Below are 57,671 nucleotides of genomic sequence, written 5' to 3' on the forward strand. Positions count from 1 at the left end.
TATTCTCCTTTACGAATAATTATTGATTAAACTGTATAAGCGTTCTTACCAGAGTTAGCTGCGTCAACGTAGCTTGTCTTAACCTGGTCTACCCACTTGTGGATCTTCATAACTTCCTCAGACATCTGAGACATCTTTGATGAGATATCAGCGATGAAGTTAACGCATGCCTCAGCCTCTTCGCCTTCCCAGCAATCCTGGAGTGGTCCCTGAAGATTCTTAACGTCTGTTGTAAGCTGATCAAGATCAGTTGCGCCAGCTGAAAGTGTTGAAAGGTATCCCTCAACTTCGCTGACATTCATACCCTTTTGTGCCATTTTGTTTTCCTCCGTTTTTATACTTTTTTCGGCAGATTTATTTCAGCCGATTTTTATCTATGATAAAGACCAATGGTCTGTATCACGCAAAATTCTTAAGAAATGCGTAACATTTCACAAGACCCATTCCTTTCGAAAGTGCCCAATATTATCAATATATTCTTGTAATTATGAGATTTTTAATAGAGATTTTCCCTTCCCAACTCTGTTTTAATATTATGCATATATTAATTAAAAGATAAACACAATTATATTCATTCCCTTACTTTTCTATGTTTTGCATAAACGTCAGCCTTCTTTTTTAGATATTATTAACAAATCGTAATATCATTCAATCGAGTTCACTATTTTGTTTCTTTCCTTCCAAGCTCATTATCCATGCGGCTTTTCGGTCATAACCATCTATTAACTATTATCTCCTACACTTTTTAAACAGATGACAGCACCATAATGTTGCAATATTTTTGTAAATATTTTTTCGTATTATAATGTATTTTAAGTCGTTTTGATTGTTATAATTCTTCGTATAATGAATCAATTTGCTTATTGTTTTTACGAGAGTAGAAAGTCACATCCATAGAGAAGTGTTTTTTATTTAATAGTTATTTCCCATTCAACAAAATTAGGCGCCTTGAACTAACTGTCCAAGACGCCCTTGTTTTTTCAAAATACAGATTATAACAATATCTTTACTTTCCTCGTAGTGCTATTTGCTTTTTAGTTCTATCTCGATCGGATCTCCTTCTGCTCCAAATCCTGATCGAAAGTATGTTAATCCTTTCCCCTTGGTCCATACCATGTCACAATAGTACCCACTTTCAACTAATGGATTCCAAAACCTGCATTCATATGAATTATCATCGTACTCAATCCTCATACCATAGTCTGCAGGATTTTGTTCTTCTCCCGAAGAAGAATATACGATCATACCATCTGAAAGAAATGTATCTTCTGAAGGAATTTCATCATGATATGTCATCAAATAAATTGTATCATCAGCCACATAGAACAATCCTATTTCATATCTATCCGCTGTGTAGTAGTACCTCTGCGGAATATCATCATACTGTATAGAAATCTGATATACAGACCCATGATCATATGCCTCCAGAAGGTCAACCTTCACAGTTAATTCAGATATATCTTCAAAAAAGAACTTGGTTACAGTATATGTATATTCTCCCTCATCGGGAAAAAAACTGTTGTTTTTCTCATATGATACATATTTATTCTTGTCATAGTTATAGTAACTCACTCCAACTATCAGAACCAATAATAGAATAAAAGCAAAAATCATATGTCGCTTTTTCATGATGTCCCCCTGATAAAACCAATGCAACATATTTCTTCATCATTTTTCCTCATGTCTCTTCTTAAATAAAATCAATTGTATCCTAATCCTCCCCAAAATGCACTCTCTATTAATGAAAAAATCAGCAAATGCCGATTGCTCTGAGCAACGTCGAAATGAGGCATTTGCTGATTTTTGAGTTTATGAAAATCACGCCGCATACGAAAACAAGTATTTCCCAAGGGAAATCCCCGGGGCCGGGCGTCCAGATTAATTAAATTCTCATGGCAACTTCGTAGGCTCTCCAGATGACGCTGCGGAGGTTACCAACCTTCTGGCAGTCGCCAACGTAGTCTACGTTGCTGGTGCGGTCATTGTTGCTGATGACAGGATTAGGAATGTATCCAGCGGAGCTGATAACGCTATCGCAGTCAATTGATAGCTCTTTTCCCTCTGCATCCTTACAGATGATGCTGCCATCCTTAATCTCCAGAAGTGAAGTACTAAGGTATACAGGCACCTTGTGAAGCTCGAACCACTCACGTAAATATGAGCTGTTGGCAAGGCACACACCCTTCTGGGAAATAAGATCATCCTTCATCTCTACGATAACAGGCTCCTTACCCATAAGTGCCAGCTCGTAAGCAATCTCACAGCCTGTAAGACCGCCGCCTACAACTACCACCTTCTTGCCAACTTCCTTGCCGCGAAGGAATTCGCAGGCTTCTATCATCTTCTCATGTCCAGGAACTCCCTTGAGGATACGAGGCTTAGCGCCTGTAGCCACAATGATGTCCTTGTGATTAAGTTTCTTAAAGTCAGTAACCTCGGTGTTAAGGTGAACCTCCACGCCAAGCTCCTTCATTTGTCTCTTGTACCAGGCAAGAAGGTCACGGAGCTTACCCTTGTAGGACTCAGCACTGGCTGCAATAAAGGTTCCGCCAAGTTCTCCCTCTTTCTCATAGATAACAGGCTCGTGGCCGCGAAGCTTAAGTACTCTTGCAGCCTCCATTCCGCCTATACCACCACCGATGATGATAACCTTCTTAGGTCTCTTGGTAGGCTTAAGGAAGTGCTTATCTCTCTGCATGGTCTCTGCGTTAACGGCGCATCTTGCCAGGTGCAGTGAATCAGAAAGGTCCTGATCATTAGGAACACCCTTGTAGTGGCACATGTTAAAGCATCCATTATGGCAAAGGATACAAGGTCTGATATCCTCTTCTCTGTCCTCAATAAGCTTGGTTATCCACTCTGGATCAGCCAGGAACTGTCTTGCAAAGCCAGCTCCATCTATTTCGCCCTTCTTAATGGCATCTGCTGCCACACAAGGGTCCATTCTGCCTGCGCAGACCACAGGGATATCCACATATTTCCTAAGATTAGCCACATCAGAGAGGTTACAGTTCTCAGGCATATAGATTGGTGGATGAGCCCAGTACCAGGCATCATAGGTTCCGTTGTCACAGTTGAGCATGTCGTAGCCAGCATCCTGAAGGAACTTAGCTGCGATCTTGGACTCCTCAAAGTCTCTTCCTGCCTCAGTATATTCCTCCCCAGGAAGCGCTCCCTGTCTAAAGCCCTTGGTCTTGGAAATAACGCTGTATCTCAAGGATACAGGGAAATCCTTTCCGCAGGTCTTCTTTATCTCTTTTACGATTTCAGCAGCGAATCTATATCTGTTTTCAAGGCTTCCGCCGTATTCGTCAGTTCTTTTATTCACATATAAAAGAGTGAACTGGTCAAGGAGGTATCCCTCGTGTACCGCATGAACCTCAACGCCGTCAACTCCGGCATCCTTAAGGAGCTTAGCGCTCTTACCAAAGGAAGTGATGAACTCCTGAATCTCCTCCTTGGTCATCTCTCTTGATGGGAGCTTGTCAGACCATCTGTTAGGTGATGGGCTGGCTGATGCTGTGATCTTATCAAGGTCCATTACTGGCTTACTAAGGACTCTCAGCGCCTTGTTGTTATAAAGCTTTTCCATCATCTCACTGACGGTAAAAGATCTACCAAAGCCCGCAGTAAGCTGCACAAAAAGCTTAGCCCCAGTCTTATGAAACTCAGGCATCCACTCAGCTAATTCCTTATACATTTTCTTGTTGGTATGTAGCCACTGGCCAAACATTGGATTATAGACAGGCTGGCAACCAGGTAGCACAAGACCTGCGTTATTCCTGGCAACCTCCAGGATAAACTCAGCTCCTGCCTTATCGAAATGGTTCTTTTCCATCCAGCCAAAAAGATCTGTTCCTCCCATGGAAGTCATTACAATCCTGTTCTTGATCTCCAGGTCCCCAATCTTCCAAGGTGTAAAAAGAGATTCTATCTGCTGTTTCATATTAACCCCCAAAACTAATAATATCTTTATCCCCTATTATACTATGTTTTCCAGGTACCGTGAAGCAAATACAGACATGGACACTGGTTCTGAATAATAAAATCCCTGAAGATATTCACAGCCTATATCCTCCATGAGTTTAGCCATGTTCTCGTCCTCGATGCCTTCAGAGGTAACCTCAAAGTTCATGTGTTTAAAAGCCTGGATCATGGTTGGCAGAATTTCATCCGGAGCCTTGCAGTAATCCCAGACAAGGCTCATATCAAGCTTGATGCAGATAAACGGGCACTTCTTTAGCATGGCAAGATTGGAGTAGCCACTGCCATAGTCGTCCAATACGAATTTAAAGCCATGTTCACTCATGCGTTCAATCTGTTCCTTTAACTGAACATCATCCACCATGGCGGCCTCTGTGATCTCAATATGAATCTGTGCCGGATCAATATTTAGCTCTTTTACCACCTCAGAATAGCATTCTGCAAGGTTGGGATTCATGAACTGTATAGGAGAAAGATTGACATTGACCCAGGAAATCCCGTTGCCGGCAAGGTCATGTTCCTTGATAAACTTACAGGTCTTGGCAAATACCTGCTTACCCAGGTCATTGATTCTTCCGTTACTTTCCGCCACCTTTATGAATTCATCGGGAGGTATCAGCTTTCCGTTTTTGTTGCGTAATCTGGCCAGAGCCTCAGCGCCAACAATCTTACCGGTGCTGCTGGAAATAATGGGCTGAAGGAAGACCTCCACCTGGTCGTGCTCAATGGCATACTCAAGATTTCTTTTAACCTCTATCTCCTTCTTCCTTTCACTGAGCAGGTTTCTTGTAACGTAAAAGATATCACTGCTCTCCACAGAGGATGCTTTATCCAGTGTTTCAATGACTCCGTTTATGATGGTGTCAGAGTCAATGCTACTGACCTCAGGTTCTGTCACCACATAGGCTGCACTTAAATAAAGCTCTGCGCTGTCATCCACCCAGGATCTGCTAAAACGATCTTCAAGCTTTTCATAGATCATGTCATAATCCATTTTCCTGTCGCCAATAATGAAGAATCTGCCGCTTCTGTAATTGAAGCACAGATACTTGTCAAAATTGCCTATAAGAAATCTGGCAATCATATCACATCCGTGGTTCATCTGATTTATGCCGTAGACTTCTCTGATCTCTTTGTAATTGCGAAGGGCAAAGGCCATAAGAGTATAGTTATCCAGACCTTTGTTTTCATCGAGATACTCCCTTAAGGCGTTGCCATTAAAGATCCCGTTTCTGTCATCAAGGTAGAAATCAGGGTTTTCAAAGGATAAATAGATGATAATAATAGCCAGAAGGCAAAATGTATCCATAAGAAGGTATCTGGGAAACATCATCCTGACTATGATTCCTGCCAAAAGGATTATGTTATATGAAAGTATACTAAGTCTTTCCCTGTTATTTCTAAGTCTTTTAAACCTGAGAACAAATATAGTCAGTGAGACAAAGATATAATAATAAAAGCAGAAATAAAGAATGTTGTAGAATGGCCCGTTGTGGTATCCATCCTCTCCAATATAGAAGATCCATCTGGTATAGCCGGAAGTAAAGGCCATGAGACAGCTGATATATAGCGGAATCTTGGTAAGCTGTTTGATCCATGCATTATTGTTATCAAATACTTTTACCATGGTGGCTGTAAAGCTATAAAAAAGATAGCCTCTACTGTAAAAGGAGACAAAGTATACAATATTAGCTATATTCACAAGAACTAAGGGATATTCAGTATATGCAGAATCCATGCCACTGGACACAATATCAGAGAACATTACTATTGTCTCCATCACAAGTATCTTAATAAAGGTTCTGTTCATCCTTATGGGGATACGGGGAAGAGCGCAATAATATGCCAGAAGTACTAATAATGTCATAAAACTTGGTATTACATAAGTAAAATTCCACATAGTTACCTCTGAAAGGCCGGTTCAAGGGCTTCATAAAAATACATAAAAATACTGTGGCTTCACATATAATGATACATTATTCCGTTTATAAATAATCACACTTTAAGAAAACTTTATAAAAAAATAATATAAGCGCATGGTTTTTACGCCTATATTATTAAAATTACACTGTATTCATTCAAATGTATTTTTATGCAAAATATGTTATCAGCCCATACACTACAAGGAAGGCAATTATAACAGGTAAAACATATTTAAAGTACCAGGACAGGTTCTTGCTGATCTTAAGTCCAACGCCGCTGTTAACCTCTTCAATATACTTATCAAAGCCCCAGCCGTATCTGGTTGTACAGAAAAGACAGCAAACCAGTGATCCGATTGGAAGAAGAAGGTTACTAACAAAGAAGTCCTCAAGGTCCATTACGCAGTTACCTGCCTTAAGTGGCTGGAATGATCTCCAAACGTTAAATCCAAGGGCACATGGGATTGAGCCCAGGGTAATAATGATTCCTGAAAACAATGCTGCGTGCTTTCTCTTACGTCCAAAGAGATCGATTGAGAAGCTTACGTCATTCTCGAATACTCCAATCATTGTAGAAAGAGCTGCAAAATACATGAATAAGAAGAACAGGCTTCCCCATATTCTTCCGCCCTTAAGTGCAATAAACACGTTAGGCAGTGTAAGGAAAATAAGGCTTGGGCCACTATCTGGTGCTACACCAAAGGAAAAGCATGCTGGAATAGTGATAAGACCAGCAACGATAGCAACAAAGGTATCAAGGCCTGCCACAAGAAGGGCCTCTCCTGCAAGGCTTCTCTCCTTCTTAATATAGCTTCCGAAGATCTCCATACTACCAATACCAAGACTTAAGGTAAAGAAGCTCTGGTTAAGGGCTCCAAACAATACCTTGCCAAGGCCCACACTCTTGATATTCTGAACGTTAGGCTTAAGGTAGAACTCTACGCCCTCTCTTGCGCCATCAAGTGTAAGGGATCTGATACCAAGAATCACCATGATGATAAGAAGTGCGATCATCATAACCTTGGTGATCTTCTCAACGCCGTTCTCAAGACCAAGGGAGCATACAACCACTGTGATGATCATCGTGATGACCATGTACTTAATAAGGATCCATGGACTTCCCATCATCTCAGCAAATATATCACTAACCGCCTGCGCATCTGCACCTACAAATACACCCTTAACCATAAGAACGAAATATCTAAGGATCCAGCCTGATACTATTGAGTAGAACATCAAAAGTACGTAGTTACCTGCTATGGCAAAATATCCCATAATATGCCATTTGCTGCCCTTTGGCTCAAGAGTCTTATAAGCTGAAAGAATACTCTTTCTGCTGGCTCTACCAATGGCGTATTCCATTGTCATGATCGGAACTCCAAGAGCTATCAGGCAAAATACATAGAATAAAACAAAAAGGCCACCACCATTCTGACCTACCATGTATGGAAAGCGCCAAACATTACCAATACCAATGGCGCAACCTGCTGATAAAAGAATAAACCCCAAACGACTTCCTAAACTTTCTCTTTCTTTCATTACCTACCTCTGCATTACTATAGACATTGCCGTACCCCCGGAATTGTCTATCTTATCTATTACACAAAATTTGTCTGCAGTTGATGCAAATTAATCACACTGCAGACAAGAATAGATTCTAACATATTTATGTAAATCTTTCCACAAAAACTTTTACGCTATGTACCATTAAAGTGTGGGCTTATTTACTGGGGTTCATAGCTCTTTTTACACCAAATTACTGTGCCATTATGCTCTCCACAAAGGAGTGTTTACCGTTAACCGATTCGTAGACTCTTACTTCACAGTTCTTAGGCTTGGGACGCCAGATATAGCCCCTTCTCTTATCCTCAAGATATCCCTTAAGGCATCGGATTATTCCGCCGTGGCACACAACAAGAACGTTGTCGTAGTCCTTCTGCTCAAGCTCCTTAAGAAATGAGTGGCTTCTTTCTATCATGCTCTTTGTGGTCTCTACGGTCTTGGGAGCTCTAAACACCTCTGGAAGAGCCCAGTAAAGAGACATGGCTGGTCCCATCTGGGAATAGGGGACCTCGTCGTATTTGCCAAAATCAGCTTCAATGATCCTGTCATCGATTATGATCTGGTCTCTTGAAACGTTTCCCACAATTGATGCTGTCTCTATGGCTCTGTCCAAAGAACTGGCATATACAGCGTCAAACTTGATATCGCCGATGATTGATCTAACTTTCCTTGCCTGGGCGATGCCGTTTTCATTAAGGGGAATATCGATTCTTCCCTGCATTTTCTTAGTCTGGTTAAGCACGGTCTGACCATGCCTTGTGATCCATATCTTCATAATAATCCTTTATCTTCTGGCCTTCTTACTATAGTCAGGTCTTGCATTCTTAAGCTCCTGATACAGAACCTTGTAGTTATCGTAGCGAACCTGAGCGATCTCGCCGCGCTCTAAGGCATTCTTAACTCCGCAGTCTGGCTCTGCAATGTGGGCACAGCCTCCAAAGCGGCACTCTGGCTCATACTTTTCAAATTCAGGATAATACTGCATCAGCGTATCTGTGGTCACATCATTAAGGTTAAGGGATGTGAAGCCCGGAGTATCAATGATGAAGGTATTAACATCCTCCCCGTCAGAAAGGTCCTTAACATAGAATACCTCTGAATGTCTTGTGGTATTCTTACCTCTCTCGATCTTACGGCTAAGCTCTCCTGTCTGCATTCTGGCATCTGGAACAAGGCTGTTAAGAAGTGATGACTTACCTACACCTGAAGGGCCTGCCAGAGTTGTGGTCTTACCCCTAAGTAGCTCTTTTAACTCAGAAAGACCATCGTCTTCCTTAACGCTTATAAAGAGGACCTTGTAGCCACATTTCTCATAGGCATCGTAAAGTTCCTGCTGCTCTTCCTTAGTTGCTATATCCTTTTTGTTAAAGCAGATAATGACAGGGAGATTCTGCTGCCTCATCATAATGAGGAACCTGTCCAAAAGATTGTAGCTGGGATTAGGCTTAACGATGGCAAACAAAATAACCGCCTGGTCCACGTTGGCAACAGGCGGTCTAAGTAGCTGATTCTTTCTGGGTAAGATCTCCGTGATATTGCCCAGACCTTTTTCTTCGTCGATGATGTCTATCTGACAGTCATCACCCACCAGCGGTTTTAAATTAGATTTGCGGAATATGCCCTTTGCCTTACATTCATAGATTTTCTCTCCGGAAGTCTCTACGTAGTAAAAGCCGGCAATTCCCTTAAGAATCTTACCTTTCATAGAGGATTAGTTCTCCTGAGTAAAGGTTACTGCTCTTGTTACTGTATATTCCTTGGTCTCGCCACCAGTAGTCTCTCCAGTTTCTGGATTGGTGGTACTAGGAGATGTTGCTGTATATACAAATGTTATTGTTCCAGTTGGTGATGTAATACCCTTTGAATTAACCTGAATTGGAAAATCCGTTGTAGTGGTATTAAGCAGTGTTGTTCCATCTGAAGTAACCAGTGTCACATGAACAGAAAGTCCATATGTGTAGTTCTCGCCCTCAGTTGGAGCTGCTATGTCTGATGTATAGCTATATGTAACGCTTGCAGGTCCTGTAGAAAGCTCCATGTTAATAACTGTGCCTTCTGATACAGATGTTCCAAAGGCAATGCTCTGAGCACAGATAAGGCCTGTAAGATTAGAATCTTCGTTGCTGGTCTCAACTACTGTTCCAGGTGTAAGTCCTGCCTCAACCAGTGTGATTGTGGCATCCTCAGAGGTCATACCGATCACGTTAGGAACTGTAACCTGTCCCTCAGCCTTAGCTGTTGAAACTGCTGTAGTTGCTGCCTGTGCGGAGTAATTACTTCCATCGCTAACAGCGATAGTAATTGTCTCACCGCTCTTAAGTCTTGTGCCAGCTGCCGGATTAGTAGATACTACGGTGTCCTTAGCAGCTGTATTAGCTGTATCTGCAACCTTCTCAACCTTGAAATGCTTCTCATCCTGAAGGATTGAAATGGCTTCAGCTACTGTCTTACCTGTAACATCGGGAACAAGGATTCCCTCTGCTGTCTCCTCTGCCACAGAAGCTCCTGAAGAAGCTGCGCTTGATGCCTCACTTCCTGCATCAGCTGCTCCAAAAAGACCTATGCTTCTGCCCACAAGGAGAAGAACTATAAATCCAATAAGTGCCGCAGTAATGATGGCCATTGCAATTGTCATCTTCTCTACACTGCTGGTAGCCTGCTGACGATTATCTGGCTTTCTGCGTCTTTCTCTTTCGTATTCGTAATAGTCCTGATCATCTTCGTAGTCGTAATCACGCTTTGGAGATGGTCTCTTTCTGTCTCTCTTATATCTGTCCTCTTCCTCGTACTCTCTAAGGACATCTCTATTAAGTCGCATTCTCTCTGTATCTGAGAGTCTGTCATCTTCATTCTTATAAGATGATCTGTAATCATCGCTGTCTGATACTCTTGTAGCTCCCTCTTCATCTGGATCTACAAGGGATACGAAATCCTTATCCGGTGTAATAAGTGATCTCTTAAGGTCTGAAATAAGCTCTGCGGCGTTCTGATATCTGCGATCTGGGCTCTTCTGACAGCACTTAAGTACGATTTTCTCAACACTGATAGGTATATCATCATTAAAATCTACAGGGCTTGGAAGCTCTTCCTGGATATGCTTAATAGCAATAGCCACTGTAGTGTCGCCATTAAATGGCACTCTTCCTGTAAGCATTTCAAAAAGTGTTATACCAAGGGAATAGATATCACTCTTGGCATCACTGTAGCCACCTCTTGCCTGCTCTGGTGATGTGTAATGAACGGATCCCATAACGTTGGAAGTAATGGTATTACTGGTGGCTGCCTTGGCGATACCAAAGTCAGTAACCTTAACCTTACCCTCCTTAGAGATCATAATATTCTGAGGCTTAATATCTCTGTGGATGATATTGTTGTTATGAGCTGCCTCAAGACCCATAGCAACCTGAATTGCTATGCTAACAGCCTCTTTAACAGAAAGCCTTGATTTCTTCTCAATGTACTTCTTAAGAGTGATACCATCAACCAGCTCCATAACAATGTAGTTGACGCCATCCTCATCTCCTACGTCGTATACATTAACGATGTTAGGATGCATGAGACCTGCAGTAGACTGGGCCTCCACACGGAATTTAGAGACGAAATTCTCGTTCTCTGAAAATTCCTGCTTAAGCACCTTCACGGCCACAAGGCGATTCAGTTTATGATCTTTTGCTTTATATACATCGGACATTCCGCCAGTGCCTATCTTTTCTAGCACCTCATAGCGGTCTCCGATAACCATTCCTATCTTAATCATTCGGTCCTCCGTCATGTGCTGGTTCATCAAGCAGCGGTTCGATCAGAATAACAGCAATGTTATCCTTACCCCCATTGTCATTAGCCGCTACTACAAGCTCTTTGGCTTTTTGAACTATATCTCTCTGACCACTTACAATCTGTCTTATCTGTTCATCCTCAAGCATGTTGGTAAGTCCGTCAGAACACATGAGAACTATGTCCCCACGATTTAATTCCACATTAAAAAAGTCGATGTCTACTGTTTCAGTGGCACCGATTGCCCTGGTAATTATATTTTTATCCAGATGGGTTCTGGCAGTCTCTCTATCGATACCGCCCATTCTAACCATCTCTTCAACAAGGGAATGATCTCTCGTAATCTGCGTGATGGTGTCGTCTGTGATGACATAGAGCCTTGAATCTCCGACATTAGCAACCTGCAGATATTTCCCAAGTACAGTGCATGCTACAACTGTTGTACCCATGCCAAATAAAGCCGGGTCCTCAGACGCTTTCTCTCTAAGCTTGGTATTAGCTGTCTTGATTGCCTTTCCCAAAATCTTAACAGGGCTCTGTTCAAAAGATTTCTCAATTTCTTCTACCATGGTATCTACTGTGAATCTTGACGCATAGTCCCCAGCGTTATGTCCGCCCATACCATCTGCCACAATAAATACGTTAGATAGATTACCTATCCTTGTTTCTGATGAAAAAACGTAATCCTGATTTAGTTTTCTTTTCTTACCGATATCGGTCACGGAAAAGGTCTTAAGCAAAGCAGTTGCCTCCCAAGCAAACTTTCTTTCACGTAAAAATAAGCAGGAGTCTATTTTTCCTCCAAATGGCGCCTTCTAAGTTGTCCGCAGGCTCCATCTATATCCCTGCCCATTTCTCTTCTAATAGTAACATTTATTCGACTTTTTTCAAGTTTATTTTTGAACGCCAAAGCCTTTGTACGGTCAGTAGGCTTGTAGGAGCGCTCCTTGATCGGATTGACAGGAATAAGGTTAACTACAGCGTTGATCCCCTTCAAAAGCTGCGCCAGTTCTCTGGCATCCTCATCTGTGTCATTCACATCTCCCACCAGTGAGTATTCAAAGGTGAGCTGTCTTCCGGTTTTCTCAAAATAAGTCCTGCAGGCATCAAGAACTTCCGACAGTTCGTACTTGTTGGCGATAGGCATTAGTTCTTTTCTCTTATCATTATTAGATGCATGGAGAGAAAGAGCTAAATTGATGGAGAGGTTCTCCTCCGCCAGCCTAAGGATATTGGGCACGATTCCGCAGGTAGAAACTGTAAGGTTCCTCTGGCCAAGGTTCATGCCGTTCTCATCTGTCAAAAGCTTTATGAATCTAAGGAGATTGTCATAGTTATCAAGGGGTTCCCCACTGCCCATAACAACCACACGTGACACCTTTTCTCCTGTTATCTCAGAAATTGAATAGATCTGATCCAGCATCTCGGAAGGAAGAAGGTTCCTCTCAACGCCGTCCAGAGTTGAAGCACAGAACTTACAGCCCATTCTGCAGCCCACCTGTGATGAAATGCAGACGCTGACGCCGAATTTGTACTTCATAAATACGCTTTCAATGACGTTGCCATCTGATAAGGCAAAAAGAAATTTCTTAGTATCGTCAATCTGTGACTCCTGCACCATTACTGACTTAAGTGACACATAATCACAGTTTTCTGAAAGCTTTTCCTTAAGGGACTTGGGGATGTTGGTCATGTCATCGTAGCTTCTGGCTCTTTTAACATGCATCCACTCGTAGAGCTGCTTGGCTCTAAAAGCCTTCTCGCCCAAATCCTCGATAAGCTGTTTTAATTCTTCAAGGGTAAGGGATTTGATATCAACCTTTCCGCTTAGCCCCTTAATATATCCTGTTTCCAAAGTATTTCCTCTAATCTGAATATCTAACCATGGGATCTTTCGTGTTTTGTCAAAAGAGCTATCTCCAATCACAAAACATGTGCCAAAAGATATTAACCGATTCTCTTAAGTTTTGCAATAAAGAATCCGTCAGTGTCGTACTGTCCAGGAAGAATCTGGATGAATCCCTTGCCGGTGCTCTTCATGCCCTCTGGAAGCTTGTCATCAATGTCCACCAGTTCAAAAGGCAGTTCCTCACATATCTTATTAACCATGTCCTGGTTCTCTGCCCTGTTAACTGTACAGGTGGAATAGATCATGATTCCGCCCTTTTTAACATAGTCCCAGGAAGCCTTCACGATTTCCCACTGAAGGGCTGTAAGCTCCTCCATGGACTGTCTTGATACGTTTAATTTGATATCGTTCTTACGTCCGATAATGCCAAGGCCTGAGCAAGGCACGTCCAGATAGAGAATATCTGCATTCTCCCTCATGGAGCTGTCGTTAATCTTGGCGTCATGGACCTTAGTGGTTATGTTGGATAAGCCAAGTCTTTCTGCATTTTCCTTAATAAGATCGCACTTCTTATCAGAAAGGTCACGGGAAAAGACCTTGCCCTCTTCACCAACTCGCTCTGCTGCATGGGTGGACTTGCCTCCCGGTGCTGCGCAGACATCAATGATGTTCTGGCCTCTCTTAGGGTCAGCTATGTGGGTCACCAGCATTGAGCTGACGTCCTGAGCTATGAATTCTCCCTCGCTAAAGCCCGGAAGGAATCTGATGTTGTCAGTCTTTTCAAGCTCTATAGCATATGGGATGTACTTATTGATATTGGCGGTGGCGCCAGCCTTTTCAAGGGATTCCTTTAGCTCTTTTACCCTGTCTGCAATGTCGCTGTCATTCTGAGCCTTGGAAAGGTTAACCCTGATGGTAGTTGGTCTTGGCTGTAAAAAGAACTTAAGCATATCTTCAGTTCTCTCAAAGCCGTACTCCTCTTCCCACTTCTGGCAAAGCCACTCAGGAACTGAGTAGCACACAGAAAGGTATCTGCTGCTGTCGCTTTCCTTGTCCGGGTACTCTATCTTGTCTTTATTTCTTGAAATATTGCGAAGGACTCCGTTAACAAAGCCCTTAAGGCCTGAGAATTTATGCTTAACTGCAAGCTTTACAGCCTCGTTGCAGGCCGCTGAGTCCGGAACCTGGTCCATGAACATGATCTGATAGGTTCCCATTCTCATAAGGCTTCTGATAAGGGGCTGCATCTTGCCTGTCTCAGTTTTGGAAAAAGAATTGATAATGTAATCGATCTGGATGTTCCTTTCAAGGCAGCCATCCACAACTCTTTTGATAAAGGCCTTATCTCTTGTCTCGAGATAGTCGTATTTATCAAGGGTGTCCTTTAAAAGAGATGGCTTTCTGCAGTCACTCTTATCGTATTCCATAAGGACACTTAATATGATTTCTCTTACATTCATGTTTTAATCATCCCTGCGTCTGTTATTTAGTGCTATGAATCTAAGAAGCTGAAGAACAGCTGTTGCTGCGCTGGCAACGTAGGTCATAGCTGCGGCTGTAAGGACTTTTCTTCCATCTGACACTTCTTCCTCTGCCAGGATTCCGTATTCATTAAGCATAACCAGTGCTCTGTGAGAAGCGTTGAACTCAACAGGCAAGGTCACAAGCTGGAAGAACACTGCCAGTGAAAAGACAATGATTCCGACTCTTACAAGTGGCTGGAAGCTAAGGATGAATCCAAGGAAAATAATCGGGATTCCCATCTTAGAACCAATGCTGGCTGCTGGAGCCAGAGAGGATCTGATCTGAATAGGGAAGTATCCTTGCGCATGCTGACATACGTGGCCACATTCGTGGGCTGCTACTGCAATAGCCGCAACGCTGGTGGAATTGTAGGTTGCATCTGAAAGGTTTACAGTCTTATTTCTTGGATCGAAATGATCGGTGAGGTTACCAGAAACGTGATTGATGGTAACGTCGGTAATGCCGTTTCTCCTTAGAATTTCATCGGCCACCATAGCGCCTGTCATGCCGCACATGCTGCGGACTCTGGCATACTTGCTATATACGGAGTTAACTCTGTAGCTGGCGATCATGCACAGTACGCCGGCAATCAGAATCAAAATGTAATATGGATCAAAGCCATATCCGTAAGCCGCTCTATATAAATTATAACTCATTTTATGTACCTCCAATTAGTTTTTTGGATTATTAAAATGTCGTGCCAACCTCTAGTTTGTAGCCTAAGAGGAAGTCTTTTACGGACATGCGCTTTTTGCCTTCGAGTTGAACTTCGGTGATGGAAAGGAGGCCATCGCCGGTCTTAACAACGAATGCGTCTTTAGAAACCTTTACTATTGTTCCAGCAGGATAGTTATTCAGTTCCTCCACGCTAAGGTCTTCATTGTTTGCTTCAACTACTTTGGCTTTCCAGACTTTCAATAATTTGCCGGAAAGGTGTGTGAAGGCTGAAGGCCAAGGGTTAAGGCCGCGGACAAGGTTGGATAGTTCTACTGCGGATTTGTTAAAGTCCATGCTGCCCATGTCCTTGGAGAGTTTGCCGCATTTTGTGGCAAGGGCTTCGTCCTGAGGAACTGGAGTGAGCTTACCCTGTTCGATAAGAGGAAGGGCTTCTACAATGAGCTCTCCACCAAGAATTGAAAGCTTATCAAAAAGGCCACCGCCTGTCTCTTCCTCGCTGATTGGAATAGTTCTTTGGATAAGAATGTCTCCAGTGTCCATGCCAGCTGCCATCTGCATGATGGTTACGCCGGTTTCCTTTTCTCCATCAAGGATTGCCTGCTGAATTGGGGCTGCTCCTCTATATTTAGGAAGGAGGGATGCATGGATATTGACACAGCCAAACTTAGGAATATCAAGGATTTCCTGTGAAAGGATCTGTCCGAAAGCTGCTACAACATAGATGTCTGCATCATACTTTTTAAGTTCAGCCACGTTCTCAGGGAGCTTAATCCTCTCTGGCTGAAATACTGGAAGGTTGTGCTCAAGGGCGCAGGCCTTAACGTCTGACACCTGGAGCTGTCCGCTTCTTCCCTTTGGTTTATCTGGCTGTGTAACCACAAGTACAACCTCGTGTCCAGCCTCTATAATCTTCTCCAGTGCACTTCTTGCAAAGTCTGGAGTTCCCATAAATACGATTTTCATCTTCTATCTGACTCCTATAATTATTATTTGATTACTACTTCCCTGTATCCATGCTGGTTTCAGCACGTCAAAAGTTGTTGCCATTCCAGCCCCAGTCACTGGTGGCCATGTAGCACACGTAGACGTGGTCTGGTGCAATTCCCAGGATATCCCCAAGGATAGCTGTAAGTTCTTTTGTCATCTTGCCGTAGGCATCTGAGGATGCGCCGCCGTACACCTTAACATCAACAAAGGCAACAGGCTCTGAGTCATCTCCCCTAAAGTACATTGGCACATCTCCCTCAATAGAGAGCATAAGCCAGTTCTCGCTCTTACCTGGTAAAAGAGCTATGGCCTGTCCCAGCTTTTCCTTTATCTGAATCTCTTTTTCCTTATCTACTGATACATTGGTCTTAGTTGAAATAAATGGCATGTCTACTCCTCCTTTGTCATACTATAAAACAGGCACACAATCTTATTTGCATAAAACTGCGTGCCAAATACTCTTATTTATTCTACAGCTTACTCTTCTTCGTCTTCCTGGTTCATGAGCTCTTCATTGTCCACAAGGTCGCCCTCAACCTTCTCAACGTACATGTGACCGTCAAGGTGGTCAAGCTCGTGGCAGATAGCGCGGGCAAGAAGCTCCTCGCCTTCAATGATGTACTCTGTTCCGTCGATGTCTGTAGCCTTGGCCTTAACGTAATTAGGTCTTGTTACAACACCTGACTTGCCTGGAAGAGAAAGACATCCCTCATAACCAGTCTGCTCGCCGTCTGTCTCAAGGATCTCTGGATTGATCATGACGATTGGATCCTCGCCAGTTACGTCTATTACTACGATTCTCTTAAGGATTCCCACCTGAGGTGCAGCAAGACCAACACCGTTAGCCTCATACATTGTCTCAAGCATGTCATCCACAAGCTCTTTTATCTTAGGAGTTATCTCCTTAACATCCTTACATGGTTTAGCAAGGACATCATCACCATATTCTCTGATAGTTCTAATTGCCATCGTTACGCTCCTTATCTCTAATCAACTCTCATTAAGCACAAAGATTATACCATTAATACGCCCCAATACCAACACTTATGGATTCTGAAAAGTTAATGGCATAATCAAAGCAAAATGACACAATAGTATAGTGTATAATTAATTATCACTAATCAAACAACAAAGGAGGCTTATCATGACTGTTTACGAGAGATTACTTGAAGTAAAGGACGATGCCTACAAAGAGTTTCAGGCAAAGCTTGTGCCCAACATAGATCCAGATACCATCATAGGTGTCAGAACGCCCCAGATGAGGCAGGTGGCCAAGGAAGTCTTTGCAAGCGGCCAGGCGGGCGATTTCCTAAAAGAGCTACCTCATAAGTACTACGAAGAGAACCTGGTTCACTTTTTTATAATAGCTCTGATCAAAGATTTCGATGAATGTGTCGCAGCTGTGGAAGCCTTTCTTCCCTACGTAGACTGCTGGCCTGTATCAGATCAGGCTACGCCTAAGTCCTTTAAAAAGAACCATGACAAGCTTCTACCCTACATAAAGAACTGGATTGCTTCTGATCACGTCTACACAGCCCGTTTCGGCATCCGCATTCTGATGAACGAATACCTTGAAAATGATTTCAAGGAAGAATACCTCGAGCTGGTAGCCTCCAAGAAGGGCGATGACTACTACCTTAAGATGATGGTTGCCTGGTACTTTGCAACAGCCCTTGCAAAGCGCTACGACGAATCCGTCAAGTACATCGAAAGACACGCCCTGGACGAATGGGTCCACAAGAAAGCCATCCAGAAAGCCATCGAAAGCTACCGCGTCAGCGACGACCACAAGGAGTACCTCCGCACCCTCCGCTAATATAGGAAAGGTGAGTTTTCACCACTTCGTAGACTTAGAAGCTGCTTCCAGCGGACTGCCACCGGCAGGTTCCATTTTGCGCCGTAAGAGAGTGCTGAGAGTTTAAGAGCTTCCCAAAAGTGTTTCAAAAATCCTGCCCGCGAATTAACTGTCTGAGGCCGGGCTCTTAGATTTTTACGGCAGGTGATTTTGATCTGGCTCATTACAAAAAAGGTGCTCATTTTCTCAGATGCTCCCGCAGGCTTTCTTTCAATGCGCATGCTGCACGATAATGACTTGCAGGGCGGATTATAATACATGGCAATTGGAGCTTTGCTCCATGGGCAAAAAATAAATGCGATTTTTCAAACTCAAAGAGCTTGGAAAATCGCATTTTTCTTTTGCCACAATGCCCGCATCTGCGGGCTTGCCATGTAATATAATCTTTTCGCCCTGCTTCAGGCAATCGTTCGCATGCGCGGGGAAAGCCTGCCCTGGGAGCATTAGAAAATGGCACTTTTGTTGCCTATACTCGCCAGTATCAAAACACCCTGCCTTTAAAAATCTTAGAGCCTGGTCGAGTTTTAATTCGCAGGATTTAGAAACACCTTTTGGAAAGCCTTAAACCACAGCACTCGAACCGGCGCAAAATGGAACCTGCCGGTGGCAGTCCGCTGGAAGCATCCCAAAAACCATGAAGTGGTAAAAACTCATTAATACCCGTTTACAGGGTCGAAGTCGAATTGGACGTTGATGGTGCGAAGGTGTCCCTGGGCTTCTAAGTCCTTGACGTAGCGCTCCACCTGGTTCTTGAGCTGGATGAGGCCGTTGTAGTCGTCAAGTTTGACGTAGATGGCCATTCGGTACACGTCGTTGATCTTGCCTATGGCGGCAAGGGCCGGACCTATGAAGACTGCGTTAGGGATGCGGCACCTTTCCATGAGGGCTCTAAGTCTGTTGGCGAAGGCCATGCCCTCTTCCTCGTCTCTACTTGCTATCTGAACTGACATCATGTGAGATATTGGCGGATAGCGAAGGAGATCTCTATAGGCAATCTCTTCTTCGTAAAAAGCCTTAAAATCCTGCCTTGCAGCTGTGACAACACTGTAGTGCTCTGGCTGATAGGTCTGGATCACCACGTTACCCGGCTTCTCTCCTCGGCCTGCTCTTCCTGCAGCCTGGGTAAGAAGCTGGAAGGTACGCTCACTGGCCCTGTAATCACTGGCATAAAGAGACATATCTGCCGCCAGAATACCCACAAGCGTTACATCCGGGAAGTCATGTCCCTTAACGATCATCTGGGTTCCCACAAGAACATCCGCTTCCTTATTGGCAAATGCGGACAGAATCTTATCATAGCTTCCCTTAGCCCTGGTGGTGTCTGCATCCATTCTAAGGACTCTGGCTGCGGGCCAGATCTTTTTAACCTCATCCTCAATCTGCTGAGTTCCAGCCCTGAATCCAGAAACATACTTAGATCCGCACTCGGGACAGATCTTGGTGGCTGGCTCTTCATAGCCGCAGTAGTGGCACACCAGCCTTCCACCCCTGTGCTCAGAAAGTGAAACATCGCAGTGAGGGCACTTAAACACATGTCCGCAGGCTCTGCAGGACACGAATCCCGCATAGCCTCGCCTGTTTATGAACAGCATTGTCTGCTCGCCCTTTGAAAGGCGGTCATCCATTAGCTCTTTTAACCGTCTTGAAAAGATGGACCTGTTGCCCTCTCTAAGCTCCTGCCTAAGGTCCGCAATATCCACAGAAGGAAGCGTTCCTCCAGTTAGGCGCCTGTTAAGCTCAAAAAGATGATACTCCCCAGTCGATGCCCTATAGTAGGACTCCAGCGAAGGCGTAGCTGAGCCAAGGACCACTGCTGCTCCATCTGGAAGTAGCTTAGCCAGCTCAATTGCGGTCTCTCTTGAATGATATTTAGGCATAGTCTCGCTCTTGTAGGTGGACTCATGCTCTTCGTCGATTATTATGATTCCGGTGTTGGGAAATGGTGTAAAAAGAGCTGATCTTGGCCCGATAATGATATCGATGTCGCCAGTTCTTGCTCTTTCCATCTGGTCGAACTTCTCTCCCGGTGACATGGAGGAGTTAACCACAGATACCCTGTCTCCGAAGTGCCTATAAAAGCGCATCAGAGTCTGATAGGTAAGGGCAATCTCAGGAATAAGAACTATCGCCTGCTTGCCCCTTTTTATAACATCATCAATGAGAGCAATGTAGACCTCCGTCTTACCACTTCCTGTGATTCCGTGGATAAGATAAGTATCTCTAATGCCCTCATCATAATCTTTTCGTATTGTATCAACTATGTTCTGCTGTTCTTCGCTAAGGACCTTGGCTCCATATCTTGAGCTTTCAAAGGCCTCAGGCTTACGATAATACTCTTCCTGGGTTATCTTGATGATACCCTTATCGTGGAGGCTCTTAAGGGTGGCAGCTGTAACGTTAAGCTTACTTGTAATAAGCTCGTAGGGAACTTTGTCCTCTGGATTGTCCAAAAGCTCTTTAAGAATCCTCTCCCTTGCTTTCTGTTTCTTACGAACACACTCGTAATACTCTTCTGTAGCCTCTCTTACTGGAATGTTAAGGGATACAAATTTGTGAACCTGCTGCTTTTGCTTCTTGGCAGCGGGAAGTACTGTCTTAAGAGCAGCACTCATGGTGGAGCCGTAGTGATCCTTCATCCAGGCCGCAAGCTCTAAGGAAATCTCTCTTGCAGATACGGTCTCCTCAGAAATCCCATTGATGAACTTGATCTTGTCAACTTCCCACTGGGCCTCGTCTGTAAGCTCCATAACATAGCCCTTACGAAGGGTATTGCCCTTTCCAAAAGGAATCTCCACACAGCTTCCTACGTGGATCTTGTCCTTAAGGGCTTCTGGAATACGGTACTGAAAAGGCCTGTCGACTTTTTCATGGGATATATCAATTATGATGTTGGCATATTCACATGTAGTCACAGGCCTCTCCTATCTTTTCCTAATTACTTGCCAGCTCTTTCTTCTAAGATTTCTTTAATAAGGACTCTCTCATCCATAGGGTACTTAACACCCTTGATCTCCTGATAATCCTCATGTCCCTTGCCGGCAAGAACGATGATATCGCCATTCTCGCCATGATCGATAGCGTAGGCAATAGCTTCTCTTCTGTCTGTAATCTTAACATACTTACCGTCTGTCTTTTTAATTCCAGTCTCGATATCCTTGATGATATCCTCTGGCTCCTCGAAACGTGGGTTATCAGATGTAATGATAGTAAAGTCAGCGTACTTACCACTTACTTCACCCATCTCAAATCTGCGGAGCTTACTTCTGTTTCCGCCACAGCCAAATACGCAGATAAGTCTGTTTGGACGATAATCTCTAAGGGTTGAAAGAAGATTCTTAAGAGCCATAGCATTATGAGCATAGTCGATCATAAGAGTGAACTCGTCAGATACCTTAACCATCTCGATTCTGCCCTTAACCTTAGCTTCCTTAAGAGCTGGTGCGATCTCTTCTGGAGTGCAGCCAAACTCTCTAGCTACAGCAATTGCGCAAAGTGCGTTGTATACGCTGAACTTACCTGGTGTTCTGATCTCAGCGTGCATGTTGATAAGTCCGTCTGTATCGAAGAATACGCCAAGCTCGCCTGGCTTTCTGATGTAAGCAAGGTTGATGGCTCTTATGTCATTGCCCTCGTTAAAGCCGTAAGTCTCAACCTTACAGGTATGGCCCTCAAGAATATCCTCTGTGTGGATATCATCGCCGTTGCAAATACCAACCTTACACTGCTTGAATAAAAGGCCCTTGCAGTGCATATAGTCTTCGAAATCCTTGTGCTCATTAGGTCCGATGTGATCTGGCTCAATATTTGTGAAGATACCAAGGTCATAAACAAAGCCCTGGCTTCTGTGAAGCATAAGTCCCTGGGAAGAAACCTCCATAACAACGCTATCGCAACCAGCTTCCACCATCTTAGCCATGTACTGCTGAAGTGTGAAGGACTCTGGAGTTGTATTCTCAGCATGAATATGCTCATCCCCAATGATAACTTCGATAGTTCCGATAAGACCTACCTTGTGGCCTGCATTCTCAAGCATGCTCTTAATGAGGTAAGTAGTTGTGGTCTTACCCTTTGTACCAGTGATTCCGATTGTCTTAAGCTTGCTGGCTGGGTGATCAAAGTACGCAGCTGAGATAAATGCCATAGCATATCTGGTATCCTTAACTCTGATAACAGCGATGTCTGCATCCTCATCAAGCTCTACATCATGCTCAACAACAATGGCTGCAGCTTTCTTCTCTGCTGCTTCCTTAGCACAGGAATGGCCATCGAAGTTAGCTCCCTTGATACAGATAAAAAGAGATCCCTCTCCGATTTTACGGTTGTCATTTACCACTTCTGTTATGTCAATTGTGGCTGGATCAAGTTCAGTTTCCGAATTTCCCTTGGTAATTCTGTACTCAAAGCCCTCTAATAATTTAATCAGTTTCATAACTTCCTCCTTTAGGTACTACGCTATATTGCAGACTAATTTAAGTCCATCTCGATTAACAATATGAGTAAGTTTAATTTTTGTTAGCTAAAAGTAATTTTATACTTTTTTCACAATTTCTTCACATTTTTTTGATAACATATATTTACAAGATAGTTGGCAGAACGCCAACGATCTCCCCCTCATAAAGAAAGCCGTAGACACACGCACCCTCGCGTGTGTTTTCGCATTAATGAGGTATTACACAAAATCATTCATGACTATCTGAAGGCTTTCTCTTCCCTGATAGGTATTGATATCAGGATAATACGCAATATTCACCTTCATACTTCCATCACTTTTACCTTCATAGAGATCATCAACCATCTTCTGGCCATATTTTTCTGCAAGGAAATCATGCCATTTATCCATGTCTCCAAAGTACATCATGTCAAAGAATCTGCCACAGCCATCTGTAACGCGATATTTGCCGCAATTTCTGTTCTTGCCAAGAATGCGACCAGATAAAAGAACTACATCTCTCTGGGCAAATACGGGCTTAGGATTGCCATTTCCAAAGGGCTCAAGCATATCGAACTCTTTTACCAAATCTGTTGAAACGTACTGAAGTGGAAGTACCATATCCAAATGAAGAACAGGTTCAAAATCATCTCCGCCAAGATCACAATTCTCATTGAGCTTGGAAGATAGAACCTCGATATTCTCTTCATCAAGAGACAGACCAGCTGCCATCTTGTGACCGCCAAACTTCTTAAACAGGTCCTTACAAGTAGATAGCTCTTTGTACATATCGTACTTCTCTATTGATCTGCCAGATCCCTTAGCACCGCCATCCATAGCCTTTGTAAGGATGATTGTAGGTCTGTTGAATTTCTCCTTAACCTTACCAGCGATAATACCAGCTATAGACTCATGGACGTCAGGCAGGTACTTAACAATAACCTTAGGAAGCTCTCCGTCCTTACTATCCGCTTCCACAAGCTCAATTGCCTTGTCTACGCCCTGTCTTGTCAGATCCTTACGGCTGTCGTTAAGATCCTTAAGGTCCTGAGCAATCTTGGCTGCTGCATTCTCATCCTCTTCAAGAAAAAGAGAAAGAGCTCTGCTGGCAAGATCAAGACGACCTGTAGCATTAAGACATGGTCCTATAACAAATCCATAGTGATAACAGGATAAATTCCTCTCATCAAGGCTATTAACGTGAATAAGTGCTCTAAGGCCCTTATTGGTAACCTCTGGCATGGTCTTAAGGGAGTATTTAACAATAACTCTGTTCTCGTCCTTAAGCTCCATCACGTCGCAAACAGTAGCAATTCCTGCAAAGATAAGCATCTCCTTAAAGAATGAAGATAATTCTTCCTTGGATGGATCATCGCTTTCTGCAATATCAGCCATCATAACCAGGAATTTGTAGGCAACAACTGCTCCGCAGATCTCCTTGAAAGGATATGTTCCCTCTGATCTCTTTGGATCAATAACAGCATCTGCTGGAGGAAGCACCTCCTTATCCTCTTCCATAGGAACTTCATGGTGGTCAGTTACAACCACTGTCATGCCGTTGTCCTTGGCATGCTGTATCTGATCAAAGGCAGCTATTCCATTATCACAGGTAATGATAGTATCAATTCCTTCAGAAATAGCATCATCTACAAGCTTGATACTAAGGCCATAACCATCCTTAACTCTGTCGGGAAGAACGCAGTCCACGTCTCCTCCAAATAGTCTGATACCAGAAAGAAGAATGTAGGATGAACAGATACCATCCACATCATAGTCACCTATTACTCGAATCTTGGCTCCAGCCTTAATCCTATCCAGGATAACTCTGGCACCCTTCTCCATATCAGCCATAAGTGATGGGTCATGGAGGCTTTCAAGTCCGCCGTTAATGTACTCTTCTATAGCCTTATCTGAACACTGCTGCTGTTCTAATTCTCTATTGGTAATAAGTCTGTTAGCAATAAGTCTGGCTGTGATATTGGTAATGCCAAATCTACTGGCAATTCCTTCAAAATCAGCTTTCTTATTAGCTATCATCCATTTTGACATATATTTCCCCATTTCAATATAACAAAAATTGTGTTTCACATGGCATTTCATGTTATCACACTGGATTATTATACACCAAGCCCCTTTGAAAGTCATTGAATACATAGCGGCGCTGTCATCCACAATAGCTAGGGAGGGGGAACCTTCGGCCCGCGTCCAGACTGCCCATTCTTAAAGAGATTTTTTTCGTCACTCATGGCAGACGTTTAAGAGCAGGGCAGGTGACGTTTCAAATCCTAAGGCTCAAAACTCGCACTTTAAATCCCTTTAGGGCCGAGAGTTTTTCTAAGTGAGTCTCAGATGCAAAATGACAATTTCCAATGTTCTAAGTCAGCCTTCAACGCGCATGCGAAGCGTTGTTCGAAGCAGGACGGGGAAAGGACTAAACACACAAAATGTCATACGGCGCACCGCGCCTATAAAAAGAGATGGTATCAACTTCTTCAAGCTAGCTTGGAAGATTGATACCTTCTCTTTTTAATACGCTTGCAAAGCAAGCTATGACATTTTGTTTAATTAACTATTATTCCCGTCCTGCAAGCTGTTAGCTGTAGCATGCGCAATAAGAAGAAGGATGACAGAACATTCGGAAATGTTTCATTTTGCAGTGACGAGTGTGAAAAACTCTCGGCCCTAAAGGGATTTAAAGCACTCAGACATGTTGAGCCTTGATAAGGATTTGAAACGTCACCTGACCTGCCCATAAACGTTCCTGCCATTCGAAGAGACTCAAAAACACCTCTTTATGTCATTTACAGTATGGACGCGGGCCGAAGGTTCCCCCTCGCTACTGTGAATAGCTGCCACAATGTCACTTCGCAAAAAAAGCCCCGGCTTAATAGCCGGGGCCTTATAAATCAATTAAAGCTCTTCTGCCTTCTTAAGGAAGTATTTAAACTTTGTCTTAAGATCGAACCACATAGGTGATGCGATGAAGATAGATGAGTATGTACCACTGATAACACCAACCATAAGAGGAAGTGCGAACATCTTGATGTCTACTACACCGAAGATGAACAGTGCAAGTACTGTGAAGAAGGTTGTGATTGATGTGAACAAGCTTCGTGTAACTGTCTGAGATACACTCTTGTTAACAAGCTCTTCATACTCGTTCTTGTTGTTAGCTGTCTTAAGGTTCTCACGGATACGGTCGAAGGTAACGATTGTATCGTTGATAGAGTAACCGATAATTGTAAGTACTACAGCGATGAATGTTGTACCAACTGTGAGGTAACGAACAAATGCATATGTAGCTACAACGATAAGTGCGTCGTGTGCAAGAGCGATGATAGCAGCTGCACCAAACTTGATATCCTTAAATCTGATCCAGATGTAGATAAGCATAAGTACAAGTGCTACAGCAAGAGCTACGATAGCATCTCTTCTCATCTCTCCACTGATTACTGAGCTGATTGTCTCAGCTGCGATGTGATCGGAAGATACTCCAAACTTCTCAGTAAATACATTCTCAAAGGCTTCTCTCTGTGCAAGTGTAAGAGTAGGAGTCTTGAATACTACCTGTGTTGTTCCAGGAACTGGCTGAATCTGAATCTCGTTAACACCTGTAGCAGCAACAAGTTCAGGCTTAATTGTAGCTTCAACCTGCTCAGCTGTCATCTCAGTATCAAGTGTAACTGTTGTAGATGTACCACCTACGAAATCAAGACTGTAGTTGAAAGCTCCCTTTCCCTGTCCAGCATTGATTCCCATTACTACGAATGAAGCAATGATGATGGCTGCTGAAATACCATAAGTAATCTTTCTGATACCGATAAAGTCGTGCTTCTTAGCCTTCTTAGCCTTACCATAGAGAACAGGGTTCTGAAGTCCCATTCCATAGAAGATTGAAGTGATAAGTCTTGTTACAACAAGTGCTGTGAACATTGAAAGCACGATACCAAGAATAAGTGTCTGTGCAAATCCCTTGATAGAACCTGTACCAAGGAAGTAAAGAACTGCTGCTACGATAAGAGTTGTGATGTTACCATCAAGGATTGAAGAAAGAGCCTTGTTGTAACCGTTCTTACGAGCATCATCAACTGCCTTACCAGCAGCGATCTCTTCTCTAATACGTGAGAACACAAGAACGTTCGCATCTACCGCCATACCAATTGAAAGGATGATACCAGCGATACCAGGAAGTGTAAGTGTCATCTCAAATGCTGAGAGAAGGAATACGATAAGTCCGCTGTAGAATCCAAGAGCAAGTGTTGCTGAAAGACCAAGGATTCTAAATACAACGATCATAAATAATGCAATAAGGATAAATCCTACAAGTGCTGCGATCAAACTTGTTCTGATAGCATCTGAACCAAGCTGAGCACCAACTACGTTAGAACGAAGTTCCTGAAGCTGAAGCTTAAGTCCACCGATTCTGATCATAGAAGCAAGATTCTGGCATGACTCGTAGTCGCTCTGTCCAGTAATAACTGCCTTACCATCTGTAATCTCTGCCTGAACAGTAGGAACAGAAATGAACTGGCCATCATAGTAGATACCAATTGTCTCGCCATTTGCATAAGCCTTCTTAGTAGCTGCTGCAAAAGCAGTCTTACCATTCTCTGAGAACTCAAGAGATACAACTGGCTTGCTGTTGCCATAAGAATTCTGCTGGAATGTAGCCTGTGAAGCTACAACGTCTGAACCAGAAAGAACGATTGAGCCCTCTGCCTCAAGCTCGTCAAGACTCTTCTCAAGAACATAGCCCATGATGAGATTTCCATCTTCGTCGATCTCCATCTGACCATCAGCTGTCATACCATAGTGGTATGTGTAGTTCTCATTACCATTTGCATCTGTCTGTGCTATGAAATAAAGATTACCTGGCTGACCAAGCTCCTCTAAGATTGCATTAGCATCAGATACACCAGGAATCTCGATATTGATTCTGTTGTTGCCCTCCTGATATACGAGAGCCTCTGTACTATACTGCTCTACACGCTTCTGGAGCTTGTAGATAGTATCTTTCATGTCTTCGCTACTTGGCTTTCCATCCCCTACAACCTCATAAGTGATGCTGACACCACCTGCAAGGTCCAGACCAAGATCAATACTTGATAATGATCCTGACTTGTCTGCACCAAGTCCGTACACTGCTGTGTACCCAAGTCCCCCCAAAAGACCAAGGACAAGGATCAGCGCTAAAAAGTACTTTACGCGTTTCATACTAAAAATCCTCCGTTACCCTTCTTCTTCGGCTAAAGCCGCTTTTATCATAATAGCACATTCGATACGCTTTCTCTGAAGCTCACATCCGTGCTTATATGTTGTATTGATATCCCCGTTAAAATTGTAAGCATTGGCTGCACAACCGCCGCTACAATAATATCTGGCAAAGCATTCCTGACACTCAGGTCTTGAATATACATTGCTGCACTTGAACATCTCTCTGATGTCATTCCTTGTAATACCATCATAGACATTACCCATGATGAAATCCTCATTGCCAACAAACTGATGACAAGGATAAAGGTCTCCCCAAGGTGTAACTCCAAGATATTCACATCCTGAACCACAGCCAGAAAGTCTCTTGGCAACACATGGGCCGCCCTCAAGGTCTATATTGAAGTGGAAGAAGTTAAAGCCTCTTCCCTCTTTCTTACGCTCTAAGTAGAACTTAGCAAGCTTGTCATACTCTTCGCAGAGCTTAGGAATATCCTCATCCTTAAGTGCGTACCAGTCCTCTGGCTTAGCAACTACAGGCTCTACAGAGATCTGCTTGAATCCAAGGTCTGCCAAATGCTTAACATCCTCAGAGAAATCGAGGTTGTTGTGAGTAAAGGTACCTCTTACGAAGTATCTAAGCTGATGACGAGACTCTGCTACCTTCTGGAACTTAGGAACGATCTCATCATAGCAGCCCTGTCCACCTCTCTTAGGACGCATAGCATCATTAACCTCTTTACGTCCATCGATGGAAAGAACTATGTTACCCATCTCTTTATTAACATACTCAAGGATCTCATCATTAAGAAGTGTTCCGTTAGTAGTAATTGTAAAACGGAAATTCTTGTCATGCTCCTTCTCAATTGAGCGTCCGTACTCTACGATCTTCTTGACAACTTCCCAGTTTAAAAGTGGCTCACCACCAAAGAAGTCTACCTCAAGATTACGTCTGCTGCCTGAATTCTTAACAAGGAAGTCAAGGGCTGCCTTACCAACCTCTTCGCTCATAAGCGCTCTTCTTCCATGATACTCTCCTTCATCAGCAAAGCAATATTTACATCTGAGGTTACAATCGTGAGCAATATTAAGGCAAAGAGCCTTAACTACTGTATCTCTGTTCTGGAAGTCCTCAACGTAATTCTCATATACATCATCTGTATAAAGAACCTGAGCCTCTCTAAGATCTAAAAGCTCATCGATACCTTCCCTGATATCCTCTTTAGAATAAGCTGATAATTCTGAAGAAGCGTTTAGCTCTTCGAAAAGCCAGCTTGAATCAGCACTCTTATTATTATCTTCCTCTTTGCCTGCAGCAGTGCCATATTTACCTGCAAGCTTATCCTCTACAACCTTAACAAGGTCAAAGACAACGTCATCTACAACGTGTACTGAACCACTGTTTACATCAAGGACAATGTTGTAGCCGTTGTTCTTGTAAGCGTGAACCATATTATAAAAAAACTCCTAACCTATTACCTATAACGCAAAACTAGGCAGCGACCGTAGTCGCTGCCCGACTCGACATAATCTGTACCCGGAAATAAACAAATACTTCCGGAATGCCCATAAATCAGTAGATTACTTGCTAAGCTGCTCGCAGCTCTGGTTACCTACTGTGCAAGATGTCTTACATGCTGACTGGCAAGATGTCTGGCACTCGCCGCATCCACCCTTCTTCATAGACTCCTTAAGATTTCTTGTAACTAATGACTTTACATGCTTCATAATTGCCTCCTACTTGAAAATGCGGGATTACTCCACTTTTCGAGTTTTTACATCAATGTAGTATAACATATTTTTATGTCTGTTTGCAAGCTTGCGCAAACACACTTATTCGCTGTCCTGTTCTGCTTCCTGCATGGAATTAACAGTGATCAGAACCTTCGTAATCCTGTTTCTCTTAATACCTCTGGCCGTAAGAGTTATACCATTTTGTAAAGTAACTGTCTCTCCATAGCCAGGAAGTCTGTCAAGATTCTCAATCATAAGACCACCGATGGAATCATAGTCTTCAGAATCAAGGTTGGTTCCAAGGGCATCGTTGATATCATCAAGCTTCATATTACCTTCAACCAGATATCTTCTGCCGCCAATATTCTGAATAAGTGTGGCCTCATCAGAGTCATACTCATCTCTGATCTCACCTACAATTTCTTCCAAAAGGTCTTCCAGAGTGATCATACCTACTGTTGCGCCGTACTCAGACAGTACAAAGGCCACATTCTGTGACTTTTCTCTCATTTCCATAAGAAGATCTGCTGTCTTCTTAAATTCGTAGGTATAATAAGCCTTTCTTATGTGATCTGATATCTTGAAATTCTCCTTATCCTCAAGAAGAACAAGATCCTTAATATTGATAAGTCCAATGATATTATCCTGCTCATTGCCTTCATACACAGGAATTCTGGTGTACATTTCCTCCTTGAACACCTTCATAACCTCATTGTAATCAGCATCTGTACTGACGCAGGTCATATCGATACGTGGAATCATGATGTCCTTGGCCACGGCGTCTGAGAAATCAAACACGTTGTAAATGATCTCTTTTTCACCCTGTTCAATTACACCATCCTCATGGCTTACATCCACGTAGGTCTTAAGCTCATTCTCAGTCATGGCCTGTCTGCTGTTGGTATCAACTCTAAAGAGCTTGAGGATTGCAGTCGCAACGCCATTTATCACAAAGTTTAATGGCTTCATCACAACCATGATTACAAGGACAATCCTTGCATACCAAAGAGACATATTCTCTGCATAAGCAGTAGCCACAGTCTTAGGAATGATCTCTCCTAAGATAAGCACCACAAGAGTAAGAACTCCGGTACCTATTCCCACTGCAAAAGATCCAAATAAATCCGTAACATAAACTGTCATAAGCGCTGATGCACTCAGATTGACTATGTTGTTGCCAATCAGAATTGCAGATAACATCTTCTGCGTGTCCTCACAGATCTTGAGGACCAGACCAGCTCTTTTATTGCCTTCGTCAAAAAGAGCTTTCATCTTAACCCGGTTAACAGTCATAAAGGCTGTCTCAGCAGATGAAAAGAAGGATGATAAAAGAACAAGTACAATCAGAATGATCAGCCTGATAGAATGAACGCTCAAAGAAAACCTCCTACCTTATCTACCTGTGTATCATTTTGATTAATCAGTCGAGATGAAAGACCGGATGCAGATCCACCGCAACAGGGCTATTATCAGGATTAGTCTCCATGATATCCGCCATAAAATCCCACCATTTGCGGTTGATAGCTGTATCTGCGCTCTTAGCCCAGAGCTCTTCATCTTCGATCTCTATATATCCATAAAGAACTAAAGTCTCAGGATCAAGGTAAATGCTATAATTGTGACCGCCATGCTCGTGGATCATCTGCTGCATCTCAGGCCACAGCTCATTGTGCCTTTTCTCATACTCTTTTTCCATACCTGGATATAATTTCATTTTAAATCCTTTTCTGATCATTGTTGTCTCCCCCCGTATAGTTTTGTCAATCTAAAGGCTTTTCGTAAAAGTCCTGAATATCTTCGTAGCCCTGTTCTGCAAGCTGCTGCTTCTGGAACTTCTTGTTCTTGTTCATGCGAACAACAAGTACCTGATTGCCGTCAGCTCTTTCCTTCTGAGCAAGGGAGATGATCTCTGAAAGTCTCTCGCCCTTGATACCTTTCTCAATAAGGAATGCTTTCTTGGAGCTCTCGCCAGGAATCTTGAAGCCTTCATCCATCATGATCATGATAATACGCTCAAATCCAATTGAGAATCCACAGGCTGGAGTATCCTGTCCAAGGAACTTACCAACCATCTTATCGTAACGTCCGCCGCCACCACAGCTTCCGCCGTACTGAGGCATGGAAACCTCAAAAATAGTACCTGTATAATAAGACATACCTCTTACAAGAGTTGGATCAAATACCATCTCAAACTGAGCTGTCTTAGTAGCATCAACACTTGAAATAATCTCTTCAAGACTCTCTCTAACTTCAGCATCAAGGAATTCTCCAAGCATATCAGCGATAATCTTGATTCCCTCAAGGCTGCTCTTACCCTCTGCTGCTCTGAACAGGTCAAGATACTTATCTACGCTCTCCTTAGAGTAGCCAGCCTTAAGAAGCTCCTCAGAAACGCCATCGATACCGATCTTATCCATCTTATCAAGGGTGATGAATACGTTATCGTAGTCCTCTTCTGGGAATCCACTGTAGGCAGCCATAGCCTTAAGAATTCTTCTCTCATTAATTCTAATCTTGAAGTCCTTAAAGCCAAGTCTTCCAAGGGTTGTGGTTGTAGCAAGGATAAGCTCTATCTCCGCAAGGTTAGAAGGCTCGCCAAGAATATCGATATCGCACTGCATGAACTGACGATATCTACCCTTCTGTGGTCTGTCTGCTCTCCATACATTACCCATCTGAAGTGCCTTAAATGGTGCTGGAAGTTCATTGGCGTGATTAGCATAGAAACGAACAAGAGGAACTGTCAGGTCATATCTAAGGCCTGAATCAGTAAGATCGTTCTCTTCCTTGGCATTAGCAAGATCAAGCTTCTCTCCTCTTTTCATTACCTTGAAGATAAGCTTCTCATTCTCGCCGCCCTGTTTGCTGTTAAGATTGGCCAGGGACTCAACACAAGGAGTCTCTATAGATGTAAATCCAAATTCTGCATAGGTCTTTTTGATAACTCCTATACAGTAATCTCTTAGTTTCATTTCGGAAGGAAGAATATCTTTCATTCCGGTAACTGGTTTCTTGATCAGTGACATAATTACCTTTCCTCAAATACTTAAAAATATACTTTATTCAAACAAAGTATAGAATAGCATAGATTTTTCTTTTTCAAAAGAGGCTCAATAATTATGTTCCTGAAGGAATTTCAAAAACTGGTCCTTAGGCATTGGTCTTGCGTAGTAAAAGCCCTGAATATGGTCGCATCCAAGCTTTATTATCTGCTTGGCCTGCTCAGCAGTCTCTACACCCTCTGCCACAATTTTCTTTTTAAGAGCCTTGATGATCTTAATAATATTGAACATTACCATATAGGAAGTTTCTGAATTGAAGGCAGACTGCACAATGCTCTTATCAAGCTTGTAGAGGTCCACTGGCATATTAGTTGCTCTTGCAATGTTAGAATAGCCGGTGCCAAAATCATCGATGGAAAGCTCCACACCATTTTCCCTGAGCTTGTCAATGTTATCCATCATAACTGAAGAGAGCTTGTCATCCATGGTCTCGGTGATCTCGAAGTTCAGCTCACTGGATTTAACATTATATTTCTTCATGGTGGCAAGAATATTATCAGCAAGATTGGTCTGAATACAGTCAACTATAGAAAGATTAACCTCCACGAAATTAAGTCCGTAGGATCTGGCAGATGAGGTATCAAACATCTCACATACAGAAGAAATAACGAATCTGTCAATATCAATAACCTTACCATTTCGCTCAGCCACCGGCATAAATACAGCAGGAGAAATAAATCCAAGGTTTGGATCCTTTAGTCGAAGCAAAGCCTCCGCTGAATCAAATTTCCCGGATTCTGCGCAGTAGATAGGCTGATAATATACCTGTAGAAGATCATCCTCCAGTGCATGCTTAACGATAGCATCGATTTTCTTATCGTGCTCAACAATCTTAAGATTTAAGTCAGTAACTCTAAGTATTTCTCTGTTCTGTCTAATAAGCGCCTTATCTATAACGCCCTTAACTTCATTAAATCTGTCAACAGAATCAATCTCATCAGGAAATGCCAGTGCATAGAGACTTACCAGGAGCTTGATATCCTTATCCTTAAGATGCCATTCATCCTTAAAGCGCTTTCTGATACTGTCAGCAGTTCTTTCTATAATCGTTTCATCTGGAAGGACTCCAGGGAATATGATCATAAAATCACCCTGATCCGGATGGAACAGCTCTTCATTAGGACATAAAGGCTTAAGGTAGGAAGTTATCTGTTCTAATATCTCTGTGGAAGCTTCAATCGACTCACTTCCAAGGATCACAGACAGCTTATCTACATGTATTCCCAAAAGAGTAAACTCTTTTTTCTGCAGGATATTGTTGGAAATAAGGAATTCCAGCGCTGTTCTGGTCTTGGCTCCAGACATTCTATCCACAAACTCGCCCGGATTCTGGAAGGTATAAACACAAAGAAGAAGCGCGATGGAAACACTAAACTCAAATACTGAGCTGGATTTGGTAATAATTCTGATAGGTATTCCAAGGAGCATCAGGAAGTAGTATGCAACAATAACATAGGCCTTTTCTGTACTGAGAGACCTGGTATATTTGATCAAAAGATAAGCACTAAAAATGAAGTACAGGATAACACCGATGTTGACAGTAGCTCCCTGAGGGTAATTGAACTCCATCTCCCCCTCTTCTGAAAAATAGAAATAATACTCAGAAATAAAGCCGCTGAACATAAAGAACATGGCATAGGCAGTAGGTGCAAACAAAACAATGCGCCTTATTTCACTCTTTGGCTCAATGTGGAAAATAGACATGACATATTTCATTGTGAAATATGCAAGCATGTAAGTAGCTGCTTTTTCCAGGATTACACAGGTGGAGTTAACACTGGCACTTATCGCAATCCTTCCATAGGTGGAATAAATATAGATATTGTGAACTAGAGCCATGATATTTAAGAAAATAGCAAGGAAAACAATGCAGCCAAAATTAGACCTTTGTTTGCTGTAGTTATCTTCCTCTGACAGATGAATCAAAAGAACTACCAACAAAAGCGCAAGGGATGACACCGTAAATGTTATATTATAGCTTTGAGGATTAGTGAATATTTCCATATTTATCCCTCATCAAAATATGCATCAATGAACTTAACATAGGAACTATCCTTCATAGGCTGTCCCATGAAATCACCCATAAGGAAGTCGCAGCCAAGACTTTCCGCCATTTCTTTATCCTCCTGGCAGGAAATCTCTGTTGCTCCAACAAAGATACTGACATCATGGAAGAGGTTGACAATACCCTGGGCAACAATCTTCATCTTCTCAGAACTCTGGGCTTCCACAAGAATATCATGATCAATATTGACCTGCATTATAGGCAGGGTCAGCATCTTATCAAGGTTTCCATAACCACTTCCATATTTATCCACTATAATACTGCAGTTCAGTTCGCCCATGAGCTTTAAGTTTCTCTCAGCTATATAGTTCATGGTGGAAATGGTGGTCTCAGTGAGCTTAAAACTTATCCAGGATGCCTCTGCATTTTCTTCTTTAAGGATTTTCTTTATCCTTCTGACAAAGTCATTCCTGGAGATTTCCCCCTGGCTCAGTCCAACAATAGCTCTGTACTTACCGTTCTTATCTCCGCCATTCCAGAAAGCAAGGGCTCTGCAGGCTCTTCTATATACAAATTCATCAACATCCATAAGGGCCTGAGTCACCTTAACATCCGGAATATGACCTCTCATATCTATTTCATTTCCGTACTCATCAATAAGGAAGCAGAAAACATCTGCACTGTAATTGATCTTATAAACCTTTGACAGCATTGGCTGGAACTTAACCACTGCCTTTTTAAGATCCATGCTGTTTCTTGCCATCTCATCATAATCTCTGGCCTTTTTAATGCTGCTAAAGTCTATTGAATCGATGTCAATGATGTCATCTTTCTTCTCTGAAGTATATTCAGAGATTATATCCAGCTTGGAAATCAGGTCTGCTGCAGAAATATAGTGCTTAGGATAATCCATAAGGTAGCAGCAGCCATAAGCCCTGATAGCCATATTGTTATAATTCCAGGGCTGTTCCAGTCTTTTTACAATATAGTTCATAAGAGCCCTTGCCTTCTCTTCACTTGTAGTATGAAGAGTGACAGCAAAGGTACTCTCTGAGTATCTGTAAGTATAGGTAGATAGTCTGAACTCCTTATATCCAGTCTTTCTAAGGAAGGTAGCTATCTTCTTCATTACTCCTCTGGTCTGGGAATAACCGATCTCAGCGCTAAGATTTCTTACGTTGTCGATGGTCACGAAGATTGTCATGTGAGGGCTATTTCTTTTAAGCTTAAGCTCCAGACCCTCAAGAAAGGCCTTTCTGTTAAGGATATTGAGCTCCTCATCAACAAATTCCTGTGGATTCTGCAGGGTTATGAATACCAGCGTAGCACTGATGGTGTTACAGAAATTCTCAACAAGAACACTTGGGGCCACAAACTGGATAAAGATTCCGATGAATACAAAAATAATATAGGAAGACACCGCAAGCCTTGTCTTAAGCTTCATCAGGGAATTGTACCTTAATATGTACCAGATACCACTCAGCACATAATAGAAGGCAACAATATAGTAAAAAACAAGGAACTGCTTTCTGTGATATATTCCAGTTTCATCATAGTAGAAAAGAACTGGAGTAAATAAGTTGATCGCCACCAGAGCCGCACAGATAAAATACGGCAGTGAAACCTGGAAAAAGGCTCTCTTAGTGCCATAATCAACATAGATATCAAGAACTGCCATTACATAGATAAAGAAGGCCAGGGCTGAAGCAAGGTGCGCCATAAAGTAGCCCGTTCCCATTATCATCTCGCTGGCATGGTAGAATTTCCAATCCTGGGGATACATCTGAAGCATAGTCTCAGCGCGCTCAAACAGAGTTGACGCAAAGACAGCAAAATAAAGAAACCTATAAGCTCTCTGCCTATACGTTGGAACATTTCTTCTGGACAAAGAAGTTATGGCTATAGTAGTAAGTATGCAAATAGCGCAAATATCAAAGTAATAATTGTAGTGCATGCGCCGCCTCCAGCTGACACAAAAACCTTATCAAACTCCAATATCAAAGCCACTTCAATGGATTACTGATGATCTTGGCCTTCTCAAAGATGCTCTCATGATTAAGGCTAAGATAGTTCTCCAAAGATTTTATTTCTTCACTGCTATATCCGTTCTGCTTATCAATCTTACAGGCGGGGATCACTCCCTCCGCCACCTCAAGGCCGCTAAGTCCTTCTCTTTCAAAGGAGACTCTGACTATTTTGTTGTTGTCCTTATCCCTTAGTATTGAGGAATAAGTCATCTTAACATCATCGTTCATAGCTTCATCCCTTTTTGGTAAAAAGAAATAGTGTCATCAAGGCATAAGTCTCGATAACACTATTATACGTCAAATTAGTAAATTTTGATACGATATTGTGAGATAAGATGTAATTCCTTTAGTCTAAGAGCCTTTCCATTATCCATTTCTGGGTACTCCTGAAGATACAGCTTGGTATCCTCATAGAGTGGTTCTATATGCATGTCAAAGGATGCTGTATCAAGCCTTTCATCTCCCTTATCGATAAATCTCTTAAGTCCCACTTCCCAGGTCTGTCCTGTGTAGAAGCTGTCTGCAATTATCTCACCGTCCATAGACAGATCCGCAGTATCACCTTCGTAGGAAATCTCCATAAAAATCTCAGATGAATCCTTATCGATATTAGCAACTTTCAAGGCGAAATTCTCTTCATCTTTTCTGTCAAAAGAGATTTTGGCCTTTGATTCAAGCTCTTTTCCCTCATAAACAGCGAAGCTGTCGCTCTCAAGGAACTCTCCATCGCACTGAGCGTTCTTTGTAAGGGTAAAGTTATTAAGAGTATTTCCAATCTCAGGGAAGCTTCTGAAGGTAGGAACCTTCTTCTGGTTATCCCTTGTATCGAAGTAGATAACCGCACTTCCGTCAGAATCTGTAACCGTGTTGCCATCAGTGATAATGAAGTATTCTCTTCCATCAATCAATGTCTTGGTTCCGGAAATAGCCTCTTCTCTAGTGATGGTAATGATCTTGTTGCCATTAAGGTCGCCGGTAACATCAGCCATCTTCACTTCCTTATCTGAATAGAAGATGTAGCCATCGTGGCCCTCTCCATCATAGTTATGAAGAATGCAGACCGGAGTTGCATCTATCGTAAGTCTTGCTGTATCTGACACCTTGAGATTAAATGGGTAAAAGAAAAAGTCTCCGTCCTTTATATCTCTCTTTGGGAATCTTGTTAGCTCTTTTCCCTTCTCATCGTAGGCTACAAGCTCTGCGCCTGGGTGATCTTCCATCTTGTACCTGCGCTGATAGTTATTAATAAAAAGATATCCTGTAGGAACCTCTTCGTTACGGTAGCGGACCGAGGTCCTTAAATCTGTGAAGTTCGTAGGCTTAAGTGGGTTACCTGGTTGCTCTGTGTATGGCATATCGCAAAGGTCAGAGCCAAAGTCGTGGATAAAACTTGCTATCAGCCTTACCTGTCTATAGGTATCCTCCATCTGGCCATACTCACGAAGAGGTGCATTAAAGTCATAGGAGTAAGCAGGAAGATCGTTAGGATAGCCTGTAGCTCTGGTCTCCTGAAGGGTTGTGAGCTTACCCTTAGGATTGGTGCCGCCGTGGTACATGTAGTAACCAAGAAGGTTAGCACCGCTTCCAAGTTTAACCATTGTCATGGCTGCGGTGTCAGTTCCTGAAGCGATAGGTCTTCTATGCTTAGTAACCTGAAGGCCGCCGCCCAGCTCCGCTGTAAGAAATGGAAACTTGTCCATATCAAAGGTGATGCCAGCGCCCAGACCGTGGTCTGATCCTATGTTGTGATCGTTTCTTTCTTTAGTAAATACATAGTTGCCGCTTGGCTCAATCTCAGTCAGTCTCTGATCCCATGGAGCTTCGCAGTAGCCGCCCATAACTGGGATCATGCCGCCTGTAACAGCACCGCCCCAGCCTGTGGCTGTGTAGATAGGAGTATCAAAACCAATCTCCTGAGCCATGGCTTTAAGGGTTCTCATGTGCTGTTCGCCCTCTTCGCCATTCTTACCGCCGCAGTGACCGTATTCATTCTCAATCTGGATGCCGATGATAGGACCGTCATCCTTGATAAACAGGCCCTTTGCCTGCTCAAAGGTCTTGGAATAAAAACGTCTTACGTGCTCAAGGTACTTAGGATCATCGCATCTGACTTCATAGCCCTCTTTCCTGGAATCCTCTAAAAGCCAGTCAGGGAAGCCGCCATTTCTGGCTTCTCCATGGGCCCATGGTCCAATTCTGAGGATACAATAAAGTCCGCACTTCTTAACAGTTTCAAGGAACTTTCTAAGGTCTCTGTCCCCTGTAAAATCATATTCTTCCTTAATCTCTTCGTGATGGATCCAGATGACATAGAGGGAAACAATGTCTATTCCCCCGGCTTTCATCTTGCAAAGCTCTTCTTCCCAGTACTGATTAGGATATCTGCTAAAATGCATCTCTCCCATCATGGGAAAGAATCTCTCCCCATCAACAATAAGGCTCATTGAATCATAGGTAATAACTGAGCTTTTAGATATTTTCATAATATACTCCCGCAAATCATTTAGTACTTTCTTTAAGTATTACTTCATAGCTGTTGAGCATCTGATTCTCAACCTCTTTGCCATCTATCATATCCAGAAGGCTCTTAGCTGCCACTGCTCCAAGGTTTCGGTCGTTGAAGTTAAGGCTTGTAACAGAAGGCATGGCACTATCTAAGATAGTACTATTGTAAAAAGAGGCAATTCTTAGATCATCAGGAATCATGATATGCTCATCCCTGCATCTGGAAATAAGCTCTCCTGCAAGGCTGTCGTCCATGCAGATGACACCATCTACGCTTAGATTCATTAGCTCTTTTAAAATACTGCCAACCTTGGCCTTATTCTCCACATCAAGGTAGATCAATGACTTGTCCACCTTGATCCCTGCCTCCTCGAAAGCAGTCATAAAGCCTTTAAATCTGGTATTGGTGATCACATGACCTGTGGATCCGCCAATGATGGCCATTCTCTTAAGGCCCTTGGCAATAAGGATCGATGTAAGTTCTCTGCAGGCACCAAAATTATCGTTATCTATTGAGACAATGTCAGGATCATCAATGCTGCCTATCACTACAAATGGAATTCCGCAGTTCTTAAGGTAATTGGCAGCTCTATCCTTCACAAGAGTTCTGGTAAGGATGATGCCGTCCACCTTATTGTTCTCAACAAGTCTCTTAAGTCCCGAATAATCATCAATGCCGATCATAGTGATCACTATGTCGTAGCCATAATGGGAAGTGACCTCATTCATTCCGGTTATACACCTCTGGAAGAAAGGAAGGTCAACTGCATTGTAATCATCCGGCCAAACCACCCCAATATTATATGTCCTTTGCTTGGCTAGCGCCCTGGCTGCAACATTCGGTCTGTAATTATGCTCTTTTATGTAATTCATAACCCGGGTTTTGGTATCATCTCCAACCCTGCCCTTTCCGGAAATTGCACGGGAAACGGTGGTTTTGGAGATGCCAAGTGCCCTGGCCACGTCGTCAATTGTAATCTTTTCGTCAGCCATAATTTATATCCCTTCGGCAGGAATCAGCCCTTTACAGCTCCACCTGTTACGCCCTCAACATAATACTTCTGAAGGAACATGAACAACAGTGTTACTGGAATAGCAACTAATACACCACCAGCACAGAATCTTGTGAAATATCCCTGATAATCGTTAGTCCATACCCATCTTGTCATACCAACTGCCACGTTGTAGCTTGTGTCATGGCCAAAGGCAACGTAAGAAGCAAATACGTAGTCACACCATGGTCCCATGAAAGCAACAAGGGCTGTGTAGATGATGATAGGCTTAGACATAGGAATGATCATTGTAAGGAAAATTCTTGCTCTTGTGGCGCCGTCAATTCTGGCAGCCTCATCAAGAGCCTTTGGTATTGTATCAAAATATCCTTTGCAAACATAGTAGCCCATACCACAACTTGCTACAGATACAAGAATGAGTCCTGGGATAGCTCCAGCCTGTGTAAGTCCGAACATCTTAAGAAGGAAGTACAAGCAGATCATTGTAAGGAAGCCTGGGAAAAGACCTAAGATCAGCCAGAACTTCATAAGGAATGTACGACCTTTAAATCTCATACGTGATAATGCATAGCTTACGCAAAGAACTATAAGTGTTTGGAAAACAGTTACAAATGCTGAAATTGTAAGTGTGTTCTTGTACCAAATAAGGAAGTTAGTGTCTGCTTTGCTAAACAGGAATGTGTAGTTATCCAGACTAAAGTGGTGAGGAATAATATAGTCTACCATTCCGCCGTATTCTGTTGCGTAGGATCTAAAGCTCTGAAGCACCAGTCCTACAAATGGAAACAGCCAGATTATGCTGATTATTATAAGAAGTATATAGGCTATAACGTTGCCTACAGTTCTTTTTGTCTTATATGATTTCATTATTGGAAGCCCTCCTCATCTCTTACTGATGGAAGCAGGTTATAAACGCCAAGGGCGAATATAGCTGTTACTATGAATACCATAATACCTATAACGGCTGCCATCCTGTAGTTAGTGTCATTTACAGTCATCTTATAGAGCCATGTAAGAAGAAGGTCTGTGTTTCCGGCCTTTTCAGCAAGGTTAACTGACTGAGGTTTACCCTGTGTAAGAAGGTAAATAACATTGAAGTTGTTAAGGTTTCCAGTGAACTGTGTCAGAAGGAATGGACCTGTGACAAACAGCATATATGGAAGGGTGATACTCTTAAACATCTGCCATGCATTAGCGCCATCTATTCTTGCGCTCTCGTAAAGATCCTCTGGGATGTTCATAAGAAGACCCGTAGCTATCAGTACCATGTATGGGATACCGATCCAGATATTAACCACGATAACAGTAATCCTTGCAAGGATTGGATCTGTCCAGAATGGAATGTAATTCTTGATAAGTCCCCATTTCAAAAGATATCCGTTGATAAGTCCATCATTGGCGAACATTTTCATAACATAAAGAAGTGATACAAACTGTGGAACAGCAATTGTCATAACGAGAATTGTTCTCCATAGCTTTTTAAACTTGATTCCCTTTTTGTTGATCAGCATAGCTACTGCCATTCCAAGGAAGTAGTTAGTAAATGTAGCAAAGAATGCCCAAACAAGAGTCCAGAAAAGAACTAGTAAGAATGTAGGGCCAATTCCAGCTCCTGAGAAAGAAACAAGGTTTTTAAAGTTCTCAAGTCCAACCCAGGTAAAAAGATTGGTTGGTGACTGGTGATTCTTATCGTAGTTAGTGAATGCGATACAGATCATGAACACGATAGGAAGCACTGTAAATACGAAGATTCCTGTTACAGGAAGTGCAAGCAGGGTCTTATCAAAGTTCTTATCAAAAAGAGATAAGAATACTTCCTTGTTAGATGGAAGCTTTTTACCTGCCTTAAGCAAGAGCTCTTCTTTGCGGTTCTCTCTGATGTTGACGTACCACATAAAGATAAGAGCAAGTATTACAAAGATACTTAAAATACCAAACAAAAGGATCAAAAAGCTGTTGTCACCATAGACGGTCTTTCTTCCAACCTTCTGTGTCTCAACGGTACCAAGTGTAGTAATCTTAGAAAGATATTGCCATCCAAATGCTGGCATATACCAGATGAATAATACTTCCATTAACAGAAGTAAAACTCCTATCAGCACCTGTCCTCTAAGTATTGGTCCAAGTCCCATGATGATATAAGAAAGCTTTGTCTTAATGTCGCCTTCTACGAATGTAACTCCAATTTCTTTAAAAATATTCCCCAATGCTTTCCCAAAATCGGAACTACCACTCTTTTTCTTTTTTCCTCCGCTCCGTGCCATAGCTTTTTGGCCTCCTTCTTAGTATAAAAAACATCTTAACCTTAAATCAGGCTCGGAAACACTTTGAATCCGAGCCTGAATAAGATCAGTGATCAAAATATGATTCTAAATCAATTATTTAGCATAGCTTTCGCATGTTGCCTGGAAGTCTGAAAGAGCTGCCATAAGATCATCATCAGTAGCATCAGCCTTGATCTCACCAGAGATTACAGAATCACCAAGTGATGTAGCAAGTGACCAGTAGTCACCAGGATACTGTCCCTGAGGAATTGTGTACTGAAGCTGATCTGCAAGAGCTGAAAGAGCTTCGTCAGCCTTAACTGCATCTGACTGCTGAGCGTTAAGGTTTGAAGGACCCCAACCTACTGCTTCGAATCTAGCAAGCTGAACTTCTTCGCTTGAAAGGTAAGCTGCAAGAGCGTCACAAACAGCGAGCTTGTTGTCATCTTCCTGAGGCTTAACACCAAGAAGCTTGAATCCACCAAAGCCTGAAAGCTGATATGTCTTTCCATCAGAGCCTTCGAATGAAGGAAGCTTAGCGCATGCATAGTTGTCGCCGAACATTTCCTTAGCTGCCTCTGAATCCCATGTACCATCAACGATTGCTGCGCAGTTAGTTGCGTTAGAAACTGAAGAACCGTTCTGGAATGACTTGGACTGTGTAAGCTCAAGGATCTCTCTAAGAGCAACTACACCAGCATCACTAGCGTATGTAGCGTTACATGTTGTGAAGTTACCTGCATCATCTGTCTCATATGTAAGCTCAGCACCTGTTCCGAAGAAGAATGCTGTCTGATACCAACCTGAGTTAACTTCGAAGTAGAAATTCTTGCCAGCTGCTTCACAATCAGCAACGATCTGCTCAAGTGAAGAAGGATCTGTTACAACGCTCTTATCATAGTAAAGGAAATATCCATTATCTGATGTAAGAGGATAAGCATAAAGTGTGTTACCAACTGTTGCTGCTGCAACTGCGCCAGCATCGTTCTCAGCCTTAACAACTTCTGCGTTAGAATCTTCAACGATCTCAAGAGCACCTGCTGTAACAAGTCTTGCGATCTGATCCTGTGCGAATACATAAACATCAGCACCTGCTGTAACGTCTGTGATCATGTTACCAGCTGCATCGCCCTCACCAGTTGCCTCAACGTTGAATGTATATCCGCTGAACTCTGGGTGAGCTTCCTGGAACTTAGCGATCTGCTCGTTAGTGAAATCTACTACTGCGTCTGCAACCCAAACCTTGATCTCGCCTGAACCGTAATCAACGTTCTCGTCTACAGCGTCCTTAACTTCCTCAACAGCCTGGCTTGCTGACTCAGCTGCGTCCTTAGCTGTATCTACTGTTTCCTGTGCCTGCTGTCCGCTACATCCAGCAAGGAGTGTAGCACCCATAGCAGCTGTTAATAAAACAGATACCAATTTCTTTTTCATTTCTTTTCCTCCATCATAAAAATACTTTTTTGTTGCGCAATTCGCGCAATCGGTTGCTCTAATTAAAAGTTTATGACTTGTGCACTTTTTTGTCAATGAAGCACTTTTGATGATTAATTACCCTCGTTTTTATACAAATTGCACATTGACTTTCGTACATTGGAATCGTTACCGGTAACGTTTTGCGCAATCGGTGTCGCAAGACGAAACCCGCTAAAGCCCACGTTTTCTACCATTTGCGCAAACGGTTTACCGTAAACATACCGGAAGCGTTTCCGAAAATTTCCGGTAACGGCTTTCCGGGGGTTTTAGGACGGGGAGTCAGGGCATGCTGATGTTCACGTTTACTCGTCGTAATCTGTATCGTCAAAAATCAGATAGATGTCTCATTTCATGTTATTCAGAACACTCGACATCTATCTGATTTTTTTCCGTACATCTTATCGACTCGTGCAAATGCTCACATCAGCATGCCCATGACTTCCTTGTTCTACACAATCCGGAAAGCCACGCCTATAAAAATCATCTAATTCGTTTCCGGTAATAAACTCCTTCTTGCGCAATTAGTCCCTTATAGGTGAGGTCCATGAGTTTGGACATAAGTTCCGGGATTGTTAATACCACTCCTTTAGTTAGCAACTTTTCTGCTATATTAGAAACTGAGATTGGAATTATATCCACTACTTCTAGAACTTCCTCCTCTACTGTTTTGGGTGGAAGATCGATTGACATAGCGTCGTCATCACAGGCAGAATCTGCACTATTTTCACTTTGTTCATCCCCCAACTCGCTCTTTTTCACAGTTTGATAGATTTCCTTAGTAGTCTCCTTCTCCTCCAGCTCTTCCTTTCTCCCCCAGAGTCTGTCCAGGACGTCCTGGCAGGTGATAGCTACTCCAGCGCCCTGGCTAATCAAGAAGTTACATCCATCGCTAAGGCGGTCGGTAACTCTTCCGGGAACGGCCAGGATTTCTTTTCCCTGCTCAAGGGCCTGGTCCACGGTGATCTGGGTTCCAGACTTCTGTCTTGCCTCCACCACAAGGACAATGTCTGCCAATGCGCTTATTATGCGGTTGCGCATTGGAAAGAAATTTGCCTTTGGCATTGTATCCGGGGCATGCTCTGAGATAAGGCCGCCGTTGTCGCAGATTGTCTTGTAGACATCCTTGTTTTCCTCAGGGTAGCAGATGTTGACGCCGCAGCCCAGGATTCCAAAGGTGCTTCCCCCTGCTTCTATTGCAGCCTTCTGGCTTATGCCATCCACACCTCTTGCCATTCCGCTTATTACCTGGACCCCTGCAAGAGCAAGGCCCCTTCCAAATTCCCTGGCCACATATCTTCCGTAGTCAGAGCACATTCTGGCGCCGATTATGGCAACGGAGGGCTTTGTTGGATCCGGAAGCCTTCCTTTCACGTAAATTGCAAAGGGTGAATCTGGGATAGCCTTCAGCTTTTCAGGATATTCCTCCGAAATCCTTGGAATAAATCTTATATTGTTTTCTTCAAGTTTTCTTTTCTCCGCTTCAAAGTCCCAGCTGTAGCGGCTCTTAATAAGATTGCCTGCTGCCTTTGGCGGCAAAAGATTTCTAATATCCTTATCACTTAGCATAAAGATTTCTTCACAGCTAAGTCCGCTTCCCAAAAGCTTTTCAGCACTTCTATTTCCAACTCCCTCGACGTTTAAAAGCCAGTGAGCATATTGGTTTTCTGTTATCATCAATCTCCTTCTTTCTGGTTCCAGTATTTGCCATCTGTCATGCGATAGCTGATGGCTTCTATAATGTGAAGCTCGGATATATCCTGGCTTCCGTCTATGTCTGCGATAGTTCTTGCTACTCGCAGCACCTTGTGATAGGCTCTGGCGCTGAGGTCCAGGCTACAAAAGGCACTTTCAAGGTATCTCTGTTCCTTAAGCCCAAGCTTACAGTATTTCTTAATGTCCGCAGGCGACATATCAGAGTTAAAGCGTATATCAGTCCCCTCAAATCGCTTGCACTGGATTGCTCTTGCCCTCATAACTCTTTCTCTGATAGTCTTGCTGGTTTCATTCAGGGCTCTGTTTCCTCCGCTTAGCTCAGAAATATCCACCTTTGGAGCCTCTATGCAAATATCAATCCTATCAAGTATGGGGCCCGAGATATGTCCCAGATATCTTCGAATCTCATTTGGAGTGCATTTACACTTATTACGGTCCGGATAATACCCACAGGGACAAGGGTTAAGGGCCCCTACTAACTGGAAGTCCGCAGGATATGTGAAAGTTCCCTTACTCCTTGCAATTCTTATCTCCCTATCTTCAATGGGCTGACGTAAAAGATCTAGCTTCGCCCTGGGAAATTCCGGCATTTCATCAAGAAAAAGAACTCCTCTGTGAGCCAGGGATATAACTCCGGGTCTTGGAATATTTCCGCCTCCAGTAAGGGCGGTCTCTGAAATGAGATGATGAGGACTCATAAAAGGCCTCTTGGTGATCAGGGGCTGGTTATCCTTTAACATACCAGCCACAGAATAGATTGTGGATACCTCGATACTCTCATCAAGGGATAATGGAGGCATAATGGTGGGAAATCTCTTGGCAACCATGCTCTTTCCAGAGCCTGGCGGGCCCACGATAAGTATGTGGTGAAATCCAGCCGCGGCAATTTCGACAGCTCTTTTTACAGCGGATTGACCGTTAATATCTGCAAAGTCAACTCCCGCAAGGTCTTCCTCTGAAAGCCTCATGATTTCTTCAACGTCCACTCGTGTAGGTGGGATCAAAAGATCTTTCTCCTCCTCACTACAGCTAAGATAGCTGATGGTTTCCTGAAGGGAGCTGACACCAACGATTTTCATATCATCAATGACTGCGCCTTCTTTGGCATTGCCAACTGGGAGAATCACCGTCTTGTAGCCCTCTTCCCGGGCCTTAGAGACAATGGGAAGAATTCCCTTTACATTCTTAACTTCGCCGTCAAGGCCGATCTCACCAAGGATTACAGTATCCTTAAGCTTGTCATCATCAATCTGGTCTGTGGCAGCCAGAATCCCCACAGCCACCGGAAGGTCCACCACTACACCCTCCTTCTTAATATCCGCAGGAGATAGGTTGATGGTCACCTTTGAGGCAGGCATTTTCATGCCGATGTTCTTAAGAGCAACCTTGACTCTGTCGCCAGCTTCCCTTACTTCACCGCTCAAAAAGCCCACCATGTTAAAACCTGGAAGTCCATCGGAAACGTCCACTTCCACCTTCATAAGGTAAGAGGATACGCCTCTGACAACTCCAGATGTAACTGAACTAAACATCTGTAATTAAAAATTTCCTTTCGCGTTATTTCTCAATATGGAATGCAGAGCATGTAAGAACTACATATCTCCCAAACCGAATGTTTGCGTAGACAAATAACTTGGTTAGTATAGCAAATCTCAGATCAGATTGCAACAAGAAAGCATGTTGCTTGCAACATGCTCGCGCCGAGCGCGGTTGCATTTATGCAACATTTACCTATCGCGCGATGTGTGCATCCATAGTGGAGCGTTTTTTTATGATATAGGAATTTCGGAGAAATTTCCTATATCATAAAAAAAGCAGCGGGCGTTAACCCACTGCTGCTGACTGCATTTGTTTCTTATGAGCATTTTTCTTTTCCATGATAAATCCAAGAACTCTAGGATCCACGGTCTTCATCTCGCAGCCAAGAGCGGTCAATCCACCAATCTTGAACTCACGGACCAAAGTACCGTAGAGAGTCATCTTCCTGTCCGCTGCAGACTTTAAAAACTCAACCTTAACTCTATCGCCAGGCTTGTAGCCTTCAACTTTACCAATAATAACTGAAAAGCCGCGCATTGAAATGTCCTGAATAATAACACTCAAAGGCTTCTTCTGGTTAACCACGCAAGTTCCCATGAGCTGAACGTTGTATCTCTCAGCCTTTCTCATGTTATCAGCAAGAACAATCTCTTTCCCACTAATTACATGGAAATCGGATCCAGCGAAATCAACACGACTGATGTTATCTACATGAAACATGTGCTTGATGCCTGTATACTCCTCTGTGTATTCGAAATTGGCACTATTGCATATGTCTATAAGCTCGCCATTGCAAGTGATGGGTGTTACTAAAACCCCATCTCCATAGCGTGTAAGCACGGTAGTTTCAACTGTATAGTTTTTACCCTTATGAACCATATTAACGGTTATTTGTGTTGCTTGTGCTATGTCGTAAATTTTCATGGTATAAATATAAACTCTTTATAAATTTTAATTGTGAACAAGTTGTGAACAATCACTGTTTTTTTGCTCATTTTGAAACTTGTTTTCAGTGATTTTTTGGAAACTCAATCTGTAATTTCAGTTTCTACGTAAACCTTTACATTCAGTATTCATAATATATGCAAGGGGTTTTTTCGACTTTCCCGTGGTTACTTAATTCCATAAAAAGAGCTACAGCTTTTATTCACTGTAGCTCTTTCGATTTGCATATTTATTCATTTTTCACGCAATTTATAGTCTTTATTTCGTTTGTCGCAATTCTTATATCTGTGGGCAAATCCAATTATCTTAGCATCTTCATCTGCATTGTATCCGGATCCTGAGCAAATTGTATTGCCATTTCTCGTGATATCTTTTGATCCTTATAAAGCTGAAGAATAGCCTCATCCATGGAAATCATACCCATCTTACGGTTGGTCTGCATGATGGTAATAAGCTGATGGGACTTACCTTCTCTAATCAGGTTCCTTACAGCGCTGTTAACGTGAAGCACCTCAAAGGCAGCTATTCTGGACTCTCCATCCGCATTTGGGATAAGCTGCTGAGAAACAATAGCCTCCAATACGCTGGCCAGCTGAATTCTTATCTGTTGTTGCTGATGAGGTGGGAATACATCAATAAGTCTGTCCACTGTATTGCTGGCACCGATGGTATGAACTGTAGAAAGAACCAGGTGGCCAGTCTCAGCTGCTGTGATGGCGGTACTGATGGTCTCAAGATCACGCATCTCTCCCACAAGGATAACGTCCGGATCCTCACGAAGAGCAGCTCTTAAAGCATTGGCATAGGAGTTAGAGTCCGTGCCAATTTCTCTCTGGTTAACGATGGACATTCTATGCTGATAAGTAAATTCGATAGGATCTTCAAGAGTGATAACATGTGCTTCCCTGGTGTTGTTGATCATATCGATGATGGATGCAAGGGTTGTGGACTTACCACTTCCGGTTGGTCCTGTAACAAGCACAAGGCCCCTTTTCTTTTTATAGAGCTCAACTACAGTCTCTGGAATTCCAAGACTCTCTGCTGAAGGAATCTCTGTAGCAACAACTCTGAAGGCCATGGCTATAGAGCCTCTTTGTTTGAAGACGTTTAGTCTGTAACGGCCCACACCACGGATGGAAAAAGACATATCGTGCTGTCCGTTTTCTTCAAGCTTCTCCATCTGCTTCTCAGACATTATCTCATCTGCGATTTCCTTGGTATCAGGAGGCAGCATCTTATCAAAGCTGTCCATGGCAATGAGCTTGCCGTTTAATCTCATTTTAGGAGGCAGTCCTACAGTAATATGTACATCTGAAGCGCCTTTATCTTTTGCTTCTCTTAAAATGTCTTCAATCTTTGACATAGCTCTCCTTTAATATCTGGTGAAAAAAAAATAGTTCTTTAATAGATATACCTATGTACATGATAATACATCCGTGCACGGTATATCAATTAAGAATGTATAAATTTACGAACACAAGCTTAAGTCAACTCATCAAGTGTATCACCGTATGGATCCAAAAATTCGTTTACAAAATCCAGAACTTCTGGCATTTCCTGATAAAGAGATCTGATGGATTTCTCAGTGCTTTCCTTGGCAGTTCTAAACTCGCTGTTGCCGGCATTTATCTCATCCATGCACTTGATTAGAGCAGAAAGCTTGTCTGCTGCCTTCACAAGACGGCGCATGTACTTTTCATTCTCATCATCGGTGCCTTTGAAAATATCCTCATAGACTGGGCGCAGATCATCGGGAAGCTTCTCAAGGAGCTTATCATCAGCAACTGCCTCAACTTCCTTGTAGGCATGCTTAAGCTCTGCGTTGAAGTACTTAACAGGTGTTGGCATGTCGCCTGTGATGATCTCAGATGCATCATGATATAGACCTATCATGGCAGCTCTGTTGGCATCAAGGGTCTTGCCATATCTAACATTTCCTATAGTGCAGAGGGCATGGGCGATCATGGCCACTTCCATGGAGTGCTCGCAAAGGTTCTCAGGGCGCGTGTTACGCATAAGAGCCCATCTCTCAATATATTTCATTCTTGAAATCAAAGCGAAAAAGTTGTAGTTCATAGAATCCCCCTAATCAATGTAGCTGTACTTCTATGTTAAACTTTGGCTTGCTCTAACGCAAGAGCCAGATTTTTCAAGCCACGTTTGTTATTATCAGTGCAATTCCAGAAATAATCAGCATCACAATCACTATCTTTTTTACCAGCTTGTCGTCAATAACCTTAGCACTGAACATTCCAGTCAAAAGACCTATGAGCATGAAAGGCGCTAGAGATAACGACATTTTCAGAGATTCCAACGTGATGATTCCATAGATGCTATAGAGAACTATTCTGAAGGTGTTCTCAATGACAAACACTGCACAGATGTTAGCCTTAAAAGACTTAGAATCCTCAGTCACTCTTCCGATGTAGGCTCCAAGAAGAGCTCCCACGCCGTACAGTCCGCAGAAAAGTCCAGCCAGAACGCCGATTATTGTCAGCAATACCCTGGAATTCTTAGCTCTTTTGCTGGACAAGTCTCTAAGAAGCATCTCTATGCCAAGAAGGATCACGAAGACACCAAAGACGATCTTGATAACCGAAACGTCAGCATTCTTAAGGAAAAGAACTCCCACAACACTGCCAGATAGCACCATCAGGGAGATTGTAAGTACCATCTTGATGTCGATGTGCTTGCGCTCTTTGAAACTGATGATCAGGTTCGTAGGATACCCCAGAACCAGCTCCACCGGCGAAATGCTTACATTAGCATTCCCAAAGCTCAATATAGACTGAAAAACAAGTGTATTTGCAAAGCCGCACAGCCCCTTAATATAGAAGGCCAGCACCGTAGCTATTATCCAGTAAATCATAAATCCGTCCAATCTAGTAAATAAAAATCTTCATTAGTCAAAAAAAATCTACTCTCGACTAATCTAGCAAAAAATCTGCCATAACGGTGTTACTAACGTCCAATCCCTTGGTGGTAAGTCTAAGGTATCTATGTCCAGAGATATCTGCAAACTCAAGAAGTCCCTGAGTGGTATATTTCTCAATCACTTCGCCGTATACCTCTCTGATATCCCTGTTAAAAAGAGCTTTGAACTCCTCCGTATCAATGCCTCTGACCAGGCGAAGTCCCAGGAACATGAATTCTTCCATCACTTCAGAATCTGAAAGTTTCTGGTAATCTTCACGAATTGAATCAACAGATATATTCTCCATTTCACCACTAGACAATTTTGTAACATCAGCATTTTGATAATTGCTAGCACCCATGAAGAAATCCACATATTCCCTCATATCTGAGGTATTTTTCCACCGAACATTCTCCACCATTGAGGATGAACCAAGTCCCAGGCCCAGGTAATTGCCTCTGGTCCAGTAAACCTTGTTGTGGTAGCACTCGTACTTCTCAAAGTCTGGCAAGTATTCATCTGCAATTCCAGAATCTAGTGAATCTGAATCCCCGTAATCTAGCGCATAATTCGAAATCTCATAGCGGTGATATCCATGCTCCGCCAGATAATCCCTGGTCCTGTGATACATCTCCCTGTCTTCATCCTCTGAAGGAAGATCCAGGTCCATGTCATAGAATGGGGTCCCCTCTTCGATTATGAGGCTGTAGGCCGAGATATGCTCAGGATGTAGCTCCACAACCTTCTTTACCGTGTCCATGTAAGTCTCAATACTCTGCCCAGGAAGCGCGCTCATGATATCAATGTTGATATTCTCAAAGCCCGCCTTCCTTGCATTCTGGTAAGTTTCATAAAATGTCCTGGCATCATGGATCCTGCCAATAGCCTTAAGTGCAGCATCATCAAGAGACTGAGTTCCGATACTCAGCCTGTTAACTCCAGCTTGTCTGTATGTAACTAGCTTTTCAAGGGAAGCAGTTCCCGGATTAAGCTCCATGCTGATCTCAGCATCGCTGCTTATGTTAAAAGAACTATGAAGCTCCGCCATCAGTTCTGCGATGTAGCGTGCTTCCGGAAAAGAAGGTGTTCCCCCTCCAATAAATACAGACTTAACTTCGTAGTCTTTATAATCCTCTGCGGTCATCTGGATTTCTTTTGAAAGCGCATTAAAGTAACAATCTATCTGCTGCTCTCCCGCAGGAAAAGACAAGAAGTCACAGTACAAGCATTTCTGCTTGCAGAAAGGAATATGAACATATAGTGATAAAGCTTTATCTTTACTCATATTTGCTCACCATTAATAAAAAAACCGGTTCCGGTATCGTCCGGAACCGGCAACTGTCCGAATAGCAAACAACTATCCGGTATCACTTACTCTTCATCAAGCTTCAGGACGCTGAGGAAGGCTGCCTGTGGTACTTCTACGCTACCAATCTGGCGCATTTTCTTTTTACCTTCCTTCTGTTTCTCAAGAAGCTTCTTCTTACGGGTAATATCACCACCATAGCACTTAGCAAGCACGTCCTTACGATAAGCGCGGACTGTCTCTCTGGCAATTACCTTGCCGCCAACTGCTGCCTGGATAGGAATCTCAAACATGTGCCTTGGAATCTCATCCTTAAGCTTCTCGCACATCTTACGACCTCTCTCGTAGGCACCGTCCTTGTGCACGATAAATGAAAGAGCATCAACCTCTTCCTTGTTGATAAGGATATCAAGTTTAACAAGCTCTGACTTCTCATAGCCCTTAAGCTCATAGTCAAAGGAAGCATATCCACGAGATCTTGATTTAAGCGCATCAAAGAAGTCATAGATGATCTCATTAAGAGGAAGCTCGTACTTAAGGATCGCACGAGTCTGCTCTATATAGTCTGTACTGATATATCTGCCACGTCTCTCCTGGCAAAGCTGCATAATAGCACCAACATACTCAGTAGTTACCATAATCTCGCCGTTAACCATAGGCTCTTCCATGTAGTCGATCTCAGATGGATCTGGAAGGTTGGTTGGGTTAGTAAGATCAAATACTGTACCGTCAGTCTTGTGAACCTTATAAACAACGCCAGGTGCTGTTGTTACAAGGTTAAGGTCGTACTCACGCTCAAGTCTTTCCTGAATTACCTCCAGGTGCAAAAGACCTAAAAATCCAGCTCTAAAACCAAATCCAAGAGCCTGTGATGTCTCTGGTTCATAGAAAAGAGATGCATCGTTAAGCTGAAGCTTCTCAAGAGCGTCTCTAAGGTCTGAATAGTGAGCAGAATCTGCAGGGTAAAGGCCGCAGTAAACCATTGGCATTACCTTCTTATATCCAGGAAGTGGCTCTGATACAGGATTAGCAGAATCTGTAACTGTATCACCAACTCGTGTGTCCTGAATATTTTTAATTGAAGCGGTAAAATAGCCAACGTCTCCAGCTGAAAGCTCATCACTTGCGATGAATCTGCCAGGACCAAAGTATCCAACCTCAACAACCTCTGACTCAGCGCCAGTAGCCATGAACTTAACCTTCATGCCCTTTCTGATAACACCATCTCTTACACGTACGAATACAATAACGCCTCTGTAAGAGTCATAAACACTGTCAAAAATAAGAGCTGTTAAAGGCTTATTGGCATCTCCGTTAGGAGCTGGAATCTTAGCTACAACTGCCTCAAGGACATCCTCAATACCAATGCCGTTCTTAGCAGAAATAAGAGGTGCATCCTGAGCCTCTATGCCGATAACATCCTCAATCTCATCCTTAACCTCCTGTGGCTGAGCACTTGGAAGGTCGATCTTATTGATAACAGGGAATACATCAAGGTCGTGATCCAGTGCAAGATAAACGTTTGCAAGGGTCTGAGCCTCAACACCCTGAGTTGCATCAACTACAAGAATTGCGCCATCACATGCCGCAAGAGATCTTGATACCTCATATCCAAAGTCAACATGACCTGGAGTATCGATCATGTTAAGAGTATACTCATTGCCATCCTTAGCCTTGTAAATAAGTCTTACAGCCTGGGACTTGATGGTAATTCCTCTCTCACGCTCAATATCCATGTTGTCGAGAACCTGGTTCTGCATCTCTCTGCTTGTAAGAACGCCGGTCTTCTCGATCATTCTATCTGCCAAAGTAGACTTACCATGATCAATATGTGCTACTATACTAAAATTTCTGATTTTACTCTGATCTGCCACTATAAATCCTCATTTCATTATCAAATTCCAAATTCGCAATAACCCACAATATGATACCATGATGGCGCTCATATGTCATTATCATAACCCCACTGACTCCAAACAAAAACCTCATGTCGGTGAGAAGACATGAGGTTTAAAGTCGATTTATTGTATTGTTCTATAAAAAAGATTAAGCCATCTTGTTTACAGCCTGAGCAAGACGAGAAACCTTTCTTGAAGCTGTATTCTTCTTGAATACACCCTTTGACTCAGCCTTGTCGATTGCTGATGTAGCAGCAAGAAGTGCCTTAGCAGCCTCTTCCTTGTTACCAGCCTCGATTGCAGCTCTTACCTTCTTGATCTCTGTCTTAACAGCTGACTTGATGATTGTGTTTCTCTCAGCCTTCTTCTTATTAACTAAAACTCTCTTCTTGGCAGATTTAATGTTAGCCATAATTACCTCCGGATATTTAAAAAATATTATATTTATACGTTCGTGTGTGCATTAAGCCTGGACACGGACAGTTAATGCCACATACGTAGTATATATTAGATTAATATCAACAAACTGTCAATAGATAATGTAACTATTCACCGTCTTTTGTATTCTTCTTATGTCTGTTTTCTGCTTCCTTCTTGTCTTCTTCCAAGGTCTTCTGCTTGATCTCTTCCATACTAAGAGCGAACTCATCGGAATGCATATGTGGATTTCCTAAGATAGTTCTTTTCCTATAAAAATCAAAGAAGTTCTTAACTGGCTTAGGTGTAAATTTTGACATCAAGACCCTGTACTTGGTGTAAAGCTCGCCAACCTCTTCCATCATTCCTGAAACATGGCCTGATGGATTAAGGGAAATCTTGCTCTTAACCTTATCAAAGGATTTCTCAAGGGTATCACTCATGTATCCAAGTGTATTACCGATTCCGCCGCCAATGGCTCCAATTCCGCCACCGATAACGCCAATAGTACTACCGATCCCACTACCAATTGTTCCAATACCACCGCCGATGGCTCCACTGATATTGCTGATGGTGTTACCGATTCCGCCGCCGATATTCTCAACAGTATCGTTGATGGCATCTACTCTGTTCTCAATGGAATCAAGCATATCCTCGCTCTTAAAAGCAATGATAACATCCAGTCTTTTCTGCATTCTGCGGATTTCTTCCTTGGCTTTTTCCATGTAGATAAGAACATCTCTAAGGTCAAGGGCTGTCTTAAAGGCCACAACGAAGTCCGCTGTAACAAACACTGTGATCACAATAGTTACTACAGATAAGATGTTGTAAGGAATCGATGTAAGGATCTTCTCAATAGGAATCTGAAGAAAATGGGTAAACACAACAGTGCATACGCCCCAAACAATGGTGGATTCCAGGCACACCTGACCTTTGTAGTTGAACTTCTTGTGAGAATAATCCCAGTATCTAACCTTAAACAGGCTCTCCATGATCACGCCAGTTGCGTATTCAAGGGCTGTAGCGCCGATACATCCTGCAATGAACACAAGAAAAATATTCTCATAAAAAGGCTTGGACACCACAAGCATAGTAATGCCGCCGCATCCGTAGAGAGGAATAAACGGGCCTCTCATAAAACCTCTGTTGGAAAGATGCTTCTCCATTATGGACACATAGGTCGATTCAAAGCACCAGCCAAAAAAGCTATAGAAGAAAAAGAGAAACATCCACTGCAGAGGAAGATAATTAAACATAACAAGTCCCCCAGCTAGTCACAAATCTCATTATCACAACACAATCCCACAAATAGAACAGCTCTTTTTACTGCTCTGGATTAGAGAAGTCAATTACAGCATTCTTAGGAGCTGTAGTCTTCTCAACAGAAATAGCCTTAAGAACAGGGCCTTCACCCTGGATCTCCGCTACGAATTCTCTTTCAACTCTTGCGGTAACAAGAACCCATTCCTTTTCTGTTAGCTCTTTTACCTTATCATATACACAAGGGATTCCCAGAGGCTGCATATCCTCTGCGCAGCAAGTCATAGCAAGTCTTACCGGCACAAATCTGTCCTTAGGAAACTCTGGCGGAATAAGAACCATAGCCTTGAACTTAACATTCTTACCCTCATATCTGTCAACGTGGTCAAGAACATCAAGGTTGAACATTCCATAGCCGTAGTTATTAAGCTCGATAGGATCATCATTAAGATCGAAAGGAAGGTCCTCATCAAGAGTTACGTCCACCTCTCCATCCTTGTCCTCAAAGATAATATCAGCCTTCTGATTAATGGCCTTAACGTTTCTCTTATATGTGGCAAGATCCTGGATTCCATCGCATCTGTTAAAGAGGATCAGGTCGGAATTACGGATCTGCTCTGCTAAAAGAGATTTCATATTACTGAAATAAAGCTCAAAACTGGAAGCATCAATTACAGTGATCTGCTGCTCCAGCTTCCACATAAATGGAAGTGTCATATTCTTGTAGTTCCACATTCCGTTGTACTCCACAAGAATACGCTCAGGATTGTACTTGGAATCAAGTTCAACGAGCTTATCAGGATTGAAATCCTCCTCGTTATCGATTATCTCAAGTACAGTATTGGTGGCACGAAGAAGGCCTTCCTCATACTCATTCTCACCCTCTTCGCACACGATCAAAAGAGTCTTACCCTTTGTGCGGAAGTATGGCTGCTGAATTGTATAGCGGAAGAAGTCTGTCTTACCACTGTCAAGGAATCCATTGATAATATATACTGGTTTCAATTTATTTCTCCTTATCATAACTGCTCCGGTTAATACTTAATACCACAAAATGCGCAGCTAGTGCGCATTTTGATAACTATTCTCTGTTAAAAGAAATTAGAGTCTGCGGAAGAGCTTCTCAAGATTATCTTCCTTAAGTTGTGAACCGATTACACAGAACTTACCTGTTACATCAGCTGAGCCTTCTCTAACATCTGCTTCGCCTGGTACATAGTCGAACTCAATCCATGAACCATCTGCTGTAGGAACTACGCCCTTTGTACGAAGAACGATACCGTAGGTCTCCTCGTCCTCAAGCTTACCAAGCATATCCTCAATCTCCTTCTTAGTGTATTTAAGAGGAGTCTCCATGCCCCAGCTTACGAATACATCGTGTGCTGCGTGGTCATGATCATCGTGATCATGGTGGTGATGCTCGTGGTCATGATCGTGATGGTGGTGTTCGTGCTCATCATGGTCATCATCGTCGTGATCATGGTGATGATGGTGCTCGTGCTCATCATGGTCATCATCGTCGTGATCATGGTGATGATGGTGCTCGTGCTCATCGTGGTCATCATCGTCGTGATCATGGTGATGATGGTGCTCGTGCTCATCGTGCTCATCGTGATCGTGGTCATGATGATGATGCTCATGCTCGTCATCATCGTCATGGTGGTGATGGCAGCAGCACTCAGGATCATCGCACTCGTCATCGTCGTGGTGTGCCTTATAAACTACAGAACCATCCTCATTAACTACCTTGTGGCTGCCGTGGTCATGGTGATGGTGGTGATGATGTTCTTCCTCTTCCATAACCTGTCTAAGGAGCT

At 42.8% G+C, this 57,671-nt stretch carries 45 protein-coding genes (1 of these 45 running past the window's edge); 1 reads left to right on the forward strand and 44 read right to left on the reverse strand.

What is annotated here, in order from left to right:
• Positions 1 to 26 precede the first annotated feature (26 nt).
• The 15 genes from T541_RS0110415 to def all read right to left on the reverse strand — a co-directional run bounded on the left by T541_RS0110415 (position 27) and on the right by def (position 17,250).
• A complete protein-coding gene (locus tag T541_RS0110415; RefSeq protein WP_026651044.1) occupies positions 27 to 317 on the reverse strand; it encodes a WXG100 family type VII secretion target in 291 nt (96 codons plus the stop codon).
• 706 nt (positions 318 to 1,023) lie between these two features.
• The gene (locus tag T541_RS0110420) at positions 1,024 to 1,629 is read right to left on the reverse strand and encodes a hypothetical protein (RefSeq protein ID WP_026652686.1); all 606 of its coding nucleotides are present in this window, start codon (positions 1,627 to 1,629) and stop codon (positions 1,024 to 1,026) included.
• A gap of 253 nt (positions 1,630 to 1,882) precedes the next feature.
• The gene (locus tag T541_RS0110425; RefSeq protein WP_026652687.1) at positions 1,883 to 3,946 is read right to left on the reverse strand and encodes an FAD-dependent oxidoreductase; all 2,064 of its coding nucleotides are present in this window, start codon (positions 3,944 to 3,946) and stop codon (positions 1,883 to 1,885) included.
• 36 nt (positions 3,947 to 3,982) lie between these two features.
• Entirely contained in the window at positions 3,983 to 5,884 is a 1,902-nt protein-coding gene (locus T541_RS0110430; RefSeq protein WP_081779936.1) for an EAL domain-containing protein, read from the reverse strand.
• A 190-nt stretch (positions 5,885 to 6,074) separates the two neighbouring features.
• Entirely contained in the window at positions 6,075 to 7,445 is a 1,371-nt protein-coding gene (locus tag T541_RS0110435) for a sodium-dependent transporter (protein ID WP_026652689.1), read from the reverse strand.
• A 217-nt stretch (positions 7,446 to 7,662) separates the two neighbouring features.
• A complete protein-coding gene (locus tag T541_RS0110440) occupies positions 7,663 to 8,244 on the reverse strand; it encodes a histidine phosphatase family protein (protein ID WP_026652690.1) in 582 nt (193 codons plus the stop codon).
• 9 nt (positions 8,245 to 8,253) lie between these two features.
• Complete coding sequence (gene rsgA / locus T541_RS0110445) at positions 8,254 to 9,174, reverse strand: ribosome small subunit-dependent GTPase A (RefSeq protein WP_026652691.1); 921 nt, start codon at positions 9,172 to 9,174, stop codon at positions 8,254 to 8,256.
• A gap of 6 nt (positions 9,175 to 9,180) precedes the next feature.
• Entirely contained in the window at positions 9,181 to 11,226 is a 2,046-nt protein-coding gene (gene pknB / locus T541_RS0110450; RefSeq protein ID WP_026652692.1) for a Stk1 family PASTA domain-containing Ser/Thr kinase, read from the reverse strand.
• Positions 11,219 to 11,983 carry a Stp1/IreP family PP2C-type Ser/Thr phosphatase gene (locus tag T541_RS0110455; protein WP_026652693.1) on the reverse strand — a complete coding sequence of 255 codons (765 nt, stop codon included), beginning with the start codon at positions 11,981 to 11,983 and terminating at the stop codon, positions 11,219 to 11,221. The genes pknB and T541_RS0110455 overlap by 8 nt, the downstream gene beginning before the upstream one ends.
• Positions 11,984 to 12,033: 50 nt before the next feature.
• Entirely contained in the window at positions 12,034 to 13,098 is a 1,065-nt protein-coding gene (gene rlmN, locus T541_RS0110460) for a 23S rRNA (adenine(2503)-C(2))-methyltransferase RlmN (protein WP_242840772.1), read from the reverse strand.
• A 92-nt stretch (positions 13,099 to 13,190) separates the two neighbouring features.
• A complete protein-coding gene (gene rsmB, locus T541_RS0110465; RefSeq protein WP_026652695.1) occupies positions 13,191 to 14,552 on the reverse strand; it encodes a 16S rRNA (cytosine(967)-C(5))-methyltransferase RsmB in 1,362 nt (453 codons plus the stop codon).
• Between the two features lie 3 nt (positions 14,553 to 14,555).
• Positions 14,556 to 15,272: a zinc metallopeptidase gene (locus tag T541_RS0110470; protein WP_026652696.1), complete on the reverse strand. Its 717-nt coding sequence runs from the start codon at positions 15,270 to 15,272 to the stop codon at positions 14,556 to 14,558.
• Between the two features lie 31 nt (positions 15,273 to 15,303).
• The gene (gene fmt, locus T541_RS0110475) at positions 15,304 to 16,257 is read right to left on the reverse strand and encodes a methionyl-tRNA formyltransferase (protein ID WP_026652697.1); all 954 of its coding nucleotides are present in this window, start codon (positions 16,255 to 16,257) and stop codon (positions 15,304 to 15,306) included.
• A gap of 67 nt (positions 16,258 to 16,324) precedes the next feature.
• Positions 16,325 to 16,669 carry a phenylpyruvate tautomerase MIF-related protein gene (locus T541_RS0110480; RefSeq protein WP_026652698.1) on the reverse strand — a complete coding sequence of 115 codons (345 nt, stop codon included), beginning with the start codon at positions 16,667 to 16,669 and terminating at the stop codon, positions 16,325 to 16,327.
• Between the two features lie 89 nt (positions 16,670 to 16,758).
• Positions 16,759 to 17,250, reverse strand: a complete 492-nt coding sequence (def, locus tag T541_RS0110485; protein WP_026652699.1) for a peptide deformylase — start codon at positions 17,248 to 17,250, stop codon at positions 16,759 to 16,761.
• A 175-nt stretch (positions 17,251 to 17,425) separates the two neighbouring features.
• Here def and T541_RS0110490 point away from each other — a divergent pair, with 175 nt between their 5' ends.
• Positions 17,426 to 18,097 carry a DNA alkylation repair protein gene (locus tag T541_RS0110490; RefSeq protein ID WP_026652700.1) on the forward strand — a complete coding sequence of 224 codons (672 nt, stop codon included), beginning with the start codon at positions 17,426 to 17,428 and terminating at the stop codon, positions 18,095 to 18,097.
• A 692-nt stretch (positions 18,098 to 18,789) separates the two neighbouring features.
• Here the strand turns inward: T541_RS0110490 and priA are convergent.
• The 29 genes from priA to T541_RS0110640 all read right to left on the reverse strand — a co-directional run.
• The gene (gene priA, locus T541_RS0110500) at positions 18,790 to 21,048 is read right to left on the reverse strand and encodes a replication restart helicase PriA (RefSeq protein ID WP_026652702.1); all 2,259 of its coding nucleotides are present in this window, start codon (positions 21,046 to 21,048) and stop codon (positions 18,790 to 18,792) included.
• A 23-nt stretch (positions 21,049 to 21,071) separates the two neighbouring features.
• The gene (locus tag T541_RS0110505; RefSeq protein WP_026652703.1) at positions 21,072 to 22,565 is read right to left on the reverse strand and encodes a UDP-N-acetylmuramoyl-L-alanyl-D-glutamate--2,6-diaminopimelate ligase; all 1,494 of its coding nucleotides are present in this window, start codon (positions 22,563 to 22,565) and stop codon (positions 21,072 to 21,074) included.
• A gap of 240 nt (positions 22,566 to 22,805) precedes the next feature.
• On the reverse strand, positions 22,806 to 24,614 hold the full coding sequence (recJ, locus tag T541_RS0110510; protein ID WP_026652704.1) for a single-stranded-DNA-specific exonuclease RecJ: 1,809 nt from the start codon (positions 24,612 to 24,614) through the stop codon (positions 22,806 to 22,808).
• Positions 24,615 to 25,475: 861 nt separating this feature from the next.
• The gene (gene secD, locus T541_RS0110515) at positions 25,476 to 27,779 is read right to left on the reverse strand and encodes a protein translocase subunit SecD (protein WP_026652705.1); all 2,304 of its coding nucleotides are present in this window, start codon (positions 27,777 to 27,779) and stop codon (positions 25,476 to 25,478) included.
• Positions 27,780 to 27,794: 15 nt separating this feature from the next.
• Complete coding sequence (gene scfB / locus T541_RS0110520) at positions 27,795 to 29,228, reverse strand: thioether cross-link-forming SCIFF peptide maturase (RefSeq protein WP_026652706.1); 1,434 nt, start codon at positions 29,226 to 29,228, stop codon at positions 27,795 to 27,797.
• Positions 29,229 to 29,357: 129 nt separating this feature from the next.
• On the reverse strand, positions 29,358 to 29,504 hold the full coding sequence (gene scfA, locus T541_RS19365; RefSeq protein ID WP_013281386.1) for a six-cysteine ranthipeptide SCIFF: 147 nt from the start codon (positions 29,502 to 29,504) through the stop codon (positions 29,358 to 29,360).
• A 105-nt stretch (positions 29,505 to 29,609) separates the two neighbouring features.
• Entirely contained in the window at positions 29,610 to 30,887 is a 1,278-nt protein-coding gene (locus T541_RS0110530; protein ID WP_026652707.1) for an HlyC/CorC family transporter, read from the reverse strand.
• Positions 30,888 to 30,930: 43 nt separating this feature from the next.
• Positions 30,931 to 31,245, reverse strand: a complete 315-nt coding sequence (rhaM, locus tag T541_RS0110535; protein ID WP_026489596.1) for an L-rhamnose mutarotase — start codon at positions 31,243 to 31,245, stop codon at positions 30,931 to 30,933.
• 25 nt (positions 31,246 to 31,270) lie between these two features.
• Positions 31,271 to 32,536, reverse strand: a complete 1,266-nt coding sequence (gene hisS, locus T541_RS0110540; protein ID WP_026652708.1) for a histidine--tRNA ligase — start codon at positions 32,534 to 32,536, stop codon at positions 31,271 to 31,273.
• 84 nt (positions 32,537 to 32,620) lie between these two features.
• A complete protein-coding gene (locus tag T541_RS20715; RefSeq protein ID WP_051538196.1) occupies positions 32,621 to 34,576 on the reverse strand; it encodes an EAL domain-containing protein in 1,956 nt (651 codons plus the stop codon).
• A 2-nt stretch (positions 34,577 to 34,578) separates the two neighbouring features.
• Complete coding sequence (locus T541_RS0110550; protein WP_026652709.1) at positions 34,579 to 36,531, reverse strand: GGDEF domain-containing protein; 1,953 nt, start codon at positions 36,529 to 36,531, stop codon at positions 34,579 to 34,581.
• Positions 36,532 to 36,574: 43 nt separating this feature from the next.
• A complete protein-coding gene (locus T541_RS0110555) occupies positions 36,575 to 36,832 on the reverse strand; it encodes a hypothetical protein (RefSeq protein ID WP_026652710.1) in 258 nt (85 codons plus the stop codon).
• Between the two features lie 74 nt (positions 36,833 to 36,906).
• Positions 36,907 to 39,087 carry a beta-galactosidase gene (locus T541_RS0110560; RefSeq protein WP_034466798.1) on the reverse strand — a complete coding sequence of 727 codons (2,181 nt, stop codon included), beginning with the start codon at positions 39,085 to 39,087 and terminating at the stop codon, positions 36,907 to 36,909.
• 16 nt (positions 39,088 to 39,103) lie between these two features.
• Positions 39,104 to 40,102, reverse strand: coding sequence for a LacI family DNA-binding transcriptional regulator (locus tag T541_RS0110565; RefSeq protein ID WP_026652712.1), 999 nt, complete (start codon positions 40,100 to 40,102; stop codon positions 39,104 to 39,106).
• Positions 40,103 to 40,125: 23 nt separating this feature from the next.
• Positions 40,126 to 40,989 (reverse strand): sugar ABC transporter permease, encoded by an 864-nt coding sequence (locus T541_RS0110570; RefSeq protein ID WP_026652713.1) that lies wholly within the window; start codon positions 40,987 to 40,989, stop codon positions 40,126 to 40,128.
• The gene (locus T541_RS0110575; RefSeq protein WP_026652714.1) at positions 40,989 to 42,386 is read right to left on the reverse strand and encodes a carbohydrate ABC transporter permease; all 1,398 of its coding nucleotides are present in this window, start codon (positions 42,384 to 42,386) and stop codon (positions 40,989 to 40,991) included. The genes T541_RS0110570 and T541_RS0110575 overlap by 1 nt, the downstream gene beginning before the upstream one ends.
• Positions 42,387 to 42,500: 114 nt before the next feature.
• Positions 42,501 to 43,820, reverse strand: coding sequence for an extracellular solute-binding protein (locus tag T541_RS0110580; RefSeq protein ID WP_026652715.1), 1,320 nt, complete (start codon positions 43,818 to 43,820; stop codon positions 42,501 to 42,503).
• A 522-nt stretch (positions 43,821 to 44,342) separates the two neighbouring features.
• Entirely contained in the window at positions 44,343 to 45,536 is a 1,194-nt protein-coding gene (gene dprA, locus T541_RS19375) for a DNA-processing protein DprA (protein WP_051538197.1), read from the reverse strand.
• The gene (locus tag T541_RS0110590) at positions 45,536 to 47,107 is read right to left on the reverse strand and encodes a YifB family Mg chelatase-like AAA ATPase (protein WP_026652716.1); all 1,572 of its coding nucleotides are present in this window, start codon (positions 47,105 to 47,107) and stop codon (positions 45,536 to 45,538) included. Before T541_RS0110590 ends, dprA begins: the two co-directional genes overlap by 1 nt.
• A 292-nt stretch (positions 47,108 to 47,399) precedes the next feature.
• Positions 47,400 to 48,038 (reverse strand): PilZ domain-containing protein, encoded by a 639-nt coding sequence (locus T541_RS0110595; protein WP_026652717.1) that lies wholly within the window; start codon positions 48,036 to 48,038, stop codon positions 47,400 to 47,402.
• A gap of 322 nt (positions 48,039 to 48,360) precedes the next feature.
• Positions 48,361 to 49,422: a type IV pilus twitching motility protein PilT gene (locus T541_RS0110600; protein WP_026652718.1), complete on the reverse strand. Its 1,062-nt coding sequence runs from the start codon at positions 49,420 to 49,422 to the stop codon at positions 48,361 to 48,363.
• A 119-nt stretch (positions 49,423 to 49,541) separates the two neighbouring features.
• Positions 49,542 to 50,135: a 5'-deoxynucleotidase gene (yfbR, locus tag T541_RS0110605; RefSeq protein WP_026652719.1), complete on the reverse strand. Its 594-nt coding sequence runs from the start codon at positions 50,133 to 50,135 to the stop codon at positions 49,542 to 49,544.
• A 73-nt stretch (positions 50,136 to 50,208) separates the two neighbouring features.
• The gene (locus T541_RS0110610; RefSeq protein WP_026652720.1) at positions 50,209 to 50,928 is read right to left on the reverse strand and encodes a sulfite exporter TauE/SafE family protein; all 720 of its coding nucleotides are present in this window, start codon (positions 50,926 to 50,928) and stop codon (positions 50,209 to 50,211) included.
• A 58-nt stretch (positions 50,929 to 50,986) separates the two neighbouring features.
• Positions 50,987 to 52,258 carry a radical SAM family heme chaperone HemW gene (gene hemW, locus T541_RS0110615; RefSeq protein ID WP_026652721.1) on the reverse strand — a complete coding sequence of 424 codons (1,272 nt, stop codon included), beginning with the start codon at positions 52,256 to 52,258 and terminating at the stop codon, positions 50,987 to 50,989.
• Positions 52,259 to 52,344: 86 nt separating this feature from the next.
• Positions 52,345 to 54,156: a translation elongation factor 4 gene (gene lepA / locus T541_RS0110620; protein ID WP_034466801.1), complete on the reverse strand. Its 1,812-nt coding sequence runs from the start codon at positions 54,154 to 54,156 to the stop codon at positions 52,345 to 52,347.
• Between the two features lie 169 nt (positions 54,157 to 54,325).
• Positions 54,326 to 54,589, reverse strand: coding sequence for a 30S ribosomal protein S20 (gene rpsT / locus T541_RS0110625; RefSeq protein WP_026652723.1), 264 nt, complete (start codon positions 54,587 to 54,589; stop codon positions 54,326 to 54,328).
• A 133-nt stretch (positions 54,590 to 54,722) separates the two neighbouring features.
• Positions 54,723 to 55,850, reverse strand: a complete 1,128-nt coding sequence (locus tag T541_RS20720; protein WP_051538198.1) for a putative ABC transporter permease — start codon at positions 55,848 to 55,850, stop codon at positions 54,723 to 54,725.
• A gap of 67 nt (positions 55,851 to 55,917) precedes the next feature.
• Positions 55,918 to 56,859, reverse strand: a complete 942-nt coding sequence (locus T541_RS0110635) for a GTP-binding protein (RefSeq protein ID WP_330375726.1) — start codon at positions 56,857 to 56,859, stop codon at positions 55,918 to 55,920.
• Between the two features lie 96 nt (positions 56,860 to 56,955).
• Positions 56,956 to 57,671: the 3' portion of a CobW family GTP-binding protein gene (locus T541_RS0110640; RefSeq protein ID WP_026652725.1), read on the reverse strand. Its footprint extends 613 nt past the window's final position; the window shows 716 of its 1,329 coding nt (coding positions 614–1,329); the start codon falls outside the window, past its right edge; it ends in the stop codon at positions 56,956 to 56,958.

Origin of the sequence: Butyrivibrio proteoclasticus P6B7 (genome assembly GCF_000622085.1) — a bacterium.
GTDB classification, from domain to species: domain Bacteria; phylum Bacillota; class Clostridia; order Lachnospirales; family Lachnospiraceae; genus Butyrivibrio; species Butyrivibrio proteoclasticus_A.

Excerpts from the sequence above, each read along its gene's own strand:
- rsgA (WP_026652691.1), bottom strand. The coding sequence starts at position 9,174 with ATGAAAGGTAAGATTCTTAAGGGAATTGCCGGCTTTTACTACGTAGAG.
- T541_RS0110470 (WP_026652696.1), bottom strand. The coding sequence starts at position 15,272 with ATGAGTTATAATTTATATAGAGCGGCTTACGGATATGGCTTTGATCCA.
- rpsT (WP_026652723.1), bottom strand. The coding sequence starts at position 54,589 with ATGGCTAACATTAAATCTGCCAAGAAGAGAGTTTTAGTTAATAAGAAG.
- T541_RS0110480 (WP_026652698.1), bottom strand. The coding sequence starts at position 16,669 with ATGCCATTTATTTCAACTAAGACCAATGTATCAGTAGATAAGGAAAAA.
- T541_RS0110590 (WP_026652716.1), bottom strand. The coding sequence starts at position 47,107 with ATGTTTAGTTCAGTTACATCTGGAGTTGTCAGAGGCGTATCCTCTTAC.
- T541_RS0110420 (WP_026652686.1), bottom strand. The coding sequence starts at position 1,629 with ATGAAAAAGCGACATATGATTTTTGCTTTTATTCTATTATTGGTTCTG.
- T541_RS0110555 (WP_026652710.1), bottom strand. The coding sequence starts at position 36,832 with ATGAACGATGATGTTAAGATGACTTATTCCTCAATACTAAGGGATAAG.
- T541_RS0110565 (WP_026652712.1), bottom strand. The coding sequence starts at position 40,102 with ATGGCTGACGAAAAGATTACAATTGACGACGTGGCCAGGGCACTTGGC.
- T541_RS0110505 (WP_026652703.1), bottom strand. The coding sequence starts at position 22,565 with ATGAAACTGATTAAATTATTAGAGGGCTTTGAGTACAGAATTACCAAG.
- T541_RS0110600 (WP_026652718.1), bottom strand. The coding sequence starts at position 49,422 with ATGTCAAAGATTGAAGACATTTTAAGAGAAGCAAAAGATAAAGGCGCT.
- scfB (WP_026652706.1), bottom strand. The coding sequence starts at position 29,228 with ATGGTTCACGCTTACAAGAACAACGGCTACAACATTGTCCTTGATGTA.
- rsmB (WP_026652695.1), bottom strand. The coding sequence starts at position 14,552 with ATGAATGTAAGAGAAATCATATTAAGTGTCCTTATGGAATACGATAAG.
- yfbR (WP_026652719.1), bottom strand. The coding sequence starts at position 50,135 with ATGAACTACAACTTTTTCGCTTTGATTTCAAGAATGAAATATATTGAG.
- T541_RS0110570 (WP_026652713.1), bottom strand. The coding sequence starts at position 40,989 with ATGAAATCATATAAGACAAAAAGAACTGTAGGCAACGTTATAGCCTAT.
- T541_RS0110415 (WP_026651044.1), bottom strand. The coding sequence starts at position 317 with ATGGCACAAAAGGGTATGAATGTCAGCGAAGTTGAGGGATACCTTTCA.
- T541_RS0110575 (WP_026652714.1), bottom strand. The coding sequence starts at position 42,386 with ATGGCACGGAGCGGAGGAAAAAAGAAAAAGAGTGGTAGTTCCGATTTT.
- hisS (WP_026652708.1), bottom strand. The coding sequence starts at position 32,536 with ATGTCACTGATCAAGAAACCAGTTACCGGAATGAAAGATATTCTTCCT.
- T541_RS0110490 (WP_026652700.1), top strand. The coding sequence starts at position 17,426 with ATGACTGTTTACGAGAGATTACTTGAAGTAAAGGACGATGCCTACAAA.
- T541_RS0110580 (WP_026652715.1), bottom strand. The coding sequence starts at position 43,820 with ATGAAAAAGAAATTGGTATCTGTTTTATTAACAGCTGCTATGGGTGCT.
- rhaM (WP_026489596.1), bottom strand. The coding sequence starts at position 31,245 with ATGATCAGAAAAGGATTTAAAATGAAATTATATCCAGGTATGGAAAAA.
- T541_RS0110435 (WP_026652689.1), bottom strand. The coding sequence starts at position 7,445 with ATGAAAGAAAGAGAAAGTTTAGGAAGTCGTTTGGGGTTTATTCTTTTA.
- def (WP_026652699.1), bottom strand. The coding sequence starts at position 17,250 with ATGGCAATTAGAACTATCAGAGAATATGGTGATGATGTCCTTGCTAAA.
- T541_RS0110550 (WP_026652709.1), bottom strand. The coding sequence starts at position 36,531 with ATGCACTACAATTATTACTTTGATATTTGCGCTATTTGCATACTTACT.
- hemW (WP_026652721.1), bottom strand. The coding sequence starts at position 52,258 with ATGAGTAAAGATAAAGCTTTATCACTATATGTTCATATTCCTTTCTGC.
- T541_RS0110560 (WP_034466798.1), bottom strand. The coding sequence starts at position 39,087 with ATGAAAATATCTAAAAGCTCAGTTATTACCTATGATTCAATGAGCCTT.
- T541_RS20715 (WP_051538196.1), bottom strand. The coding sequence starts at position 34,576 with ATGGAAATATTCACTAATCCTCAAAGCTATAATATAACATTTACGGTG.
- fmt (WP_026652697.1), bottom strand. The coding sequence starts at position 16,257 with ATGAAAATCGTATTTATGGGAACTCCAGACTTTGCAAGAAGTGCACTG.
- T541_RS0110595 (WP_026652717.1), bottom strand. The coding sequence starts at position 48,038 with ATGAAAATTTACGACATAGCACAAGCAACACAAATAACCGTTAATATG.
- T541_RS0110430 (WP_081779936.1), bottom strand. The coding sequence starts at position 5,884 with ATGTGGAATTTTACTTATGTAATACCAAGTTTTATGACATTATTAGTA.
- recJ (WP_026652704.1), bottom strand. The coding sequence starts at position 24,614 with ATGTCAAAATGGATGATAGCTAATAAGAAAGCTGATTTTGAAGGAATT.
- scfA (WP_013281386.1), bottom strand. The coding sequence starts at position 29,504 with ATGAAGCATGTAAAGTCATTAGTTACAAGAAATCTTAAGGAGTCTATG.
- T541_RS20720 (WP_051538198.1), bottom strand. The coding sequence starts at position 55,850 with ATGTTTAATTATCTTCCTCTGCAGTGGATGTTTCTCTTTTTCTTCTAT.
- secD (WP_026652705.1), bottom strand. The coding sequence starts at position 27,779 with ATGAAACGCGTAAAGTACTTTTTAGCGCTGATCCTTGTCCTTGGTCTT.
- T541_RS0110425 (WP_026652687.1), bottom strand. The coding sequence starts at position 3,946 with ATGAAACAGCAGATAGAATCTCTTTTTACACCTTGGAAGATTGGGGAC.
- pknB (WP_026652692.1), bottom strand. The coding sequence starts at position 11,226 with ATGATTAAGATAGGAATGGTTATCGGAGACCGCTATGAGGTGCTAGAA.
- dprA (WP_051538197.1), bottom strand. The coding sequence starts at position 45,536 with ATGATAACAGAAAACCAATATGCTCACTGGCTTTTAAACGTCGAGGGA.
- T541_RS0110440 (WP_026652690.1), bottom strand. The coding sequence starts at position 8,244 with ATGAAGATATGGATCACAAGGCATGGTCAGACCGTGCTTAACCAGACT.
- T541_RS0110610 (WP_026652720.1), bottom strand. The coding sequence starts at position 50,928 with ATGATTTACTGGATAATAGCTACGGTGCTGGCCTTCTATATTAAGGGG.